The 57,671-nt window shown below is 41.3% G+C and carries 51 protein-coding genes, 1 pseudogene and 1 other annotated feature (2 of these 53 cut by a window edge); of the genes and pseudogenes, 32 read left to right on the plus strand and 20 right to left on the minus strand.

The features are described from left to right. The 3 genes in view from oppC to oppF are tightly spaced (at most 9 nt apart) and all read left to right on the plus strand, a layout consistent with a single transcriptional unit that may run on beyond the window. Positions 1-784 carry the 3' portion of an oligopeptide ABC transporter permease OppC gene (gene oppC, locus EAE92_RS10710; RefSeq protein WP_036777138.1) on the plus strand. Its footprint begins 125 nt before the window's first position, so 784 of the gene's 909 nt are visible here — the last part of the coding sequence; its start codon lies off the left edge, out of view; it ends in the stop codon at positions 782-784. 9 nt (positions 785-793) lie between these two features. Then, a complete protein-coding gene (gene oppD, locus EAE92_RS10715) occupies positions 794-1,792 on the plus strand; it encodes an ABC transporter ATP-binding protein (protein ID WP_214068064.1) in 999 nt (332 codons plus the stop codon). After that, the gene (gene oppF, locus EAE92_RS10720) at positions 1,789-2,790 is read left to right on the plus strand and encodes a murein tripeptide/oligopeptide ABC transporter ATP binding protein OppF (protein ID WP_214068065.1); all 1,002 of its coding nucleotides are present in this window, start codon (positions 1,789-1,791) and stop codon (positions 2,788-2,790) included. Before oppD ends, oppF begins: the two co-directional genes overlap by 4 nt. Before the next feature lie 177 nt (positions 2,791-2,967). Here the strand turns inward: oppF and EAE92_RS10725 are convergent, their stop codons facing one another. Then, positions 2,968-3,297, minus strand: coding sequence for an HI1450 family dsDNA-mimic protein (locus tag EAE92_RS10725; RefSeq protein ID WP_214068102.1), 330 nt, complete (start codon positions 3,295-3,297; stop codon positions 2,968-2,970). Positions 3,298-3,411: 114 nt separating this feature from the next. Continuing rightward, positions 3,412-4,872: a cardiolipin synthase gene (cls, locus tag EAE92_RS10730; RefSeq protein WP_214068066.1), complete on the minus strand. Its 1,461-nt coding sequence runs from the start codon at positions 4,870-4,872 to the stop codon at positions 3,412-3,414. Positions 4,873-5,118: 246 nt separating this feature from the next. On the opposite strand from cls, the gene EAE92_RS10735 reads away from it, so the two are divergent. Next, positions 5,119-5,301, plus strand: a complete 183-nt coding sequence (locus tag EAE92_RS10735; RefSeq protein ID WP_036777128.1) for a YciY family protein — start codon at positions 5,119-5,121, stop codon at positions 5,299-5,301. Between the two features lie 102 nt (positions 5,302-5,403). Further along, positions 5,404-6,084: a TonB system transport protein TonB gene (gene tonB / locus EAE92_RS10740; protein ID WP_214068067.1), complete on the plus strand. Its 681-nt coding sequence runs from the start codon at positions 5,404-5,406 to the stop codon at positions 6,082-6,084. Between the two features lie 67 nt (positions 6,085-6,151). Here tonB and yciA read toward each other — a convergent pair whose 3' ends face one another. Beyond that, positions 6,152-6,583 carry an acyl-CoA thioester hydrolase YciA gene (yciA, locus tag EAE92_RS10745; RefSeq protein WP_036805693.1) on the minus strand — a complete coding sequence of 144 codons (432 nt, stop codon included), beginning with the start codon at positions 6,581-6,583 and terminating at the stop codon, positions 6,152-6,154. A 77-nt stretch (positions 6,584-6,660) separates the two neighbouring features. Beyond that, complete coding sequence (locus tag EAE92_RS10750; RefSeq protein ID WP_214068068.1) at positions 6,661-7,197, minus strand: septation protein A; 537 nt, start codon at positions 7,195-7,197, stop codon at positions 6,661-6,663. Between the two features lie 338 nt (positions 7,198-7,535). Here EAE92_RS10750 and EAE92_RS10755 point away from each other — a divergent pair, with 338 nt between their 5' ends. The 5 genes from EAE92_RS10755 to EAE92_RS10775 all read left to right on the plus strand — a co-directional run bounded on the left by EAE92_RS10755 (position 7,536) and on the right by EAE92_RS10775 (position 12,248). Next, complete coding sequence (locus EAE92_RS10755; protein WP_214068069.1) at positions 7,536-9,266, plus strand: SulP family inorganic anion transporter; 1,731 nt, start codon at positions 7,536-7,538, stop codon at positions 9,264-9,266. 81 nt (positions 9,267-9,347) lie between these two features. Further along, complete coding sequence (locus EAE92_RS10760) at positions 9,348-9,713, plus strand: toxin-antitoxin system TumE family protein (RefSeq protein ID WP_065389882.1); 366 nt, start codon at positions 9,348-9,350, stop codon at positions 9,711-9,713. 4 nt (positions 9,714-9,717) lie between these two features. Beyond that, positions 9,718-10,119, plus strand: a complete 402-nt coding sequence (locus tag EAE92_RS10765) for an HVO_A0114 family putative DNA-binding protein (RefSeq protein ID WP_036805698.1) — start codon at positions 9,718-9,720, stop codon at positions 10,117-10,119. Between the two features lie 400 nt (positions 10,120-10,519). Next, complete coding sequence (locus EAE92_RS10770; RefSeq protein WP_214068070.1) at positions 10,520-11,077, plus strand: Ail/Lom family outer membrane beta-barrel protein; 558 nt, start codon at positions 10,520-10,522, stop codon at positions 11,075-11,077. 616 nt (positions 11,078-11,693) lie between these two features. Beyond that, positions 11,694-12,248, plus strand: a complete 555-nt coding sequence (locus EAE92_RS10775) for an Ail/Lom family outer membrane beta-barrel protein (RefSeq protein ID WP_214068071.1) — start codon at positions 11,694-11,696, stop codon at positions 12,246-12,248. Positions 12,249-12,408: 160 nt separating this feature from the next. On the opposite strand, the gene EAE92_RS10780 is transcribed toward EAE92_RS10775, so the two are convergent. Beyond that, on the minus strand, positions 12,409-13,179 hold the full coding sequence (locus tag EAE92_RS10780) for a YciC family protein (protein WP_214068072.1): 771 nt from the start codon (positions 13,177-13,179) through the stop codon (positions 12,409-12,411). Between the two features lie 439 nt (positions 13,180-13,618). Between EAE92_RS10780 and ompW the strand changes: the two genes are divergently transcribed. Beyond that, positions 13,619-14,260: an outer membrane protein OmpW gene (ompW, locus tag EAE92_RS10785; RefSeq protein ID WP_214068073.1), complete on the plus strand. Its 642-nt coding sequence runs from the start codon at positions 13,619-13,621 to the stop codon at positions 14,258-14,260. 36 nt (positions 14,261-14,296) lie between these two features. On the opposite strand, the gene trpA is transcribed toward ompW, so the two are convergent. The 6 genes from trpA to EAE92_RS10815 are packed head-to-tail and all read right to left on the minus strand — an operon-like array spanning position 14,297 to position 20,889. Continuing rightward, positions 14,297-15,103: a tryptophan synthase subunit alpha gene (gene trpA, locus EAE92_RS10790; protein ID WP_214068074.1), complete on the minus strand. Its 807-nt coding sequence runs from the start codon at positions 15,101-15,103 to the stop codon at positions 14,297-14,299. After that, positions 15,103-16,293, minus strand: a complete 1,191-nt coding sequence (trpB, locus tag EAE92_RS10795) for a tryptophan synthase subunit beta (protein WP_046397255.1) — start codon at positions 16,291-16,293, stop codon at positions 15,103-15,105. Before trpB ends, trpA begins: the two co-directional genes overlap by 1 nt. Positions 16,294-16,351: 58 nt before the next feature. Then, entirely contained in the window at positions 16,352-17,716 is a 1,365-nt protein-coding gene (trpCF, locus tag EAE92_RS10800; protein ID WP_214068075.1) for a bifunctional indole-3-glycerol-phosphate synthase TrpC/phosphoribosylanthranilate isomerase TrpF, read from the minus strand. Between the two features lie 2 nt (positions 17,717-17,718). Next, positions 17,719-18,717, minus strand: a complete 999-nt coding sequence (gene trpD / locus EAE92_RS10805; protein WP_214068076.1) for an anthranilate phosphoribosyltransferase — start codon at positions 18,715-18,717, stop codon at positions 17,719-17,721. A 13-nt stretch (positions 18,718-18,730) separates the two neighbouring features. Further along, on the minus strand, positions 18,731-19,309 hold the full coding sequence (locus EAE92_RS10810; protein ID WP_040148654.1) for a glutamine amidotransferase-related protein: 579 nt from the start codon (positions 19,307-19,309) through the stop codon (positions 18,731-18,733). Next, positions 19,309-20,889 (minus strand): anthranilate synthase component 1, encoded by a 1,581-nt coding sequence (locus EAE92_RS10815; protein WP_214068077.1) that lies wholly within the window; start codon positions 20,887-20,889, stop codon positions 19,309-19,311. The genes EAE92_RS10810 and EAE92_RS10815 overlap by 1 nt, the downstream gene beginning before the upstream one ends. 28 nt (positions 20,890-20,917) lie before the next feature. Then, positions 20,918-21,018, minus strand: a sequence feature (Trp leader region). A gap of 671 nt (positions 21,019-21,689) precedes the next feature. Between EAE92_RS10815 and EAE92_RS10820 the strand changes: the two genes are divergently transcribed. From EAE92_RS10820 to rluB, 8 genes are all read left to right on the plus strand, one after another. Beyond that, positions 21,690-23,327, plus strand: coding sequence for a glycoside hydrolase family 18 protein (locus tag EAE92_RS10820; RefSeq protein WP_214068078.1), 1,638 nt, complete (start codon positions 21,690-21,692; stop codon positions 23,325-23,327). 97 nt (positions 23,328-23,424) lie between these two features. Next, on the plus strand, positions 23,425-26,976 hold the full coding sequence (locus tag EAE92_RS10825) for a Tc toxin subunit A (protein ID WP_214068079.1): 3,552 nt from the start codon (positions 23,425-23,427) through the stop codon (positions 26,974-26,976). After that, a complete protein-coding gene (locus EAE92_RS10830; RefSeq protein WP_214068080.1) occupies positions 26,969-31,063 on the plus strand; it encodes a Tc toxin subunit A-related protein in 4,095 nt (1,364 codons plus the stop codon). Before EAE92_RS10825 ends, EAE92_RS10830 begins: the two co-directional genes overlap by 8 nt. Positions 31,064-31,187: 124 nt before the next feature. Further along, on the plus strand, positions 31,188-33,056 hold the full coding sequence (locus tag EAE92_RS10835) for a glycoside hydrolase family 18 protein (RefSeq protein WP_214068081.1): 1,869 nt from the start codon (positions 31,188-31,190) through the stop codon (positions 33,054-33,056). Between the two features lie 191 nt (positions 33,057-33,247). Then, positions 33,248-34,108: an RNase RNM gene (gene rnm / locus EAE92_RS10840; protein ID WP_214068082.1), complete on the plus strand. Its 861-nt coding sequence runs from the start codon at positions 33,248-33,250 to the stop codon at positions 34,106-34,108. 27 nt (positions 34,109-34,135) lie between these two features. Next, entirely contained in the window at positions 34,136-34,756 is a 621-nt protein-coding gene (locus EAE92_RS10845; RefSeq protein WP_214068083.1) for an L-threonylcarbamoyladenylate synthase, read from the plus strand. A 312-nt stretch (positions 34,757-35,068) separates the two neighbouring features. Beyond that, positions 35,069-36,217 carry a C2 family cysteine protease gene (locus EAE92_RS10850; protein WP_246545131.1) on the plus strand — a complete coding sequence of 383 codons (1,149 nt, stop codon included), beginning with the start codon at positions 35,069-35,071 and terminating at the stop codon, positions 36,215-36,217. Positions 36,218-36,683: 466 nt separating this feature from the next. Next, complete coding sequence (gene rluB / locus EAE92_RS10855) at positions 36,684-37,616, plus strand: 23S rRNA pseudouridine(2605) synthase RluB (RefSeq protein WP_214068085.1); 933 nt, start codon at positions 36,684-36,686, stop codon at positions 37,614-37,616. 33 nt (positions 37,617-37,649) lie between these two features. Here the strand turns inward: rluB and cobO are convergent, their stop codons facing one another. Both cobO and EAE92_RS10865 read right to left on the minus strand, forming a co-directional pair. After that, the gene (gene cobO / locus EAE92_RS10860) at positions 37,650-38,246 is read right to left on the minus strand and encodes a cob(I)yrinic acid a,c-diamide adenosyltransferase (RefSeq protein WP_246545132.1); all 597 of its coding nucleotides are present in this window, start codon (positions 38,244-38,246) and stop codon (positions 37,650-37,652) included. Continuing rightward, positions 38,246-39,010 (minus strand): YciK family oxidoreductase, encoded by a 765-nt coding sequence (locus tag EAE92_RS10865; protein WP_110090757.1) that lies wholly within the window; start codon positions 39,008-39,010, stop codon positions 38,246-38,248. The genes cobO and EAE92_RS10865 overlap by 1 nt, the downstream gene beginning before the upstream one ends. Positions 39,011-39,501: 491 nt before the next feature. Between EAE92_RS10865 and catA the strand changes: the two genes are divergently transcribed. After that, positions 39,502-40,140 (plus strand): type A chloramphenicol O-acetyltransferase, encoded by a 639-nt coding sequence (gene catA, locus EAE92_RS10870; RefSeq protein WP_214068086.1) that lies wholly within the window; start codon positions 39,502-39,504, stop codon positions 40,138-40,140. A gap of 158 nt (positions 40,141-40,298) precedes the next feature. Here catA and EAE92_RS10875 read toward each other — a convergent pair whose 3' ends face one another. After that, positions 40,299-40,412, minus strand: coding sequence for an integrase (locus EAE92_RS10875; protein ID WP_246545133.1), 114 nt, complete (start codon positions 40,410-40,412; stop codon positions 40,299-40,301). A 204-nt stretch (positions 40,413-40,616) separates the two neighbouring features. On the opposite strand from EAE92_RS10875, the gene sohB reads away from it, so the two are divergent. Next, on the plus strand, positions 40,617-41,663 hold the full coding sequence (sohB, locus tag EAE92_RS10880) for a protease SohB (RefSeq protein WP_105397404.1): 1,047 nt from the start codon (positions 40,617-40,619) through the stop codon (positions 41,661-41,663). Positions 41,664-41,856: 193 nt separating this feature from the next. Here the strand turns inward: sohB and EAE92_RS10885 are convergent, their stop codons facing one another. Then, on the minus strand, positions 41,857-42,018 hold the full coding sequence (locus tag EAE92_RS10885; RefSeq protein WP_214068087.1) for a hypothetical protein: 162 nt from the start codon (positions 42,016-42,018) through the stop codon (positions 41,857-41,859). Positions 42,019-42,076: 58 nt separating this feature from the next. Here EAE92_RS10885 and EAE92_RS10890 point away from each other — a divergent pair, with 58 nt between their 5' ends. Continuing rightward, entirely contained in the window at positions 42,077-42,907 is an 831-nt protein-coding gene (locus tag EAE92_RS10890; protein WP_214068088.1) for an alpha/beta fold hydrolase, read from the plus strand. 105 nt (positions 42,908-43,012) lie between these two features. Here the strand turns inward: EAE92_RS10890 and EAE92_RS25200 are convergent. Both EAE92_RS25200 and EAE92_RS25205 read right to left on the minus strand, forming a co-directional pair. Continuing rightward, positions 43,013-43,212 (minus strand): annotated as a pseudogene (locus EAE92_RS25200) (DUF2498 family protein); the annotation flags it as partial. Positions 43,213-43,224: 12 nt separating this feature from the next. Further along, entirely contained in the window at positions 43,225-43,374 is a 150-nt protein-coding gene (locus EAE92_RS25205) for a hypothetical protein (RefSeq protein ID WP_214068089.1), read from the minus strand. A gap of 188 nt (positions 43,375-43,562) precedes the next feature. On the opposite strand from EAE92_RS25205, the gene topA reads away from it, so the two are divergent. Next, positions 43,563-46,163: a type I DNA topoisomerase gene (gene topA / locus EAE92_RS10905; protein WP_214068090.1), complete on the plus strand. Its 2,601-nt coding sequence runs from the start codon at positions 43,563-43,565 to the stop codon at positions 46,161-46,163. 304 nt (positions 46,164-46,467) lie between these two features. Further along, complete coding sequence (gene cysB, locus EAE92_RS10910) at positions 46,468-47,442, plus strand: HTH-type transcriptional regulator CysB (protein WP_036805759.1); 975 nt, start codon at positions 46,468-46,470, stop codon at positions 47,440-47,442. Positions 47,443-47,491: 49 nt separating this feature from the next. Here the strand turns inward: cysB and EAE92_RS10915 are convergent, their stop codons facing one another. After that, positions 47,492-48,319: a hypothetical protein gene (locus tag EAE92_RS10915; RefSeq protein WP_214068091.1), complete on the minus strand. Its 828-nt coding sequence runs from the start codon at positions 48,317-48,319 to the stop codon at positions 47,492-47,494. A gap of 252 nt (positions 48,320-48,571) precedes the next feature. Between EAE92_RS10915 and acnA the strand changes: the two genes are divergently transcribed. Next, a complete protein-coding gene (acnA, locus tag EAE92_RS10920; RefSeq protein ID WP_214068092.1) occupies positions 48,572-51,247 on the plus strand; it encodes an aconitate hydratase AcnA in 2,676 nt (891 codons plus the stop codon). Positions 51,248-51,316: 69 nt separating this feature from the next. On the opposite strand, the gene ribA is transcribed toward acnA, so the two are convergent. Continuing rightward, positions 51,317-51,913 carry a GTP cyclohydrolase II gene (gene ribA, locus EAE92_RS10925; RefSeq protein ID WP_072165203.1) on the minus strand — a complete coding sequence of 199 codons (597 nt, stop codon included), beginning with the start codon at positions 51,911-51,913 and terminating at the stop codon, positions 51,317-51,319. Between the two features lie 250 nt (positions 51,914-52,163). Here ribA and pgpB point away from each other — a divergent pair, with 250 nt between their 5' ends. From pgpB to EAE92_RS10960, 7 genes are all read left to right on the plus strand, one after another. Continuing rightward, on the plus strand, positions 52,164-52,898 hold the full coding sequence (gene pgpB / locus EAE92_RS10930; RefSeq protein ID WP_214068093.1) for a phosphatidylglycerophosphatase B: 735 nt from the start codon (positions 52,164-52,166) through the stop codon (positions 52,896-52,898). A 160-nt stretch (positions 52,899-53,058) separates the two neighbouring features. Beyond that, positions 53,059-53,370, plus strand: coding sequence for a LapA family protein (locus EAE92_RS10935; protein ID WP_214068094.1), 312 nt, complete (start codon positions 53,059-53,061; stop codon positions 53,368-53,370). A 6-nt stretch (positions 53,371-53,376) separates the two neighbouring features. Then, the gene (gene lapB, locus EAE92_RS10940; protein WP_036805774.1) at positions 53,377-54,546 is read left to right on the plus strand and encodes a lipopolysaccharide assembly protein LapB; all 1,170 of its coding nucleotides are present in this window, start codon (positions 53,377-53,379) and stop codon (positions 54,544-54,546) included. Between the two features lie 46 nt (positions 54,547-54,592). Continuing rightward, positions 54,593-55,339, plus strand: coding sequence for an orotidine-5'-phosphate decarboxylase (gene pyrF, locus EAE92_RS10945; protein WP_214068095.1), 747 nt, complete (start codon positions 54,593-54,595; stop codon positions 55,337-55,339). After that, positions 55,329-55,655, plus strand: a complete 327-nt coding sequence (gene yciH, locus EAE92_RS10950) for a stress response translation initiation inhibitor YciH (protein WP_214068096.1) — start codon at positions 55,329-55,331, stop codon at positions 55,653-55,655. Before pyrF ends, yciH begins: the two co-directional genes overlap by 11 nt. A 385-nt stretch (positions 55,656-56,040) precedes the next feature. Continuing rightward, entirely contained in the window at positions 56,041-56,646 is a 606-nt protein-coding gene (locus EAE92_RS10955; protein ID WP_214068097.1) for a TetR/AcrR family transcriptional regulator, read from the plus strand. Positions 56,647-56,675: 29 nt separating this feature from the next. Continuing rightward, a complete protein-coding gene (locus EAE92_RS10960) occupies positions 56,676-57,155 on the plus strand; it encodes a nuclear transport factor 2 family protein (protein WP_214068098.1) in 480 nt (159 codons plus the stop codon). Between the two features lie 89 nt (positions 57,156-57,244). Here the strand turns inward: EAE92_RS10960 and EAE92_RS10965 are convergent, their stop codons facing one another. Continuing rightward, on the minus strand, positions 57,245-57,671 hold the 3' end of the coding sequence (locus EAE92_RS10965) for a type II toxin-antitoxin system HipA family toxin (RefSeq protein ID WP_214068099.1). The gene runs 854 nt beyond the window's last position; only the last 427 of its 1,281 coding nucleotides appear in the window; its start codon lies off the right edge, out of view — the gene reads right to left on this strand; its stop codon occupies positions 57,245-57,247.

Here is a 57,671-nt window from a genome sequence, read left to right on the forward strand (position 1 = left end):
TTTGTGTCTGTTATCTTTGATTACCTTGTTTGTGATCCTGGCGCCGATGTTGGCTCAATTCACTTATGATGATACTGACTGGGCCATGATGTCGATGCCGCCTGATTCTGAGTCAGGTCACTATTTTGGCACAGATTCTTCTGGACGTGATTTGCTGGTGCGTGTTGCTATTGGAGGACGCATTTCGTTGATGGTTGGGATTGCAGCCGCTTTGGTGGCGGTAGTCGTCGGAACCTTATATGGATCATTATCTGGCTATTTGGGTGGAAAAATAGACTCAGTAATGATGCGTCTGCTGGAAATTCTGAACTCATTTCCATTCATGTTCTTTGTGATTCTGTTGGTGACCTTCTTCGGACAGAATATTTTTCTGATATTTGTCGCCATCGGTATGGTGTCATGGCTGGATATGGCGCGTATTGTCCGTGGTCAGACATTAAGCCTAAAACGTAAGGAGTTTATTGAAGCGGCGCTGGTGTGTGGTGTGTCAACCCGTCATATTGTGCTGCGCCATATTGTCCCTAATGTATTGGGAGTGGTGGTGGTTTATGCATCTTTATTAGTGCCGAGTATGATTCTGTTTGAATCGTTTCTTAGCTTTCTGGGATTGGGGACTCAAGAACCATTAAGCAGTTGGGGAGCACTGTTAAGCGATGGTGCGAATTCGATGGAAGTTTCCCCGTGGTTACTGTTGTTTCCTGCCGGTTTTCTGGTGGTGACACTGTTTTGTTTTAACTTTATCGGCGATGGCTTGCGTGATGCCCTCGATCCGAAAGATCGTTAAGGAGGTAACATGGACAGCGTTAAAAACCAGAAAAGTTCTGAACCGTTGTTAATTGTTAAAGAGTTGGACGTAACTTTTAGTACCCCGGACGGGGATGTTACGGCGGTGAACAAGCTGAATTTTGATTTACGAGCAGGGGAAACACTAGGGATTGTGGGTGAATCTGGTTCTGGAAAATCACAAACTGCTTTTGCTTTGATGGGGCTGCTTGCCAGAAACGGCAAAATTGGCGGTTCCGCTATTTTTAATGGTAGGGAAATTCTTAACCTTGAAGAAAAAGCGCTTAACCGCATGAGAGCGGAAGAGATATCAATGATATTTCAGGACCCAATGACATCTCTCAATCCTTATATGCGTATCGGCGATCAACTGACAGAAGTATTGATGTTGCATAAGCATATGAGTAAAAGCGAGGCATACCTTGAATCGATTCGGATGCTGGATGCCGTCAAAATGCCGGAAGCGCTTAAACGAATGCGAATGTATCCGCATGAATTTTCTGGTGGAATGCGTCAGCGTGTGATGATCGCGATGGCGTTGTTATGTCGACCAAAATTGTTGATTGCTGACGAACCGACAACCGCACTTGATGTCACAGTTCAGGCTCAGATTATGACCTTACTGAATGAGCTGAAACGGGAGTTTAATACCGCGATTATTATGATTACTCACGATTTGGGGGTGGTTGCCGGTATTTGTGACAAAGTGTTGGTGATGTATGCGGGGAGAACGATGGAATATGGTTCGGCTCGTGAAGTGTTTTATCAACCAACTCATCCTTATTCTATTGGCCTGCTTAATGCTGTTCCACGTCTTGATGGTGATGAAGCGTCGTTGACGACTATTCCCGGAAATCCGCCTAACTTATTACGATTGCCGAAAGGGTGTCCGTTCCAGCCCCGCTGTCAGTTTTCAGTAGGTCGTTGTGTAGATTGTGAACCAGGGTTAGAGACATTTGGCGACGGGCGTTTACGAGCTTGCTTTAAAGCGCCGGAGGAATTGGTATGAGTCCGATTGAAGAAAGACGAGTGCTGCTGGAAGTAGCAGATCTAAAAGTTCACTTTGATATCAAAGATGGCAAACAGTGGTTCTGGCAACCAACAAAAACCTTGAAAGCGGTTGATGGCGTTACATTAAGGTTATACGAAGGGGAAACTCTTGGTGTGGTTGGTGAATCGGGTTGCGGTAAATCGACTTTTGCTCGTGCGATAATTGGATTGGTCAAGTCTTCTGGTGGTTCAGTAACTTGGTTGGGAAAAAGCCTGCTGGATATGGATGATAAACAGTGGCGGGATATTCGTAGTGATATCCAGATGATATTCCAGGACCCATTAGCATCCTTAAACCCGCGAATGACGATTGGCGATATTATCGCCGAGCCGCTGCGCGCTTATCATACAAAGATGAAAGAGCCGGAAATTAAAGAGCGGGTAAAAACAATGATGATGAAGGTTGGATTACTGCCGAATCTGATTAACCGCTACCCGCATGAATTTTCTGGTGGTCAGTGTCAACGTATCGGGATTGCTCGTGCGCTTATTCTTGAACCTAAGTTGGTGATTTGTGATGAGCCGGTATCCGCACTTGATGTATCTATTCAAGCTCAGGTAGTGAACCTATTGCAGGAATTACAACGGGAAATGGGGCTGTCGCTGATTTTTATCGCCCATGATTTGGCGGTGGTTAAACATATCTCTGATCGCGTGTTGGTGATGTACCTTGGACATGCGGTGGAACTGGGCACTTATGATGAGGTTTATCATAATCCACAACATCCCTATACCAAAGCGTTGATGTCGGCGGTACCGGTGCCTGATCCAGATAAAGAACGAAATAAACACATTGAATTATTGGAGGGAGAATTACCGTCACCCATCAATCCGCCATCAGGATGCATTTTTCGTACACGTTGTCCAATGGCAGATCCTGAATGTGCTAAAACACGGCCATTGATGGAAGGAAGTTTCCGCCATGCCGTGTCTTGTTTGAAGGTTGACCCATTGTAGTTAAGGTTAATCGATTGTAGTTACTGAGGAATATTGTAGTTATTGAGGAATATTGTAAGGCATTAAATGTGAGAGTTACTTTTGGGGTTTTGTGTTGGGATTCAGACCTGCATCAAAACGGGTAGCTCTCACTCTTTGAATAAAAAAATAGCAGATAAAATCACTGACCTTAATTTTTCAATCTTTCCACAAAATATGGTAAATCGGGTGAGATTTTTCCCGGCAAATAAGGATGCGAGCGAAAACATCGTTGATCTCGGCATCTTCAGATTCTGCCAGCCCGATAATGACCTCGGCAAAAAAATCAGGGTTTGGATTGAAATCCACATATTCAAGCCACTCATCAGAAGGGGGCAATAATTCTGCGCCGCCACGTATTTCGAATTGTAAGCTAAATAGCAGAATATCAGCGGGATCTAGGTTGGATGAAGCTAGCTCAAGAAAGATGTCATAGGCTTTCTCAAGGGTTTCATCTTCTGTCATGCGGTTATTGAGATTTAAGTCCATAAATTGTGAAGAGTGGTTGCCCATATCAATTCATTTGTCAGTAATGATGGGAGAATTAAAGCATGACAGCGCATTGATTGGTACCCCCCATCTTATTAAAGATGGGGGTGTTGGTCACAGTAGTGGGCTAAAAAAGTAACAAATACGTTCAATTATCCGATGCCACAAAGGGCGTTGTTCCCACTCCTTGGTTTCCAGCAATGTAGAATGGGCGATATAATCATATTGCACCAGTGTCAGATCATTACCAAAGTTTTCATCATCAATAACTACGGTAATTTCGAAATTTAGCCACAGGCTACGCATATCGAGATTCACTGAACCCACCATGCTGAGTTGACCATCAACCAAAACGCTTTTGGTATGCAGCAAGCCATCTTCAAACTGGTAAATCTTAACCCCGGCGTTTAACAATTCAGCAAAAAATGCACGGCTTGCCCAACGCACTAAGAAGAAATTATTTCTGCGTGGAACGATAATAATAACTTCAACCCCTCGTAAAGCCGCGGTGCAAATAGCATGTATCAGGTCATCACTGGGAACAAAATAAGGGGTAGTTAAAATCAGTTGCTTACGGGCAGAGAAAATAGCCGTCATTAAAGATTGTTGAATCAATTCCTCGGGAAATCCAGGGCCGGATGCAATAACCTGAGTTGTGTGCCCGCTGGCCTGTTCAAATGGCATAATATTGCTATCCGGTGATGGCGGAAAAATACGTTGACCTGTTTCCATTTCCCAGTCACAAGCGTAAATAACCCCCATAGTCGTGGTAACTGGTCCTTCCATGCGCACCATGATATCGATCCATTGTCCGACGCCGGCATCTTGTTTAAAGAAGCGCGGATCGACCATATTCATACTACCGGCATAAGAAATATAATCATCTATCAAGATAATTTTACGATGCTGGCGCAGATCCATTCGGCGTAGAAATAGGCGGAATATGTTGACCGGCAAAGCTTCAACAAATTCAATTCCCGCCTGACGCATGATATCTGGGTATTGGCTACGGCAATATAACCAGCTACCGGCTGAATCCACCATAATACGGCATCTGACGCCTCGGTGTGCTGCGGCCATAAGAGCATCAGTCACTTGCTCAACCAAGCCGCCGGATTGCCAGATGTAAAACACCATATCAATACTGTGTTTGGCATTCTCAATATCTTTGATAATGGTTTTTAGTGAATGGTCATAGGTTGTCAGTAGTTGGATCTTATTGCCTTTAACACCAGCAAGCCCTTGTCGTCGTTCGCAAAGCTGGAATAAAGGCGTCGCGACTTCGCTATTTTCTGTGGCGAATATATGACGAGATTTACGCAGTTCTTCAAGCCATACGGTTGTTGAGGGCCACATAGCTTTTGCTTGTTCAACTCTGCGTTTTCCCAAATGCAGCTCGCCAAACGACAGGTAAGCGATGATTCCAACTAAGGGAAGGATATAAATAATCAACAGCCAGGTCATAGCGGAGGTGACCGGACGGCGCTTTATCAGAATGCGTAGGGTGATACTGGCAACAATCAGCCAATAAAAGAAAATAGCAAGCCAACTTAGGACGGAATAAAAGGTTGTCATATTCGGCAATCAATCCTGTTTTGTTCAGACATCTTTGGTGGCGTTTAACACAGTTTCCTCAAGATCGGGATATAAACGATCTAATTAACCCGATGAATTTACCAAAAAATCGGCGTATATACTGCAAGCATCATACTTGATATTGGTCATTTCGCATTATTGATATAAAAAGTACTATCCAGATACGCCTTGGATATCTTTTTTAAAGGCTTATAATGAGCGTGATATTTTTATAGGTATGACTTTATGAAACGTAGTCGGAATGAAGTAGGGCGGTGGCGGATGTTACGCCAGAATTCTAACCGTCGGCGCCGTTGGCTGGAAGGGCAATCAAGACGTAATTTACGCATTTATTCACTACGTAAATTAAATGGTTATAAACAGCGTCGAGCTTTATTGTTTGTTCAGCATGGCGAATGGATACATTGAAAAAATAACATTTTTGGCCTTATATTCACGCTCACCTACAATCTTTATTGAATATGATTGCTATTTGCATTTAAACTAGCAGTCATTCGAGGATTGACTATTATGCTGCTAATCAAGAATTCCCTTATGCGCTGGATACGTTGGCCAATATTGTTATCAGTTTGTTTGCACATTTCTATTGCTGCCGCCCTTTTTTGTTCTGCAATGCCGGAAAAACAGTCTGATGTTGCACTTATGTCTGTCGCTATGATTCAGTTAGCGGCTGAAGAAGTTCCTGTTTCAGAGCCGGCTGCGCCTGAACCTGAATCAGAGCCAGAGGAGCCGGAACCTATTCCGGAGCCGGTAATTCCAAAACCAGAGGTGAAGAAACCGAAACCGGAAGTGAAGAAGAAGGTTGTTAAAAAGCAATCTGAACCCGTTGAAAAGAGAGCTGAACAACCGGAAAAACCGCAGTTTAATCAGAATGCGTTGGCTAACCGTACTGATAATAATCAGAATAAACCTGTGGTTAAACCGCAGAATGGGCCAAGGGCATTAAGTAAAGCGTTACCTGTCTACCCATCCAGAGCTTCGGCATTGGGTACCGAAGGCTATGTAAAAGTCAAATATGATATTGATGAAGATGGACGGGTAAAAAATATAGAAGTCATTGGCGCTAATCCACCCAATGTTTTTGAAAGGGAGGTGAAAAAAGCGATGAGAAAATGGCGCTTTGAAAAAATACCTGCGGTTGGTTATATCACAACCGTTGAATTCAAAATTACGGGTATATCTCAATCCTGATTGTCAGGGAAATGGAAATAAAAAAGGAGCATTATTAACACGCTCCTTTTTCCATTAATAATTAGCCTTATTCGTTAGTGCTGCTAGCGAGTTGAAAATGGGTTTTGCCTTCTGGCAATCGACGGGAGGCATTATCTTCATTAACCGCGACATAAGTGAATACCGCTTCGGTTGCACGATAGCGTTGACCGACAGGTGCAGAGGCGACTTTCTTCACCCAGACTTCGATGTTGATGGTAATCGAACTGTTACCGGTTTTGAGGCAATGCGCATAGCAGCAGACGACATCACCAACGGCGACAGGTTTCAGGAAAGTAATACCGTCTACTCTGACAGTGACAACACGGCCTTCCGCAATTTCTTTTGCCAGAATCGCACCACCAATATCCATTTGTGACATTAACCATCCACCAAAAATATCTCCATTGGCGTTGGTATCAGCGGGCATAGCCAGTGTGCGGAGGACTAACTCTCCGTTAGGTAATTGTTGTTGTGTCATTGAAAACTTTACTTTATTTGATGAAAAAACAATACCTGCCTACTGACGATGGCAGGCAGGTATCCATTGGAATGGAGTTACTTCTGTTCGCGCGGCAGGTGACGGTAAATATATACTACACTGAGCACGGTGAAAACCAGAGTCAGGGCGGTCAGACCAAATACTTTAAAATTAACCCAGACATCTTGTGGTAACCAGAATGCGACATAAATATTAGCTAGCGCGCAGGCAGTAAAAAACAGCGCCCATGCCATATTGAGTTTGTTCCAGACAAAATCGGGCAAAACTAACTCTTTTCCTAGCATTTTCTGAATCAGCGGTTTTTTCATAAACCATTGGCTGCCTAGCAAGGCTAATGAGAATAATGCATAGATGACTGTAACTTTCCATTTGATAAATAGATCACTGTGGAAAGCTAAAGTCAGAGTACCGAAGACAGCCACCATGATAAAAGTGATCAGGGAAGATTTCTCTACTTTCCGGTAGATGAAATAAGTAATAGCGACAGCTAAACCGGTGGCGGCGATCAGCGCTCCAGAAGCGTAAAAAATGTCATACATTTTGTATACGACAAAAAAGACGACTAAAGGTAGAAAGTCTAAAAGTTGTTTCATATTTGAACCTATCGTAATTTCGGCATCTGATTATCATCCGATTTTAGTCATTTTGAAATCCATAGGGTATACCCGTCATCTTTCAAGTTGCTTCTTTGTTGGCTGCGCTCACTCACCCCAGTCACATAGTTATCTATGCTCCTGGGGATTCGCTCCCTTGCCGCCGCGATGCATCTTGAAATCCATAGGGTATATATCTCTCAATAAAAAAGATTTTTATCGAGCGGTTTCGCAGAATTCTATCATAAAGAGCGACGTAATTAACTTCCGGTTGTCAGTGAGCATATAACGCAGCATTATAACGAAAACCCGTTGAAAAATAAGAGGGCATAAACCAGATGCAGTGGAAAAAACTACAGCGTTGGATGCCAGGGTTGGGCAATTTTTCTCATTATCGCAAGGAATGGTTGAGTCATGATTTAAGAGCCGGGCTTTCTGTCGCCGCAGTTGCGCTGCCGGTTGCTATTGCTTACGCTGAATTGATGGGAATAAGTGCAATTATCGGTCTTTATGCATGCATTTTACCTATGTTCGCTTATGCATTATTTGGTACCTCGAGACAGTTGATTGTCGGGCCGGATGCAGCAACGTGTGCTGTTATTGCAGCGGCTGTCGCGCCATTGGTTTTTGATAATGAAGATGTACGCTGGCAGCTCACGATCGTAATGACCTTAATGACCGGAATATGGTGTGTTCTCGCCAGCCACTTCCGATTAGGCGCGTTTGCTGATTTTCTTTCTAAACCGATTCTGAAAGGATTAATGAACGGCGTTGCATTGACAATCATTGTGGATCAGCTAGCTAAAGTGTTTGGTTTTGCTGGCGTTCCGGCGGGATTGATTGAACGGGTGATCGCATTACCTGTCAAACTGATGAGTACCCATTTACCGACGCTGGCAATGTCTGTTGCTACGGCGTTGATTTTGCTCGCTGTGCGTTTCTTACGTCCGACTTGGCCCGGGCCTTTGTTGGCAATGGTATTAGCGACTTATTTAAGCTGGCAATTTGGTCTGGAAAAATATGGCATTCAGATTGTTGGTAGTGTCAGCGGTGGGGGATTACCAGTTGTACCAGTGCCCGATTTCCAGCCAGGCATTATGCGTGAGCTGGTTATCCCATCTTTGAACCTTGCTGTTATCAGTTTTGTCAGTTTTATGATGACGGCCCGTAGCTTTGCCAGTAAAAATGGTTATCAGATTGATGCAGATTGTGAACTTAGAGCTTTAGGCATTGCGAATATCGCTTCTGCTTTATCACAAGGATTTGCTGTCAGCGCTGCTAGCAGTCGTACTGCGGTTAATGATGCGATTGGCGGGAAAACGCAATTGGTTTCAGTTATCGCAGCGACCATTATTTTGCTGGTCTTGTTATTTATGACAAGTTTCCTGGCTTATATCCCGTTGTCATCTCTTGGTGTGGTGCTGATTTATTCGGCATCGTCACTGTTGGACTTACGGAGGATTTGGTCGCTGAGGAAAAGAAATCATCAGGCATTTACTTTATCACTATTCACATTAATTGCCGTGCTGGTGGTTGGCTTGATTAACGGTGTTGGTTTCGCCGTTCTGCTTGGCTTATTACAGTTTTTGCGAATTATATTCCGCCCGACAGATCAGCTCCTAGGGGTGAATGACCAAGGAATGATTCATTCAATGAATCATGGCAATGATATTAAACCAATAGATGGTGTAATGATGTATCGATTTAATTCACCATTGACTTATTTCAATGTCAGCTATTTTAAAAAGCGGGTGTTGCAGCATGTTGACAGGATTCAAAAACTTAACAAAACGCAAAAACATCCGGGTTGGCTGGTTGTCGATGCGGCTGTGAGTTTTACCCATGATGATGTCAGTGTATTTGCCGCCATTGATGAGTTGATTAGTGAATTGAAAGTAAGAGATATCACATTGGTGCTCGCCGGACGTCGGACAGAACTTACCCGTTGGATAAAACAGAATAAGCTGCAAAGTAGTGATGACGATCTGATTGTGGCGCCCGATCTCTATTTTGCGGTACGAATGATCCAAAGTAAGCCTGAATGGTACTCGAATTACATTAAAAGATAATAATTTACAGTTGGTTGTTCACTTGAAGTTCGTTGAATAAAATAATATGATTAGATCATAACAAACAAGGAGGTTTTAGTCATGCAATTTGATTCAGGTTTGGACGTCTTACTTGGGTTGCATGGTCAGAGAGTCTATCGGGATGATGGTTATTGGTGGAAAATTGAAGTATGGACAGTTGAGCCGACGAATTTCATTCCACATGGTATTCGTTATAACTTAACGCTACATGACAAATACAATACGCGAGTATTTGGCATGGATAATGCGCACGCAATTATTCCACCAAAGAGAAGTCAGTACCGAGGACGATTGGTGTATGACCATGTTCACAGAAACTCCATAGATAAAGGTGTTCCGTATGAATTTACTTCTGCATATCAGTTAATTGAGGATTTCTTTACTAAAATTGATGAAATTATCGCTGAACGCGAAAAAAGAGGGTAATACGATGAAAGCACTCATTGGCGTGATGAATGAAGAGCTTATACGCAAACGCACATTGGCTATTATTAAAGGTGAATATGTTGTTCAACCTGATGAGCCTAAAATCTGGTTTACTTCCATGATTGCTCTTGCCCAAGTACTTAGCAGTGACAATATTGCGCTTCTGCGTCTTATCGATGAGCACAAACCAGAAACAATCGCAGAGCTGGCTAATCTGTCAGGAAGGAAACCAAGCAACTTGTCAGTCACATTAAAGACACTGAGCCGACACGGTTTTGTCACGCTTGAAAAAAGCAATAAGAGTGTAAAACCAAAGGCGCTGTTTACTGACTTTGAAATAAAAATTGAGCAGGAAATCAGTGAAAGGGTGATGTCATCTTGCGGGGCTAAAAATATAGCGGCTTGAAATAGTAAATTTAACACCATGTAAATGAATACAACGTAAACTTGTTTATAACTTTCAGCCTCATGGTTTTATCACTGTGAGGTCTGATTGAACGATTATTCAGCTATAATAGCGCGTTATTGAGATCAATAAATAAATGCGAGAAATAAAATAATCACAATGATAATTATAATTGAGAAAAATAGTTATTAATTCCTGAACGTATGATTATTGACCGTCGCTATTCTATTAACTGAGATATCAGATCCTGAATACCTACCTTATTTTAAGATTTCTTGTTAAAAAACAATATGATTGAAGCATTAAGTATTTAATACCACGTTACATTCTGTTTTTCGATAAGTATATTTTAACAAAGCAAATCATTATTACTTGTACAATAACTATTTAGGACGTTCCAATGAAAAAGGCATTGATAGCCTCAGCAGTGGCAGTTGGTTTATCTGTATTCACATTTGCAGCAAATGCCGGTGAACACACGATTTCGGGTGGCTATGCTCAGAGTCATGTGAAATATGATGGTGAAAAGCTTGATGAAAACCCAAAAGGCTTTAACGTGAAATATCGTTACGAGTTGGATAATAATTGGGGTGTTATTAGTTCATTCACGCTGACACATCAGGGCTATGATTTCTACGATTATGGTGGCAAAGTGGGTACGGCTGATTTAGATTATTATTCTTTGATGGTTGGCCCTACATACCGTTTTAATGAATATGTGAGTGTATACGGTCTGGTTGGTGCTGCACATGGGAAGGTAAAGGGAGAAACTTCTGCGTTGGGTGTTGTCTATGACTATGACTTTGACTATAAAGAAAGTAAGACATCTGCCGCTTATGGTTTAGGATTGCAGTTTAACCCTATGCCGAATTGGGTTATTGACGCGTCTTATGAATATTCAAAACTGGATGATTTCAAAGTAGGCACTTGGGTAATTGGTGCGGGTTACCGATTCTAAATAGTATTTCCAATGTAGTCGTTCCTTTAAAGGGAATTCAGTCCAACTTTTGCGCTCTGTGCAATCCCATTAAGTGACTGAAGATAATAAAGTAATGTTAGAACCGACTCCCTGTTAGCTTAGTTTGGTAGATAGTTTATTTAAAGGCTATCGAAATAATGAGGACAGGGAGTACGGATTTTCATCAGGGATTATTAAAACCGGATATATGTTTGTGACTACTTTTTGCCAGAAAATCTTATTTATAGATTTGTATTGGTTTAGTGTCCATATATCTATTTAGTTGAAATTGTTAGTCCATGTTTAGCCATATAATCTGAAGATTATTCCTTTATTAGTTATCACTATTATTCTAGACAAAATTCCCTGTTGTAAAACAGGGAATTTTTTTGTTTTTATCTCAGCAGTGAAGCGATGAAATGCTAATAAGCACAAAAAATAGACGATTAAGATGGAAAGATTCTTCTGCACAGGATGGAAAGCGGTTATTACTTGATCTTGTTGAATGGAAACTTAACAAAAAACAGAATTGAGTTGTTTTATATTGATTTTTGATAAATAATCACGGCCCGCAATTAAGTTTTTTCTATATTTTATACAATATTAGGGATTTTTAATGAAAAGAACATTGGTAGCTTCAGTGGTGGCAGCAGGTTTGTCTGTGTTTGCATTTGCGGCAAATGCCGGTGAACACACGATTTCGGGTGGTTATGCTCAGAGTCATGTGAAATTTGATGGTGAAAAGGTTGATGATCATCCAAAGGGCCTCAACTTAAAATACCGCTACGAATTGGATAATAATTGGGGCGTTATCAGCTCATTTACGTATACATATTTGGGGTACGAGTTTTATAGTGGTGGACGAAAAGTAGCTAAAGCTGATATAGATTATTATTCTCTGATGGCGGGTCCTACATATCGTTTTAATGACTATGTTAGTGCATACGGTATGGTTGGTGCTGCACGTGGAAAGGTTAAGGTCTCTGATTTTGTTCATTCAGAGTCAGAAAGTAATAGTAAAACATCTATTGGCTACGGACTCGGATTACAGTTTAACCCTATGCCAAACTGGACTATTGACACATCCTATGAATACGCAAAATTTGATGACGCCAGATTGGGTGACTTTAAAGTAGGCACTTGGGTAGTTGGCGTAGGTTATCGGTTCTAACCGAAATTCGCTAATTAATATTTAATTAGCTCTCTTTGCTATAGAATTCCCTGTTGAAAAACAGGGAATTTTTTTGCATTTTAGATCAATCCAGATATAACAGCTTGTTCTGTTTATCCCCATAGTTTTATCACTATGGGGTTTTGTTTGAATAGCTACTTTATATTGATTTTTGTTGTGGAGAGGCAATCAGCATATACAACCGGAACAGATAAATCAGCAAAATAGCTGAAATGAGGTTATTAAACACACCAAGAATAATCCCTGCCATCTCGCTGTGAATGAATGTTAGGCGGTCAATAATAAATACCAGCAACAGCCTTGCGGTCAGCCATAAAAGAATTGCCGGAACCAACAGACGAATATTAGCAAATGCTAGTTTCCAGCTTATTTTCATAGAAGCAAAAACGCCGCGACGTTCAGCAGTCATAATAACGGGTGATAAAGCCAGTGCGATAGACAAAATAATGCCTGGTACTAGCATCAGCATCAAGCCCAGTTGAATTAACAGGGTGCAGATAAGCAGTAATAGGAACAGTTTCGGTAATTGGCTTGCTGATAAACCAATTGCCTGTAATGAAGAAATACGGTTTCCCGCTGAAACTGCCGCGACCAGCGTCAGTATGCCACCGACCAGCAGCACGCTGCCAATCATGCTTGAGAAAATGGTCCCGATTCCCGCTCGCATGATCATTGACTGTTGCTCTGGGGTCATTTGAGACACCAGCTCCTGAATACCGGCCTTGCCTGAAGTGGCAAACGTAAATTCTGCTTCTGTCAGCAATTTCATCTGTTCGCTGTCAGGAATAAACAGGTGCCCCAATAAGGTGGTAACCAGAGCCGCCAGAACGGCCAAAGTCAGGGTACTTAACAGTTGATTTTTGAAAAAGTTAAAACTGTCACGGTACAGGGTATTCGCCGTGATTGGCATGAAGACAGCTCCTATCAGGTTAAACAACAATGCATAAGGGCTGATTGTACCTTGTTATGGGGAAATGTGGATAGTAGAAACGAGATGATACGGATAAATTAATGGTTAACTGTGATTGTTGATAGTAGAAAAAAGTTCTTCACTTTATATTCTTAAGATAAAAATAAACATAAAATTAACCTTATTAAAACATAATGGAAATATAATGATAAGGAAAGATAAAACTTCGGAATGAGTATATAAATAAAGGATTTCTAACTGATTAATAATAAATGAATTTTGATCTGGATCAATTTAAAATAATTCCCAATTGAAATAATAATATTATAAATATGCGGTTTTACTTAAATTCTTTGAAAGATGTGATCTGTCTTGGATCATAAATTCTAATATATGAGTATATTTTAATTGACTTTAAATCACAGTAATGGGATGAATAATGAAAAAACTTTCTGCATTTGTATTAGCAGCGGCAACTTTAGCACCATCATTTGCTTTTGCTCATGAAGCCGGTGATTTTATTCTCCGCACAGGTACTGCAACAGTAAGACCTAATACGGGTTCTGATAATGTATTAGGGGTGGGTTCTTTGAGTGCGGATAATAATACCCAGATGGGTTTAACCTTCAGTTATATGATTACCGATAATATTGGTTTTGAATTACTGGCAGGGACACCCTTCCAGCATCGGGTAAGTTTACCAGGTGTTGGTGATATTGCTAAAGTAAAACATCTACCGCCGACATTAATGGCGCAATACTATTTCGGTTCTAAAGAAAGTAGTTTCCGTCCTTATGTTGGTGTTGGTTTGAACTATACCACTTTCTTTAACGAAAAATTCAATGGTAATTCGGCCGTTAAAGATAATAACTTACATAGTCTGGACTTGAAGGATTCCTGGGGTGTTGCGGGGCAGGTTGGTCTGGATTATGAGTTAGATCAAAATTGGATGTTGAACGCCTCTGTGTGGTGGGTAAACATTGAAACGGATGTGAAATTTAAAGCAGGTGACCAGCAATATAAAATTGATACCCGGCTTGATCCGTGGGTATTTATGTTTGGGGTTGGTTATCACTTTTAATATAAAAATGGGGCAGATTTTGCCCCATTTTTTGTATTAAAGTTGAGTGGTAGACTTCATTTTTGATACAAACTCAGCCAGTTTTTCCAGCATTATTTTTGGCTGGGAAAGATTTTCTTCGATAATTTTAACGACGGCAGATCCTGAAATAGTTCCCGCAGCGCCGCTCGCTAATGCCTCTTTTACCTGCTTAGGTTCTGAAATACCAAATCCTTGTAACGGTGGCGCAGCATGATATTCCCGTAGTTTATTGACTAAATGATTTAACGGTTTTTCACCTCGTCTTTCTATACCGGTCACTCCTGCTCTTGATAATAAGTAGGTATATCCGCGGCCATAAGAAGCAATTTCACGTAATAGTTCATCTTCCGCGTTGGGAGGGCAGATAAAAATAGGAGCGATACCATGTTTCATCGCTGCGGTACGGAATGGTCGTGATTCTGACATGGGAACATCTGCAACTAATACCGAATCGACCTCTGCATCTTTGCAACGGCGGTAGAACTCGTCTATTCCATGATGAAAAACCAGGTTGGCATACATTAATAAACCAATAGGAATATCAGGATATTTTGCCCGAATTTTTGTTAATAGCTCAAAACAGAGTGTGGGGGTTACATTTGAGGAGAAGGCACGCAGATTAGCGTTCTGAATGGTTGGGCCGTCAGCCAGTGGATCAGAAAAAGGAATACTTAACTCAAGAGCGTCAGCGCCACTTGCAATCAGAGTATCAATAATTTCCAGTGATAATTCCGGGTTTGGATCGCCTAGTGTGACAAAGGGGACAAAAGCACCTTGTTTACGACTTTCCAGTTGTTTAAATAGCTGCTCGTAACGTTCCATTAGATTTCCCCTCTGGATTTTAAAATATCGTGGACAGTAAATATGTCTTTATCACCGCGACCGGATAGATTGACGATCAGTAATTGCTCTTTATCAGGCGCTTGATGGATCATTTTTAAAGCATAAGCCAGCGCATGAGAGGATTCGAGGGCTGGAATAATACCTTCTTCACGGGAAAGCGTTTTGAACGCTTCTAATGCTTCATCGTCGGTGATGGAAACATAGTCAGCCCGCCCAATACTGTTCAGATAGGCATGTTGAGGGCCAACGGAAGGGAAATCCAGACCGGCGGAAATAGAATAAGATTCTTCAATCTGGCCTTCATCTGTCTGCATCATTGGCGATTTCATACCAAAATAGATACCCAATTTGCCATGTTTCAGTGGCGCGCCATGTTTACCGGTTTCAATACCTAGCCCGGCAGGTTCAATACCGATGAGGCGAACTGATGTTTCAGGAATAAATTCGGCAAACATGCCAATGGCATTGGAGCCTCCACCGACACAGGCCAACACGGCATCGGGCAGGCGTCCCTCTTTTGCCAGAATTTGGGATTTGGCTTCTTCACCGATCATACGCTGGAACTCTCGAACCATCGTCGGATAGGGATGGGGTCCAGCGGCAGTCCCTAATAAGTAGTGGGCTTTATCGTAGCTGCCAGACCAATCACGTAATGCTTCATTGCAGGCATCTTTTAAGGTAGCAGAGCCGCTGTGGACCGGAATGACTTCGGCTCCCATCAGGCGCATGCGGAAAACATTAGGGGATTGGCGCTCCACATCTTTAGCGCCCATATAAATGCGGCATTTCATATTTAAAAGCGCACAGGTGAGGGCGGTTGCCACACCATGTTGACCAGCGCCGGTTTCCGCAATAATTTCGTTTTTGCCCATGCGTTTCGCCAATAATGCCTGACCAAGTACCTGATTGGTTTTATGAGCGCCGCCGTGTAATAGATCTTCACGTTTCAGATAAAGACGGGTTTTAGTGCCTTTCGTCAGATTACGGCATAACGTTAATGCCGTTGGCCTGCCGGCATAATTTTTCAGTAGATCTTGAAATTCTTGCTGGAATTCGGGATCTTGCTGAGCCGCAATAAATGCGGCTTCTAATTGTTCAAGGGCTGGAATAAGGATCTGTGGTACAAATTGTCCACCGAAATCACCAAAATAGGGGTTAAGCTTACTCATTATTCTATTTGTCCATTATAATTAATCGGAAGATTGTAATTAACTGGGAAATTGTTGCTTATTGGTAACAGCGTAGAAGCTGAAACACTTTATTTAATTTATGACTGCTTTTAATGCCAGGGGCGCTTTCGACGCCAGAATTAAAATCAAGTCCGCAACAGCCATATTTTGCTGCTTGTTGGCAATTTTCTTCATTTAACCCACCGGCTAGCATGACATTGGCGAGTAATTGCTTTTCAAGTAATTGCCAATCGAAACTTTGGCCGGTTCCACCTTTGCCGTTATCAAGTAAATAACGGTCAACATTTTCGGCTTGGACGTGAAATGCCTCTTTCGACATATCAATTGCCTTCCAGATTTGACAATTTTCAGGCAGTGTTTTTCGCAGTTCTGCAATATAAACTTCGCCTTCTGCGCCGTGTAATTGCACCGCAGCCAGAGAAAGAGTACGGGCGGTATGACTGATGAATGCAGATGATTGATTTTGAAATACCCCTACATATTTGAGATTTGCTGCATTGATAATTTGTTGGGCTTGTTGAATATTAGTATTACGTGGTGAATGTTCAGCAAATATCAAACCACCATAAACAGCACCTGCCTGTAATGCTGCTTTAGCATCTTGTGGACGCGTTAACCCACAGACTTTATTTTCACCCAAAATCAATTGACGTAATGCCAAGTCCAGATTGGATTGGGCCATCAAAGCACTGCCAATGAGAAAGCCATTAGCATAATGACTAAGATCACGAATTTGTTGATGCTGGTGGATGCCCGACTCGCTGATAACAATTGTTTCTTTTGGTAACTGTGGCGCAAGCTGCTTGGTACGGTTTAAATCGATAGAAAGATCTCTCAGATCACGGTTATTGATACCTATTACTTTAGCTTTTAGCGCCACTGCTCTGGCTCGCTCTTCCTCTGAACTGACTTCCGTCAGTACGCCCATATTCAGGCTATGCGCAAGTTCAGACAGCGCAATATATTGCTGATCATCAAGGATAGAAAGCATCAGTAAAATTGCATCGGCTTGATAATAACGGGCAAGATAAATTTGATAAGGATCGATAATAAAATCTTTGCACAATACCGACTGGTGAACAGCATCACTGACTAAGCGAAGAAATTCATAGCTACCCTGAAAATATTTTTCATCAGTTAATACAGAGATGGCGGCAGCATAAGGCTGATAAATTTTCGCTATTTGAATGGGATCGAAATCTTGACGAATAACGCCTTTAGAAGGAGATGCCTTTTTACATTCCAGAATAAAAACCGTCTGTTCACTATTTAACGCTTGATAAAAATGACGATTGCTGGCAACAACGGCATCAATAAAACCTTCCAATGGTTGCTGTTGTTTGCGATCAATAAGATATTCGGCTTTATCATTAACAATTTTCTGTAAAATGGTGGCTTGCATGATTAACTCCTTGTTGCAAGTGCTATGACTCGCTCATAAGCTCGGCCACTGTGAATGGCTTCGAGAGCTTGTTGGGTGTTATGACGTAAATTTTCCTGTCCATGAATTTTCATTAACAGGGCAACGTTAGCCGCAACGGCATCAGCATGCGCTTTCTTGCCTCGCCCTTGTAACAATAAACTGAGCATTTCACGATTATCCTCTGGTGAACCTCCTTTTAATGCGGATATTGGATGATGTTGTAAACCAAAATCTTCAGCATTTAATTGATAATGGATAATTTCTCCATCATTAAGTTCTGCAACTTTCGTTGGCGCATGCAGTGCGACTTCATCCATACCGCCGCTGTGAACAACCGCCGCCCGTTGATAGCCGAGAACCTGTAAGGTGTGGGCAATAGGTCCAACGAGTTCAGGGCTGTAGACGCCAATTAAAGCCAGTGGTGGACGAGCCGGGTTGATCAGAGGACCTAATATATTGAATAGCGTCCGGGTTTTCAGTTGTTGACGTACCGGCATCGCATGGCGGAATCCAAGATGATACTGTGGTGCAAATAGGAAACAGATGCCGATTTCATCCAATGCGCTACGGGCACATTCCGCGCTGACATCAAGGGCGATACCAAACGCTGCCAACAAATCAGAAGAACCTGATCGACTGGAAACACTGCGATTACCATGTTTGGCGACTTTAATCTGACAAGCCGCGGCGACAAAGGCACTGGCGGTTGAAATATTGATGCTGTTCGCGCCATCACCGCCTGTTCCGACGATATCGCAGAAAGTGTAATCCGGCCGTGGAAATGGCAGGGCATTTGCCAGTAATGCTTGGGCTGCGCCGGCGATCTCCTGAGGTTGTTCACCGCGTAATTTCATGCTGATAAGTACAGCAGCGAGTTGTGATTCACTTAATTCTCCTTGAATAATGGCTGCAAATAGTTGCTGGCTTTCTTGTTGCGTCAGTGTCTGCGCATTAAACAATTTGTTGAAAATAGCCTGCATTTTCATCTCCCCTTTAATTTAGTGCCCAGACCAGAGTTTGTTCAAGTAATTTAGCGCCCTGAGTTGTGAGAATTGATTCTGGGTGGAATTGAAATCCACAAACCTTATGTTCGTTATGGCGAACCGCCATAACAGTATCACCACAACGGGCAGAAATAGTCAGTTCGGATGGAATTTTATTACCCGCGAGAGAGTGATAACGGGCAACCGGTAGAGGATTTGTCAGATTAGCGAACATAGCCTGATTATCGTGTTCTGCCAGAGAAGCTTTGCCATGTAGGATTTCATCAGCAGCAGAAATTTCTCCACCATAGGCTTCAATAATGGCCTGATGCCCAAGGCAGATGCCGATCACTGGAATTTTGCCGATGATTTGTTGGAGTAATTGAGGCATACAACCGGCATCAGACGGTTTACCCGGCCCCGGTGAAAGCATTAATAACGGAGAAGAGAGCATGCTTAATTGCTGCATAATCATTTCAGTTGCAACGGTATTGCGATAGATAACCACCTGATGACCATGATTACGTAATTGATCGACGAGGTTATAGGTGAATGAATCCACGTTGTCGAGTAGCAGAATATTTGCCATTAGAAAATCTCCTCTGCCTGATGAGCTTCAATAATTGCGCGAATGACTGCTTTTGCTTTGTTACGAGTCTCTTCGGATTCTGCTAAAGGTTCGGAATCCAGCACGATACCTGCGCCAACCTGAACAGTCGCTATGCCATCTTCCACGTAGGCAGAGCGAATAACGATGCAATTATCCATATCTCCTTTGCCGGTGAAATAACCGACAGCACCACCATAGCTGCCCCGGCGTTCATTTTCATAGTGAGCGATAAGCTGCATTGCGCGTACTTTCGGTGCGCCAGTAAGGGTGCCCATATTCATACAAGCTTGATAAGCATGAAAGATATCCAAATCATGGCGTAATGTTCCCACTACGCGGGAAACCAGATGCATAACAAAGGAGTAGCGATCAACTTTTGTCAGATCAGCGACATAGCGGCTGCCCGGTTCACAAATGCGAGCTAGGTCATTACGGGCCAAGTCGACCAGCATCAGGTGTTCGGCTAATTCTTTATGATCTGTTCGCATCTCCAGTTCGGTCCGGCTGTCCAGATCGGCATCCAGCTCGCCGGCCGCATTGCGTCCACGGGGGCGAGTGCCGGCGATAGGGTAAATTTCAATCTGGCGATTGGATGCATCATATTTAAGTGCACTTTCAGGAGAAGCGCCAAACAGACAGAAATCTTTGTCCTGCATGAAAAACATATAGGGACTTGGATTGCGGTGCTTAAGCTTTTGATAAGCATGAAGCGGTGCCGGGCAGGGCAGAAAGAAGCGTCTTGATGGCACCACTTGAAAAATATCTCCCTGACGAATGTATTGCTGCAACTGTGCCACCATTTCTGCATAGGCTTTATCATCCCGATTGTATGAAACTTTCATGGCTGGCAGAGGGATCTGTTTTACCGGCTCAATGGGTTCGGTAATAAGTGCTGCTAATGTTTTTAATCGTTGCTTAAGGCGTTGCTCTTCTGCTTGAGAATCACTGAAAAGGGAGATTTGCAAACGTGCATTTTTATTCTGATGGTCGATCACTAATAACGTTTCTGCGAGATAAAAACAGAAGTCAGGGCAGCGTTGAACGGTTTTTACGGTTGGTAATGGCTCAAATCCGGCCACCAGATCATAGGAAAAAAGACCGCCGACAAATATTGCGTCTGTATTGTATGGAAATGAATTGTATGGTGATGGCTCTTCCGCCAGAGAAAGCAGGGCACGCAGTGCATCAAATACGGATACCTCTTTCAGGCGATTATCTTCATCTATATTGTGATTAATTGGCGGGAAGGTAACTTGAAGAGCATCATGTGTCATTTCAGATTGGACATTGCTGGCCAATTTGTTGGCCAAAATGGGTAATAGATTTCGGCCATTTTCGGTCAACGCGTCAAAAGTAACCTGATTGCCGTTGGCACTGATACGTAAGGCACTATCGATAATCAGCAGACTTTTTAAATTTTTTTTGCTGTTAATTTCCGCAGATTCCAGCAATAAAGTTGCTGGTCGTTCACCGCAGAGTTGGTTGAATAGCAGAGTAGGATCGGGTTGATAAGCTGTTTCCTGCTCGATTACTGTGATTTTTGGTTGTTTATCCGTCATTTTCTCGTCCTGTTAATAAGTTACGCATATAAAAAAACCCGCTGTTTAGGCGGGTTTTGGTAATTTGGCACTGTTGATTTATGTGCGTGACCATACCGCCCTTACTGGGAAGTTATGCCACCAACGGATAGACGTCATACATGCAGCCATTTTCAGTGCCTCTTTAGTATTAATAAATAGATGGTATACAAGACAATATCTTTCTCACTCTTGTACTAGTAAACTGGAACGAGATTGGTGTGTCAAGTATTTTTTGCAAAGGTTAATTGGTGCGCACATTCATTACGGTGTAACAAAAAATAGTTAGAAACCGGATAATGATAGGATTCTTAATTTTAATAAAACTATTATTTTATTGTCACAAATAACGCATATTATCATTTTATAATATAGTCATAATATATATTTAGTAATGTTAAATATATAAATCATGTTTTATGAAAAAAGAATATTAGCGAAAGTAGATTTTGGTTAAGAGGCAGAATTGGCTGGATTTTATTTGAGTCAATAGGCCGGAGGAAAAAAGAGATTGTTAATTTTTATATCTGTATATGAAAAAAAGAGGTTTAGCTAATATTACTGTGAGAAGTAGTATTCAGGTCTCTAACATATCGTGTTATTTAGAATTTAGATCCTTATAAGTTAAAGCTATGTAATTCTTTGTATTCAATACGTTATAGGTATTCTTGGTGAATGGTTTCTAACTCTGAATACTTATAGGACTCTACTTAATTCTGGCATGGGTTGCCATGATTTAACTCTCTGATGTTTAAACAATTGTATCGCTAGTGGAGTGAGATATGAGTGAAAATAAACCAAAAGCAGATAGCCAATTGGTGTATGAAACTGATCCTGGCTATAAGAATGGTAGCGAACTCATGGGAGAGGGCGCTGCGCAAAAAACTTATGATCTAAATAAATTTGACCCTAAAAGTGTTGATAACGCATTATCGTATACACCAACAAGACTTGCTAAAACAGTTTTCAATACTTATGACGAGAACGATGATTTTGCTGTTCTCTGTTATTTAACCGATTGGTCAATTTTTGATAGACGCCTAATGCCAACAGGAGATGATGATTTTAAAATATATGGAGGACGGGGAGCTGATTTAATGCGTCTTAAGGGCGATAAAGAAAAAGGAAAACCATTTAAAAGAATTATCTTTAGCTTTGCAGGTATTATTGGTGATCCCGGAGAGAAACGACTAGATATCATGAAAGCGGCTAGAGATGGATGGAAGATGGGAGATACTGATGAAAATATACTTAAAGATCATAAAGGCAAACCGATACCAATTGATTCTTGGGCAGATGTTGGATCTTATCTTAATTGCGGTTTTAGTGGTTGGAAGGATGACGATTGGAAGTTATATGAACAGGATAAAGCACAGGGAGTATTAGGTGGTCTACGTTTACTTAGGGAGGAAAATCCAGATTTAGAAATTTCTGTCAGTGTTGGTGGTTGGTCAATGAGTGGTGCTTTTTATGAAGTATGTCGTGATGAGAATCTTCGTAAGCGATTTGTTGAGGGAGTTAAAGATTTATACACCAGATTTCCCATGTTAACCCATATTGATCTTGATTGGGAATATCCTGGTTCTGCGGGGAACAATAATCAATTTGATAAAGATGATTATAAGTATTTTGCTGATCTTATTAAGGATCTGAAGGGTGCGAATATCAGTAACTTAAAAGGAATTAGTATTGCAGCTTCCGCTGATATAGAAAAAATTAAAGCAGCGAATATTCCAGAATTGATCGCCGCCGGTGTCAATGAAATCAATTTAATGACTTATGATTTCTTTACATTGGGTGACGGAAAACTTTCTCATCATACCAATCTTTATCGCAATAAGGATGACCAGTATTCTAAATATTCAGTGGATGATGCAGTTAACTATCTTATCTCTTTAGGTATTAATAAGAAATTTATCTATATTGGTTATTCTGGCTATACACGTAGTGCCAGAACTGCGGAGTTAGAGAGTAATAATAACGAGCAGTTGGTTGGGAAATATTCTGATGGGGCATCTACTGTAGGGAGTTTCGAAAGCAGTGTAACTGAATGGACAGATATTATCTATAATTATGTTGATTATGAAAATCAAATAGGTCGTAATGGCTATACGGTTTTCCATGATCCAGTGGCGAAGGCCGATTATATTTACAATAAAGATCTCAAAGTATTTATGTCATTAGATACGCCTCGTTCAGTCAGAGAAAAAGGCCGCTATGTTAAAGAAAAAGGGCTAGGTGGCTTATTTATTTGGACCGGTGATCAAGATAATGGTTTATTAACAAATGCTGCTCATGAAGGATTGGGTCGTAAAGCAATTAAAGAAGTTATCAAAATGGACCCGTTCTATTTCGAAGGTGATCTTCCTTCTTACGATAAACCGAAAGAGAAACAGTGTGAAGCATGTAAATTAAATTGAATTTATGCGTTAAAAAAACCTCACTATTTAAAGTGGTTATAGTCTCTATAACTGTGCTATTCAGGTGTTTCCGATTAATTAGGTTGGGAATAATACAATGGATAAATATAAAAGCATTTCTCGTGAAAAACAGGATATAACAAAAGTATCGCCATTATTATCTGCGGTGGCAGAGATAAAATCATCAGCATCGCCAATATTGCCGACACGTTATATGTTGGCGAACTCAGGACAGAAGGAAGACAATTCTACTGTCACGCTACTCAATACACTTCAACGTCTGGGATATCACTCAATTTTTGATATTATTGAAGTATCAAAACAGCGCTTTATTAAACGCCATAACGAATCTTTATCAGGTCATGCCGAGGTAATTTTTGATAAAGCAGTGAGTGCGGCTAATCAATTGGTACAAAGTTATCGGCAAAGACAATTGAGAGATTATGATGGCGCATCATTAACAAAAGCGAGTTATCAGGCAAGATATTCTTTTTATAGTGGTGACAATCCCGACGAAAAAGAAAAATTGCCTGATTATAGCAATTTATTTCCTGAACCTTGGGATGATTTCTGTCAGCCAGATGCTATTGAGGCCCTTGATAGTCCGGTAAATTATCTGCTTGATCTTTATAAATTTGTACAACAAATAGAGTTGGATGGTTCCAATAGTGCGGTGGGATTGGAACAAAGACGTGCTGATATTCCTGACTTATTACTTAATAGTGATAATCTTTACAAAGAGATTACAGCAATCTCTATTGTGAATGATGTTTTGTCGAAAAGCGCCAGGGAATATATTGATCAGACGGGCCATGCGGATAAACCGGTTAATCAGGTTTTGGGAGAGACTCGTTTTCCATTTACACTACCTTATAGTTTACCTTCCCAACAGATAAATAAAGGCTTGGCCGAAGAAGAGACGGAATTAGGCACGATTATTCAGCAAGTGGATCAGCAATTTCCCTGGCATATATTAACTGAAAAGCGTGATCAGGCTTTGCTCGCTTATACTCAATTGAGTAAGGAGCAAATGACTTTACTGACAGAGAAAAGCCCATTTGCGCAAAATTTTTTATCACGTGAACAACTTATTAAGAGTTATTTCAGCACCAGCACAACCGAAATCTTGCCTGAACGTGATATTTCAAAACATGCTTATATTATTCTTGCTGATGGTAATGTTACTGGTCCGACATTGTTAAGTAATAATGTGGATAAAGCTTATGACGAGATTATTATTACTTGCGAAAATAAAGCGAAAGAGACGATCAAAGTTAAACTTCGTGGTGAAAATATTCTGACCTATAATCGTGTAAAAGCGAGGATGGAACCATTTAATAATTCATCTCCATTTAGTCGGCAATTAAAGTTAACCTATGCAGAAAGCGATAATAGTGAAATTGGTAATTTAGATAATGGTCCTTTCTTTGGCGCAATGACAGTTTATGCTGCGGTACCCAAAGAAAGCACAAATAATACTGCTGTAAATATCGAAGGTATTAACTTCCTGACCATGACTTATCGCTTCGCGATTGCTAAACAAGGCACTGCACAAGCAGAATTATTGCCGGAAGCTGAACAATTCTTCCAGGATAATTATGGCCTTTCCGCAGATGACAGTGTGAAATTAAAAGAGGTTCTATCTTTTGGTCAACAAACAGGATCGAAAGTGACAGATCTCGAACATTTGTTTAGTAGTGGTGATTTCCGGCCTTTAGTTTCACCAAATGTGCTATTTTCTAATCCTATTTTCGATAGTGGGCAAACATCAGAACACTTCCCTGCACCTTATCACTATGGTGGTGTTTATATAAATGCGGGGCAATTAGACGCATTAAGCATTGTGAGAACGGGCTCTGGACGAGAAATAGACGCGGTTTCTGATTTTCGTTATGATCGAATGAATCGTTTTATTCGTTTACAGCGTTGGTTAGAGCTACCTTATCATCAGCTTGATTTATTAATAATTTCGGCAATAAAAGCTGAACCCAATAATACCGATCTGACTATTTCCAATAATACATTAAGAGCATTAGGTTTATTCCGCCATTTATCAACACAATATAAAGTATTACCGGAAGCATTTGCTGGATGGATATATCAAATTACGCCATTTGCTATCAGCAATAATATTCCATTTTTTGATCAACTGTTTAATCAGTCTAAACTTTTTGACCAACCTTTAATGCTGGATGGGAAAGAGTTTAGCTATGCGGAAAATCAAGGAGAGGGCGCGAAAACAGTTAAACAATTGTGTGCAGGGTTAGCTATTTCTTTATCCACGTTTCAAGTGATTGCCCCTATCGTTGAGAAGGCTTTGAAGCTCTCTTCTGGCAAATTGGTGCGTAATCTCGATGTCGTGTCCAGACTTTATTGCCTGGTAACTATTCCGCGATTATTTGGTTTTTCTGCGGAGGATGGATTAATTCTAGCCGGTATTTTGACAGGTGAAGAGGGATATTTGGCTAATATTCCGATCTTTAAAGAAAAAGATGAGCAGAAAGATGACATTCTCAGTGTTATTGCTCAAATGGAGGTTTTGACTGCTTGGTTGGCTAAAACAAAGCTGACACCAATCAAACTTTCCTTATTATTAGGTAAAACTCAGCTTCCCGTGGTGCCAACAAGTGGCATGTTAACCTTTTATAAGGGAATTTCCGATGGTTTGACTGATAATGTGCGTTTACAACAGTCTGATTTTAATCGGCAAGAAATCAATGATATTGATTGGTGGAGTATTCTATCAGATGAAAATGGTGTTTTTGATAAGGATAACGGTTTAATCAAAGATATTCCATTGGTATGGGGAAAAACAGATGAAGAATCTTTGCGGAAAAAGATTGAAGATATTTTAAATGAGAAGAAGATAAATCCAGATAATAATCAAATTAATATTGTTGTGCAGATCATATTGCAAGCTAAAACCGCGCAAGAAAGTCTATTATCTAGCGCTATTGCGGGAGAATATGGAGTATCAAGGGATATTGTTCCACTACAACTGCGCTGGTTAGGAAGTGGTGTCTATTCAGTACTGAAACTGGTATTAGATAATACGCCAGAAAAAGTTGAAGATATTAAGAAAGAGTTTCTGGACCTGACCTATAGTCTGTTAGTTTATACTCAATTAATTAATGCATTGAGCATAAGTAATAATCTGCTGTTATTGCGCCTGACGAATCCTAAATGGTTGGGTTTAAACGTGGATGAAACAACGGAAATATCATTATCATTAGATGAAATTTTCCTGCTGAATCGCTATCAGGATTTACTGGAAAATGCGAAACAGAATGAGGATAAAATTCAAGAATATTTTACTTTTGCTAACAGTGAAACTTCACCGAAGACAAGAGAAGAGGATGATGACAATTATAAATGTGCGCAATTACTGGCTGAGATTTTAGATTGGGACCCTGATGAAATTTCTCTTGCTTGTAAGAAAGGAGGATTAGATAAACAACGTGCAATGATCTTATCCCAAATAGATTGGATACGACGATTGCAACAATTTTCTGTGAAAACTAATTTGTCCGTTGAGCCTTTATTAGGTGCTGGCGCACTTGACGTTAATTCAGATTTTGAAGCTTTCCAAAGTATCGGGGAAGCGGTAATGGCTGCATTAAAAGCGCAAGGAGATGATGAGAATGTCTAATTTAATTGAAGCAAAATTACAGGAAAATTTGCGTGATGCGTTAGTTGATTATTATCTTGGTCAGATTGTGCCGCATGATACCGCTTTTCAATCCTTGCGTGAAAGAATTCAAAATGTAGATGATTTATATGATTTTCTATTATTAGATACTCAGGTTTCTTCTAAAGTAAAAACAGCTCGTGTCGCACATGTTACTCAGTCTGTACAACAATATATTAACCGTATTGTTTTGAACTTAGAGTCAGGTTTATCGATGACTCAGGAAGATGCAGATAATTGGCAGGAGTTTGCTAATCGTTATGGTTATTGGGCGGCAAATCAACAACTGGCTATTTATCCAGAAGTCTATGTTGATCCCACATTACGTTTAACCAAAACAGAATTCTTCTTTCAACTTGAAAGTGCGCTTAATCAAGGCAAGCTCACCGATGATGTTGCTCAGAAAGCGATATTGGGATATTTGAATAACTTCGAAGAGGTCAGTAATTTAGAGGTGATTGCCGGCTACGAAGATGGTGTTGATATTGCCGATGATAAGATCTATTTCATTGCTAAAACACGAACTCAACCTTACCGTTATTTTTGGCGAACTTTAGATGCCAAACAGCGTAATAATCAGACTGATGAACTCTATCCTACCGCCTGGAGTGAGTGGAAGCTGATTAATGTTCCTTTAGAAAATGCATATAACGGTATTATTCGTCCAATTATCCTGAATAACCGATTATATATTAGTTGGTTTGAAGTTTCTGAAGAAAAACAAGATAAAGATAATAGTATTAAATATCGTACCAAACTTAATCTAGCTCATTTAGCGTTTGATGGTACCTGGAGTACCGGCACTACTGTTCGTGAAGATTTACTTGATCATTCTATGAAAGAGTTAATTGCGGTTCTCGATCGTACCGGAGATGTTGAACGCTTGGCTTTGGTGGCATTTGTGCGCTTGAAAGGTACAGATGAGAAGACCGGGCCTTATGATTATGATGAAGTTTTCACCTATGTTTGTGACAATCTATTAATGGCAGCAACGGATTTACCTAAATCCACTTCAACGCTATCCGATCTGGACGCATATGGCGCGGCTTTAGTCTGGTTCTATTTTCGGGAACCCTCGAATGGTGGGCCGGATGAATATAAGCAATTGGTGCTTTATCCCGTTAATAATAATATGAAATGGCCGATAGCCGAACCACCAACATTTGAAGGACAACTGGGTAAAATAGACGATTTTAAGCTGGATGCGACTTATGTTGACGGGACATTGAATATGTATCTTACGTCCACTTCAACGTATAAATATGATTTTAGCAGAAGCAAAAATATCCTTTATTGTATTTGGTTGGAAGATAGCAAGGGTGAACGCTGTTGGCTGAATTATAAGATACTGACTCCAGAAGATTATGATCCAAAGCTGAGTGTCACATTGAACCGTTGTGATAGAAATGATGTAACGGTTGTTACGGGTTTTAGTTTGCCGTCGGAAACGGGAGATGTTGCAGGTAAAATTAAGACTAAACTTAGTGTGGGTAAATTACTTCGCGATAAGGTTCAAATTAAACAGACTAAACAAACTCAATATTTGCAATTTCCAAAAGAAGAGCAACCAGAGGAACCATTAGAAAGTTGGTATTCTGACAAGGCGATTCGTTTAAATACCCTGTTTGCAAAAGAGTTAATTAGTAAGGCGAGTCAAAAACTGGATAAAGTTCTCAGTTGGGAAACGCAAAATATTCATGAAGAGCCGATTACCGGCAATGTTTCAAAACCTATCGACCTTAAAGGGGCAAATGGTATTTATTTTTGGGAATTATTCTTCCATATGCCATTTATGGTGGCCTGGCGGTTTAATGTGGAACAGCGTTATGAGGAAGCCAGTCGCTGGATTAAGTTTATTTTTAATCCTTTTGAAAGTAATGACGAACCGGCGCTGGAACAAGATAAGCCACGTTATTGGAATAGTCGCCCGATAATTGACGAGCCAAAGAGGTTACGTAGTCTGGTAGAACCGGCTGATCCTGATGCAATTTCTGCCAGTGAACCTATTCATTATCGTAAAGCGATTTTTAACTTCTACGTTAAGAATATTATCGATCAGGGTGATATGGAATATCGCAAGCTACAGCCAACGGCCAGAACGGTGGCTCGTCTGAGCTATGCAACGGCAAGTTCATTATTAGGTGCGCGTCCTGATCTCCAATTAGCCAGTTCCTGGCAGCCAATAACCCTTGAGGATGCATCATATAAGAAGAATAGCGCGGTACGAGCATTGGAGATGATAAGTTATCCCTTGCCTTATGCCCCGGTGGTTCATGATAGAACTATTCGTGCGATGGATAATGATCTCTTCATGAAACCGATTAATGAAGAGTTAACGGCCCTGTGGGATAGAATAGAAAACCGGATTTACAATTTACGGCATAATTTAACGCTGGATGGTAAAGAAATTTCTATGGATCTTTATGATTCGAAAATTTCTCCTCGTGGATTAATGAATCAGCGTTATCAGCGAGTGGTTGCCGCCAGAAATGCCAGCAGAATGAATTTCAGAGTACCAAATTATCGTTTTGAACCCATGTTGGCGCGGGCGAAATCGGGTGTCGATACGTTGATACAGTTTGGTAGCACATTATTAAGCTTGTTGGAACGGAAAGATAATTTGAGTTTTGAATCATTCCAGATGGTTCAGAATAATGATCTCTACCGTTTTGCGGTTGACCTCCAGCAACAAGATATCAATATTAATCAGGCCAGTCTTGATGCGTTGCAGGTGAGCAAACAATCTGCCCAGGATCGGTACGAACATTATAAAAGTCTTTATGATGAAAATATTTCGTCAACGGAACAGCAGGTTATTGAATTACAGGCTCAGGCGTCTTCTGCTCTATTAGCTTCACAAGTATCAAGAACGGCTGCGGCGGCACTGGATTTAGTTCCCAATATTTATGGATTGGCAGTTGGGGGATCTCATTGGGGGGCTGCTTTAAATGCGGTTGCTGAAATAGCAACGTTGAAACATCAGTCCGATAGTACTAAAGCTGATAGCCTCAGTGTTTCTGAATCTTATCGCCGTCGTCGGCAGGAGTGGGAACTGCAATATAAACAAGCTGAATGGGAAGTAAAATCTATTGATCAGCAAATTAATATTCAGCAGTTGCAGGTCGGTGCCGCGCGTAAGCGTTTGGCGCAAGTTGAAGCGCAGCAACAACAATCTCAGGCATTGTTGGCTTATTTCTCCAGCCGTTTTACTAATGAAAGTTTATATACCTGGATGATTAGCCAGATCTCAAGCCTCTATTTGCAGGCTTATGATTCTGTTTCTTCATTATGTTTATCCGCACAATCTTCTTTACAATATGAGCTTGGGCTAGGCGAGCAGAATTTTATTGATGGTGCGAGCTGGAATGATCTCTATCAAGGGCTGTTAGTTGGTGAAAATCTGAAATTGGCGTTGCAACGTATGGAACGCACTTATGTTGAGCAAAATTCACGTAGATTGGAAATTATCAAAACGATTTCGCTTAAATCTTTATTGGGTGAGTCTTGGGAAGATAATCTCAGGACTTTAAAAGCGCATAATGCAATCACTTTTAATTTGGATGAGTTAAAGCAATTTGGTTTGGATTATCCGGGTTTATTTAATCGGCGGATTAAATCTGTTTCAGTGACTTTGCCGATGTTAATTGGCCCTTATGAAGATATCTGCGCCAAATTAAGTTTGTCGGGTGTGAGCAGTTATACGACCAAAGCGGATCTTAAAACCGTTGAAAAAATGTTGAAAGAGGGAACTCGTGCGGAAACGCCTTATACAGTTCGCAGCATCCAGCCCAATCAACAAATCGCTTTATCTACCGGGATTAATGACAGCGGAATGTTTACGCTTAATTTCGATGATGAACGTTTCTTACCCTTTGAGGGAGTTGGGGTAGGATCAAGTTGGAATTTCCAATTTACCAATACATCGCAGGAGTTAGAAAGTCTGACCGATGTGATTCTTCATATTCGATATACCGCGCAAGAGGGGTCTGCATCATTTGGTTCGGCTGTTAAGGCATTATTGAACAAGGAACATCCAGATTTGGTATGACGAGAATTAAGAATTAAATGAATCAGTCATCTGAATTTAAAGTTCTTACTCGTTATCATTAACATTCAAATTAGCCTCTTCTATCCATGTGGAGGCTAAATATAAATTTCATTGGAGTTTATAAATGGTAAACAAATATACTTATACCTCATCGAAATCCATGTCCGACATAAGTGATATTATTGGTGAGCCATTAACCGCATGGAAAAATCAGGCAGGCGGCCAAGTTTATAATGTTATTTTCAATGGTGGCGTTTATACCAATACCTACTGGGTTGAGCGCTGGCATATTCCTGATTCTGCGGCTAAAGAGGGAACGCCGCACAACGCCTGGAAATATATTCGTCCTGCGACGGAGGAAGAGATAAAAGAGCACGGAAATCCTACTGATGGGCGCGTTGATCCGACAGAAGATATTCCTTCACCAGTTTTACAACCGGATGCTATTACAGAACAAACCTATCAACGGCCGGATGTTGATTTTAAACCGGATGGTTCAGCGGGCAACCTTTCTTATACTGCGACGCGCGTTTGTCGCCCGATGTTTAATGAATATGAAAGCGATAAATCCAGACCGAAACTTTCTGCTTATATTACTGATTGGTGCCAATATGATGCGCGCTTAGATGGTAAGAATGAAGAAGCCGATGATCGGGGAAGAGGATTTGATTTAAGCACTATCAATGTGACTGCTTATGATAAATTAATATTCAGTTTCTTGGGTATTTACGGTGATACTGGTGTAAAAGGGAAGAAAATTAAAGAAGTTGCCGATGGTTGGAATAGTCAGAGTGAAATAAAAATTACCGAAGGCCATATTGTTCCTCTTGATCCTTATGGTGATTTAGGTACTGCCCGTAATGTGGGATTACCTAAGGAAAGTGCTAATACTGATATTAATGCAGGAACATTCCTGCCTTTTTATCAACAAAAGAAAGCGTCCGGTTTATTAGGCGGATTACGCGAATTACAAAAAACGGCGCGTTTAGCGGGTCATAAACTTGAATTGGCTTTTAGTATTGGTGGCTGGAGTATGTCCGGTTATTTCTCCGTGATGGCGGCTGATGAAACAAAACGTGGCGTTTTTGTTGACAGTATTGTTGATTTTTTTGAGCGCTTTCCTATGTTCAGTTGTGTCGATATTGACTGGGAATATCCCGGAAGCCCGGGTGAGGATGGCAATGTTTACGATCCGAAAGATGGAGAACATTACGCTCTGTTGATTAAAGAATTACGTGAATCTTTGGATAGCCGATTTGGGCGAGGGGATAGAAAAGAGATCTCCATTGCTTGTAGTGGTGTAAAAACGAAATTAGAGACATCCAATATTGCCGAATTAATCAAGAATGGTTTGGATAACATTTATTTAATGAGTTACGACTATTTTGGTACCGGGTGGGCGCCTTATATCGGCCATCATACTAATCTCTATTCGCCAAAAGATCCTGATCCATCAGGTGCGTCTGATTTATCCGCGGAAGTTGCTATCAATTATTTACATCAGGATCTTGGCATACCTTTGGAGAAAATTCATTTAGGGTATGCTAACTATGGTCGTGCAGGCAAAGGAGCAAAGCTTGAAACCCGTGAATATAATAAAACTGGCGATGCGTTAGGAACAATGGAAAAAGGTTCACCTGAATTCTTTGATATTGTTAATAATTATCTGGATAGCGAGCATACCTTGGCGACCGGGAAAAATGGCTTTGTGCTAATGACGGATACCAATGCTGACGCCGATTTCTTGTTTAGTGAAACAGCAGGACACTTTATTTCATTAGATACACCACGCACGGTGAAGCAGAAAGCGGAGTATGTCGCTAAGAATAAACTGGGCGGCATATTTTCTTGGTCAGGCGATCAGGATTGTGGTTTATTGGCGAACGCGGCCAGAGAGGGAATGGGTTATGTCGCTAAATCTAATGATGAGACCATCGACATGGGGCCGCTCTATAATCCGGGTAAGCCCTATTATTTGAAATCTATTGGCTAGATGAAGAAAAACGCTGATTAATTCTTCTCTGTCAGTAAAAAGGGACATTGCATTTCTCGTCTGGGAATTTCTTCACTCTTAACATTACTCTATTCAGCCCGATATTTTAGGGCTGAATATGGCTCTATTCTGTAAAATGCCGCCATTTATCGTTAAGCTATACCTAAGCTATTTAATCAGAGAACGGAATAATGACCAATTCAACGACGGAATGGGTGACAATTTATGATCTGCATAGCCATACGACTGCATCGGATGGTTTACTTTCACCATCAGAATTGGTTGAACGGGCAGTGGCAATGGGCGTTAATGTATTGGCTGTGACGGATCATGATACAACGGATGCTATTTTGCCCGCTAATGAACATATCAGTCGGCACAACTTGCCATTAAAACTGATATCAGGCGTTGAGATATCTACCCTGTGGCAAAATATGGAGATTCATATTGTTGGTTTAAACATTGATATTCAATCAAACGCAATGGCTACATTACTCGGTAAACAAGCTGAACTCAGAAAAGAGAGAGGAATTGAAATAGGCCGTAGATTGGCAAAGGTAGGTATTCCCGATGCTTGGGCAGGGGCGAATCAGTTAGCGAAAGGTGGACAAGTGACCCGAGGCCATTTCGCCCGTTATTTAATTGAAATAGGCAAAGAGCCAACAATGGCGAAAGTATTTAAAAAGTATCTGGCAAAAGGAAAAATCGGATACGTTCCACCTCAATGGTGTACAATTGAACAAGCTATTGATGCCATTCATCAATCAGGTGGTCAAGCAGTCATTGCTCATCCGGGACGATATGATTTATCGACTAAATGGTTGAAGCGTCTGATTGTCTGGTTTAAACAACATGGCGGTGATGCGATGGAAGTTGCACAGTGCCAGCAGGCGCCTAACGAACGGCAATATCTCGGTCAATTGTCGCGGGAATATGACTTGATGGCTTCGTTAGGTTCTGATTTTCACCAGCCTTGTTCATGGATAGAGTTAGGGCGTAAATTGTGGTTGCCCGGTGATGTGGTACCAATATGGCGTAACTGGTCACTGTAGGGGCTGCATAAAATTAAGAGGTAATTTATGAGCCAGTTTTTTTATATTCATCCTGATAATCCGCAGCCGCGTTTAATAGGGCAAAGTGTGGATGTGCTTAAAAAGGGTGGGGTAGTTGTTTATCCAACAGATTCCGGTTATGCGATTGGTTGCCATCTGGAAGATAAAGATTCGATGACTCGGATATGCCGTATCCGTCAGTTAGATAGTCATCATAATTTCACCTTAATGTGCCGGGATTTGTCAGAAATATCGACCTATGCTTATGTCGATAATTCAGCTTTTCGTCTGATTAAGAATAATACGCCGGGTAATTACACGTTTATTTTGCGTGCGACGAAAGAAGTTCCTCGTCGTTTGATGAATGATAAGCGGAAAACCATCGGGTTACGTGTTCCATCTAATCCAATTGCTTTGGCGCTGCTTGAACAAGTGGGTGAACCATTGATGTCCACGAGCCTGATTTTGCCGGGCAATGATTTTGCTGAATCTGATCCTGAAGAAATTAAAGATAATTTGGGAAAGTTGGTTGATCTGATTATTCACGGGGGGTATTTGGGGCAACAGCCTACCACCGTAATTGATTTAACTGAGAATACGCCGGTTGTAATACGGGAAGGGGCTGGCAATATCACGCCATTCTTATAAGCCCCGCAGTAATTATTTTCAGAATCTATATAAAGCCTGTGTATTATACGCAGGCTTTTTATTTTTTAATGGAATCGAAATGGTTATTGTTATTTCGAATTATTAATACTGACTCAATAAAATAGAATTATCATCTGTTTAATAATTAAGTTGATTTTAATAACGTGATAAGGAAATATTTACCGCACCTTAGGTAAGTATATTTGCTAATTATTTAATCATATTATTAGGTATAAAACCTTTTGGCTGTCTATTTAATATAAATAACAGCGTAAGGTTATCCATCCATTATAAAATCAAGGGATATTGAAAATGTCAGTTGTTAATTTCTCCGATCAACCAGTTGATGTCAGTAATGTTCATACTTGGCCAAAATCACCAGATAGGGATTTAACCGCATGTGGGCGTGACGCATATGCTGAAAAATCAGTGCAAGAAGCATTGATCGGAGATCCTGATAAAGCGATAAAATTAAGCGAATTAAATGATATTCTGGCTACCTGTGAACCTTTTGACTTTAACGGAGTCACTCTATATGCAAAAGATCCGGTATTGGCCTTAATTAAAGCATTATCAGAGAAAAATGGTTATTTATTGGATGATTCATATCCTCCTGAACAATGGCAAAGTGGGGGCGTTGATAAGCATAGCCGTATTAAAGATTTTATTGAATCCCCTAGCATGTTTATTAAAGGGATAGAGATGATCGATATGGGCCAGCTCTATCTTGGTAATTGCGGCTTTGTTAGCACCGTTGGGGCAATTGCGTCCCATCCAGAAGGGCATAATGTGTTATTCTCTTCCATTTATCCGCCAGTTTATAATTCAACGGGCGTTTATTCCGTTAGAATCATCAATCAATCGAAAATTGGTTATTTACTGATTGACGATGATCTGCCTCGCGTTAATTTCTCTGCTATGGAAGATAAGAATGAATTTTGGTATTACCTGATTGAAAAAGCATTTGCGAAATTGCATGGAAGCTATGAGAATTTAGGCGGCGGTAATGAAATCTATTTTGGTATAGAATCGACAGCAAATACCGGTATTAATCAGGATAATCAGGATCGTATTTGGGATGAGAAATTTATCGATATCTTCAAAGTAAAACATCATGTGACTTATCAAGGAACGGGTTCGTCTACGGATTTGGTATCAGGTCATGCTTATTTAATATTAGATGCTCAACAATGGAATGATATTAAGTTAGTACGACTGCATAATCCGTGGAATGTCGTTAAATACAAAGGTCCATATTCTCCTGGCTCTGCTGAATGGAAAAATATTCCAGAAGACGTGCAAAATGATATATTCCAGAATAGCCGATTTGAAGGGAAATCATTCTGGATGCCATATGATCTCTATGTTAAGAACTTGCCAAAAATCAGCGATATGTATCTCAGTGAAACCATCCCTGATTCACTGAAAAGTATTGCAAATCCATCTCCAATTCAAGAGTGAATAAGATATCGGTTTTGCCAGGATTGAGTTGTCATTCACTAATTTAATATTAGTGCCTGGTATTAATAGCAATTTAAATAAAACTTAATGAAATGGTGGCCTGAAATTTATAATTTTTGGCCACCTTTTATGTTATTAAAAGATTATATTTTATCAATTATTTGATAATTGAAACAGTGAGTGGATTCTATGATTGTAGTTATGTTTTGGTCCGGTTGGTACAGTAATATTTCTGTGTTTTTCTGACCAAATTCGGTGTTGAGTGATAAATAGGTACATTTATTAGCATCATTGACTTTAAAATTCGTGTAGAATGCGCCACCACGGAGTTAGGATTATGATGTATTTTTTGACATCCTATGCTATCAAATGTATTAAAATCAGTTTGTTATGATTGAATTTTTACCATAACGTATTGATTGATATATAACACGACGCCTGTGAAGGCGACAACAGAGGTTGCTCAATGAGCGGTAAAACACAGAAATCTGAAAAGTTACAGAAAATTCTCGCGCGTTCCGGTCACGGTTCCCGCCGCGAAATAGAAGGTTATATTCAACAAGGGCGCGTCAGTGTTGACGGTAAAATTGCGACTTTAGGCGATCGCCTTGAAGTTCAGCCCGCCACAAAAATCCGTCTTGATGGTCGGATATTAAATATCAAAGAATCGCAAAAAGCGGTTTGCCGCGTTCTGGCTTATTACAAACCAGAAGGCGAGCTTTGTACTCGTCATGATCCAGAAGGACGGCCAACGGTTTTTGATCGTCTGCCTAAATTGCTTGGTTCCCGCTGGATAGCGGTTGGGCGTCTGGATGTGAATACCTGTGGTTTGTTGCTATTTACCACGGATGGCGAGCTGGCTAATCGTTTGATGCATCCAAGCCGTGAAGTTGAACGCGAATATGCAGTCCGTGTCTTTGGTGAAGTTGATGACGCTAAATTGAAACAACTGGCTAAGGGCATTCAACTGGAAGATGGCCCCGCTTCATTCCGCACTATCGCGTTTAAAGGCGGTGAGGGGATGAATCAGTGGTATAACGTCACGCTGACAGAAGGACGTAATCGTGAAGTTCGTCGTCTTTGGGAAGCAGTTGGCGTGCAGGTGAGCCGCCTTATTCGTGTGCGTTATGGCGATATTGGCTTGCCAAAAGGTTTACCACGCGGAGGATGGACGGAACTGGGTTTGGAACAGACTAACTATCTGCGTCAATTAGTGGGTTTGAATGAAGAGACAGTTTCCAAAGTGGCAGTGGGACCTGATCAACGTCGCCTTAAAGCTAACCAAATCCGCCGAGCGGTTAAACGCCATGCTCAAGTCGCATCGCGTCCATCGACAGGAAAACGTCAAGGCAGTTCGCGCCAGAATGCGGGGCGAACAACCTCATCAAAAGGCCGCTAAGTTTTCTGGGTCTCGTGTCATAACGGGACCTTTTTACCAGTCGATCCCTTTTTGTGCCTTAATACCGGCGTCGAAAGCGTGTTTTACCGGACGCATCTCTGTAACGGTATCTGCCATTTCCAATAATTCACGATGACAACCGCGGCCGGTGATAATAACAGATTGGTGCTCCGGTCGGTGGTTAAGCGCAGTAATAACTTCTTCCAGAGGAAGATAGCCATAACTCACCATATAAGTCAGTTCATCCAATACGACCAGATCCAAATCGGGATCAGATAACATCTCTAACGCATGGCGCCATACTTGACGGCAGGCTACAGTATCGGTTTCCCGGCTTTGAGTTTCCCAAGTAAAACCCGTCGCCATAACATGGAAATTCACCCCATGTTGTTCTAGCAGATTTTTCTCGCCATTCTCCCATGTACCTTTGATAAATTGGATCACACCGGCGCGAAATCCATGACCTATCGCGCGGGTCGCTGTGCCAAATGCAGCGGTGGTTTTACCTTTGCCATTGCCGGTGAAAACGATGAGAATACCCCGTTCTAACTGGGCGGCTTCAATACGGGAATCCACTTTTTCTTTTAGGCGCTGTTGCCTTTTCTGATGCTGGTTGTCATTGATTGTCATTATTCGGCTGGCCCTGCTTTGCGTCCGGGTTGTGCATCAAAACTGATGCCTGTTTTATGCAGACTATCTCTGCCCATAAGATAAAGATACAGCGGCATAATATCTGCCGGTGTTTTCAGTTTAGCAGAATTTTCGTTAGGGAATGCTCTGGCGCGCATATTTGTGCGTGTACCGCCGGGATTAATACAGTTAACGCGTAGAGAAGCGTGTTTATATTCTTCGGCTAAAACTTGCATCATGCCTTCGGTTGCAAATTTAGAGGCGGAATAAGCTCCCCAGCCACTGCGACCTTCGCGGCCAACGCTCGAACTGGTAAAGATGAGTGATCCGTCAGGCGACGTCAATAATAGCGGCAGCAAAGCTTGAGTTAACATAAAGGTCGCATTGACGTTGACTTGCATAACGTCATGCCATAATTGGACGGGTTGCTCCGCCATCGGCGCGACAGCTCCCAGTAAACCGGCATTATGCAATACGCCATCCAGACGCGGATAATGTTGCGCTAAATTGTCAGCGAATGTCTGGCACTCTTCGGCTGTGACGGTAAGCAGATCCATTGTGTAAACAGTTGCAGGTGCGCCACCTGCTTGTTCAATCTCTTTTTGGACGGCTTCCAGTTTGTGTGTTGTTCTGCCAAGTAAGATCACTTGTGCGCCATAACGGGCGTAAGTCAAAGCCGCTTCACGGCCAATACCCTCTCCAGCGCCTGTCACCAGAATAATACGTTGTTGTAGGAGGTCATGTTTTGGTTGGTAATGTAACATTTGAAGATTTCCTGTTGTTGACGGCGCGATTTGTTACCGTCGGAGGCCGTTTTGGCTATCAAAACAGAAAGTTATATATCGAGTCAAATTTGCCAAGGTTGATTGCTCAGGAGATATACCCGTCATCTTTCAAGCTGCCTCTTTGTTGGCTGCACTCGCTCACCCCGGTCACATAGTTTGCTATGCTCCCGGGGATTCACTCCCTGGCCGCCGCGCTGCAACTTGAAATCCATAGGGTATAAGCGGAAAATATGGCGGGTTGATAGAGGTTTGTGTAATTCTTTATGGCGCGGAGTCTCTTATTATCTGATTTATAGAAATAGTGCTGTGTTGGTAGTTATTTGCTTCTGGCTAATATATAATTTTTCTTCATCAGAGCTAAGTCATTTAATCCAATTTCATACCGGAGTGATTATGAGTCAAATACAAACGGAAAAAGCAGCCCTTCTAATTTAATCAATTTGTTAAATTCTACATTAGAAGGGGAAAACATGAATTACTCAAAGATTGCTATAGATCGCTGGGATAGGAAAGAGCATTTCTTGCATTATCGTAATATCGTGCAATGCGGATTTAGTCTGACAACAAAAATTGATATTACCCATTTGTTATCTTCGTTGGTAGAAAAACAATATAAATTCTACCCAACTATGATTTATTTAATATCAAAAGTTGTGAACTCTTACTCTGAGTTCAGAATGGCTATGAAAGATGAAGAATTAATTGTATGGGATGGCGTCAATCCCGCGTATACAATCTTTCATAAGGAAACCGAAACATTCTCAGCGATTTGGACTGAATTCAATTCTGATCTGCCAGAATTTATGAAAAACTATTCTGCTGATTATGAAATCTATAAAGATAATCTTTGCTTTTTTTCTAAACCAGAACTACCTGAAAACCACTTTCACATATCGTCAGTACCGTGGGTGAGTTTTGATGGATTTAACTTGAACATCGCGAGTTTTACGGATTATTTTCCACCTATATTTACAATGGGAAAATTTTACCAAGATGGGAATCAAACTCGGTTGCCTTTGGCGGTTCAGGTGCATCATGCTACTTGTGACGGTTTCCATGTGGGGCGTGTTATTCATAAATTACAAGAACTATGTAATGATTTTGTTTAGTTAAAGACAATCTGAATTATTTATGGCCTCAATATAAGGTTGTATTGAAATACACGAATAACCATCAGTTAATACTGGTGGTTTTTATGTCCGTAATATTTATACCCTATGGATTTCAAGATGCATCGCGGCGGCAAGAGAGCGAGCCATTGCATCATTTATAGCGATAACGCTCTCCTTTCCTGCTGTTCGATAATTTCCTGTTTCTCTTTCAGGTAATCGTAGCGATCATAGTGCTTGGTTGAAACGCCGGGGTTTTTGTGATTCTGCAATCTAATCCCCTATTTTTGAATTGGTTCCCCATTTCTCTATCTAATGGTGTAGAATTAGCTACTGAGACCGATATACTGGGCGTTTTTATTTGTACATATTCGTGTTTATTGAATGCGAGTTAATTATAATATATTGTTTTTAAATGAAAAAAACTAAATACATTTATTGTAAATTCATAATCTAAGAAACAAAAGGTGGGTTTTGTGGAGTACTTATCTCTTTACGGGTTGTTTTTAGCCAAAGTCGTTACGCTGGTATTGGCGGTTATTGCTCTGGCAATATTCGGTATCGGCATAGGAATGCGGAAATCCTCGCTAAAAGGAGAATTGAAACTCACCGATCTCGGTGAATCATATCGGGATAAGCAGCGTCAAATGCAGCGGGCGCGAATGACAGAAGCGGAAGGGAAAATCTGGCAGAAAGAGTTTAATAAACAACAAAAACTCGAATCCAAACAGAAGAAAAGTGACGCTAAAGCCGGTCATAAAGGGTTACAGAAACCTTGTCTTTATGTACTGGATTTTAAAGGGAGCATGGATGCTCATGAAGTTGATTCATTACGTGAAGAGATTAGCGCGATTCTGGCCGTGGCAGATGCAAAAGATGAAGTGTTGTTGCGTTTGGAAAGCCCTGGAGGAATGGTGCATGGCTATGGGCTGGCGGCCTCTCAGCTTGTCCGTTTGCGTCAGAAAGGCATTCGCTTGACTATCGTCGTAGATAAAGTTGCTGCCAGTGGGGGCTATATGATGGCCTGTGTTGCTGATCGTGTGGTTGCCGCGCCTTTTGCCATTATTGGTTCTATTGGCGTGGTCGCCCAAATTCCGAACATTCATAAGCTATTGAAGAAAAATGATATCGATGTGGAACTCCATACGGCTGGTGAATATAAACGTACACTGACTGTGTTGGGAGAAAATACAGAACAGGGCCGGAAAAAATTCCAGGAAGATCTGAATCAGACTCACGAATTATTCAAAGCGTTTATTCATACACATCGCCCATCGCTTGACGTGGAAAGTGTGGCGACCGGTGAATACTGGTACGGCTCACAAGCGAAAGAGAAGGGATTGATTGACGAAATTGGCGTCAGCGATGATCTGTTGATTGCTCAAATAGATAATTGTGAAGTTATTGGCGTCAGTTATACACGCCGTAAACGCATGGTAGAGCGTTTCACCGGCAGTGCGATGGAAAGTATTGATAAACTGTTATTGCGCTGGTGGCAAAGAGGGGAGAAGCCTTTGCTTTAATTAAAGTTCCGCTATTTTAAATCAATTATCTTGGCGTATTCCAAGGCGTTCTGTTTTGACGTTCAGGAGCGCCTTGATATATTGCTTAATTGCAATGTGCTAAATGTGCTAATTGTACAGCGCGACGCTTATTCTCATGATGTTTTTCCCCTGAAAAACCCGCTATTTTGGCCCTGTTAAAATATTACAGGTGTTACATAATTTGCTTTACATCCCCTTCCTGCTTGTGAGGAGCCGCAGGCTTTTCTACACCAATAGTTGATACTCTGGCTTTGCGTTTATCTGTTTTGCCGGGTTGATCTTCAAATAAGCACAAGTCATTTTTGCACAGCGCTATTGGCGTCTTTAAACGCACTATGCAAATCCCCGAAAAATGGCGACTTACAATAATATTCATGAGGAAATAAAGTATTATGGCGATTTCACAATACGATATTCATACCAGTCATGCTGTCATCTCTGTCGCTGATACGGGAGGTGATGGGTTGCCGGTCCTTCTTATACACGGTAATTCAAGTTGTAAAGAAGTTTTTCGCCATCAAATTAACTGTTTTGGCGACGAATACCGGATTTTAGCGATTGATTTACCAGGACATGGCGCTTCATCAAACGCAGAGGACCCTCGCCGGACCTATTCGATATCCGGTTATGCTCTTTGCATCATCGAAGTACTGGAGAAGTTAGGCATCGATAAAGTTGCTGTTTTCGGATGGTCACTGGGCGGGCATATCGGTTTGGAGCTGATCCCGCGATTCCCTGGGATTGTTGGGCTAATGATTTGTGGTACGCCGCCGGTTAGCCCAGGTGCAGAGAATGTCAGTCTTGGATTTAAACCAAGCCGGTTTATGGCAATATCTGGTAAGGCTTCGCTGACAGAAGAGGAAATTACGGATTATACCCTGGCGTTGTATGGAAAAGACGCGCTTTGTGAGCCATTTCTAAGAGCCGCAGTAGCGCGGACCGATGGCTTGGCTCGGCAATATATGTCTGAAGCGTCGGTTTCACCGGATGTTATGGATCAACGATTATTGGTTGAAACAAACCCAACACCACTTGCTATCGTTAATGGTGCAGAAGATTTATTTGTTAATATTGATTATATTAACGGAATAATCTACAAAAATCTCTGGACTGATCAAGTGTATAACTTGCTCCACTTGGGACATGGGCCATTCTGGGAATCTCCAGAGCTGTTTAATCGTTTGATGGCGGGTTTTTTCTCTGATCTCACCTTAGAAATGTAATTAATACCTGTAGTTTGTCATCAGCGGTATTTTATATACCCGGCAGATATATTTTTATATCGTTTTCATATATCTGCCTATTCATTGCTCAATAAGTTTTTGTTATTAATTTTCGAGATAATATTGTTTCGGTAGGATATGCTTCAGATGTTTGAACATATTGAAAATAGTAGTACTTTTACCCATAGGTAAACCATTTCCGCTTAGAAAAGATTCACCATCAATACTAATACATTTCCTTTTTGTTCTACGCTACTTATATACATGCCATGAATAAAATCTTCATGTTGACGGATGATATGGCTGGTTTTTTTTAATCATTGTTCACCTTTAATCGGTGTTGTTCGGTTGTATCTTTTCCTGTCCTTATCAAAAATAATTTGTTGCGCATCATTTTTTATCAGGTAGAGTGTGAACTTTTCATCATGCAGATGGAAGATTTTGTTTACGGTTATTACTTCATTCATTTGCATAGCTCATGGGCGGTATCTAAAATACCTTAGATAATTCAATATGTTTCGAGTTTGGGGAAATCAACTGAATAAAAATAAGTTGATATATTGAGAATCTATCGCAATATAAAAAGAGGTTTTAAATACCGTGATATGGCGCAGTGAATTCCACCATCTGAAAAGATAATTAGGTAAAGATAACTATGGGTAAAGCTCTTGTAATAGTGGAGTCCCCGGCAAAGGCCAAAACAATCAACAAATATTTGGGGAGTGACTACGTGGTGAAATCCAGCGTTGGTCATATCCGTGATTTGCCGACCAGTGGCTCAGCCAGCCAAAAGAGTTCGAGCTCATCTACCGATAAGTCTAAGAAGAAGGTTAAAAAAGATGAGAAAGCTGCATTAGTCAACCGTATGGGGGTTGATCCATACCGTGGTTGGGAAGCGAATTATCAGATTTTGCCGGGCAAAGAGAAGGTCGTGGCAGAGCTAAAATCGCTGGCTGAAAAAGTTGATCATGTTTATCTCGCAACGGATCTTGACCGCGAGGGAGAAGCCATTGCATGGCACTTGCGGGAAGTGATTGGTGGCGATGGCGATCGTTTTAGCCGGGTTGTTTTTAATGAAATCACTAAAAATGCCATTAAACAGGCATTTGATAATCCGGGTGAATTAAATATTCACCGGATAAATGCTCAACAAGCTCGTCGTTTTATGGATCGAGTTGTGGGTTATATGGTTTCTCCGTTGCTGTGGAAAAAGGTCGCCAGAGGACTATCCGCCGGTCGGGTGCAATCGGTGGCGGTACGTCTGGTGGTAGAGAGAGAACGTGAAATTAAAGCGTTTGTACCGGTAGAATATTGGCAATTACATGCTGATTTGCTGGCGAAAGGCGAAATTTCACTGCATATGGAAGTGACTCATCAGCAGGGTAAGCCGTTTAAGCCGGTTAATAGCGAACAAACGCAAGCCGCCGTCTCTTTACTGGAAAAAGCCCGTTACAAAGTGCTTGATCGTGAAGATCGTCCGACATCCAGTAAACCAGGCGCGCCGTTTATCACCTCTACATTGCAACAGGCAGCCAGCACGCGTTTAGGGTTTGGCGTTAAAAAGACCATGATGATGGCTCAACGTTTGTATGAGGCCGGATATATTACTTATATGCGTACTGATTCAACTAATTTGAGTCAGGATGCGCTGGATATGGTTCGTGGTTATATCGGTGATAATTTTGGCGATAAATACCTGCCAAAAACTGCCAATACTTACAGTAGTAAAGAGAATTCACAGGAAGCGCACGAAGCGATTCGTCCTTCCAGTGTTGATATCATGGCAGAACAACTGAAAGATATGGATACGGACGCACAGAAACTGTATCAGCTAATCTGGCGTCAGTTTGTGGCTTGTCAGATGACGCCGGCGAAATACGATTCCACAACATTGACTGTACAGGCGGGTGATTTTGAATTACGCGCCAAAGGTCGTACATTGCGTTTTGATGGCTGGACAAAAGTGATGCCTGTATTGCGCAAAGGTGACGAAGACCACACGTTGCCGGTTGTTGAAATTGGTACAGAACTTGATTTGCAACAACTGATCCCAAGCCAGCACTTCACTAAACCACCGGCGCGTTATAGTGAGGCATCTCTGGTTAAAGAGTTGGAGAAACGCAGTATTGGTCGCCCATCCACTTATGCTTCCATTATCTCCACAATTCAGGAGCGTGGTTATGTTCGTGTGGAGAGTCGGCGTTTCTACTCAGAGAAAATGGGTGAGATTGTGACTGATCGTCTGGAAGAGAATTTCAACGAGCTGATGAGTTATGATTTTACTGCGCGAATGGAAGATCAGCTTGATCAGGTTGCAAGTAACAAAGCCGAATGGAAAGGGGTTTTGGATGAGTTTTTCACTGATTTTAGTGAACAGCTAGACGTCGCCAATAAAGAGCCGGAAGATGGCGGCATGCGGCCCAATCCGATGGTTATTACCTCTATTGAATGTCCGACATGTCAGCGTTCTATGGGCATTCGAACGGCGACTACTGGCGTTTTCCTGGGTTGCTCTGGCTATGCGTTATCACCTAAAGAGCGTTGTAAGCAGACGATAAACCTTATCCCTGAGAATGAAATTCTTAATATCTTGGAAGGGGATGAGGCGGAAACAAATGCGTTGCGAGCTCGTCGTCGCTGTAAAAAATGTGGTACGGCGATGGACAGCTACCTCATTGATAACCAACGTAAATTACATGTTTGCGGTAATAACCCTGCTTGTGATGGTTATGAAGTGGAAGAGGGCGAATTTCGCATTAAGGGATATGACGGTCCTGTTATCGAATGTGATAAATGCGGCGCTGAAATGCACCTGAAAATGGGGCGTTTCGGTAAATACATGGGCTGTACCGATGAAACTTGTAAAAATACGCGTAAGATCTTACGTAGCGGGGAAGTCGCGCCGCCAAAAGAGGACCCGGTTCCGATACCTGAGCTTCCTTGTGAAAAATCTGATGCCTATTTTGTATTACGCGATGGCGCCGCTGGCGTATTTTTAGCGGCGAGTACCTTCCCTAAATCTAGAGAAACCAGAGCGCCGTTGGTAGAAGAGTTAGCGCGTTTTAAAGAGCGTCTGCCGGAGAAATTACGTTACTTGGCTGATGCTCCCGCGGCAGATGCTGAAGGCAATAAAACAGTTATCCGTTTTAGCCGTAAAACTAAACAGCAATATGCTTCTTCGGAGAAAAATGGCAAGGCAACGGGTTGGAGTGTGTTTTATGTTGATGGAAAATGGGTTGAGAAAGATAAAAAGTAACAATTTTTGACAGAATCAACACTCTCTTTTTCTTAGAAAAGGGATTATTTTCTTCTATTAAGCCAACCTTATAGGTTGGCTTTTTTCACTTATAGGCAGTATCTTAAAATATATGAATTAGAGTCGCGCTAAACATTCATTATGAATTTTCAATTATTCGTTATATAAATATATAATCGTGTTATAGTGGTTATATGCGACAACAATATTATTTCTATTCGTTATAATAAATAGCAAACAGCAATATCAGTCCAGGTTTCTAAGTCATAATTGTTCACAGCGTTTATTTTGGGATGGTGTTTATATGAAATTGCAACAGCTTCGTTACATCGTGGAGGTGGTAAACCACAACCTTAATGTTTCATCTACGGCAGAAGGATTGTATACATCTCAACCCGGGATCAGTAAGCAAGTCAGGATGCTTGAAGATGAATTAGGTATTCAGATTTTTTCCCGTAGTGGTAAACACCTGACGCATGTTACTCCCGCAGGTGAAGAGGTTGTCCGAATTTCTCGTGAAGTATTATCTAAGATTGATGCAATACGGTCAGTTGCTAGTGAACATACTTATCCGAATCGTGGTTCGCTATATATTGCGACTACCCACACACAGGCCCGTTATGCATTACCTCCTGTGATTAAAGGCTTTATTGAACGTTATCCGCAGGTTTCTTTACACATGCATCAGGGGTCGCCGACGCAAATTGCTGAAGCTGTGAGTAAAGGTAATGCTGATTTTGCTATTGCAACTGAAGCGCTCCATTTATATGAAGATTTGGTAATGTTGCCTTGTTACCATTGGAACAGGACGCTAGTGGTGACATCAGATCACCCGCTGGCAGGTAAAGAGAGTGTTTCAATTGAAGAATTGGCCGAATATCAACTGGTCACTTATACATTTGGCTTTACTGGTCGTTCTGAGTTAGATGTTGCATTCGATAAAGTAGGTTTAAAACCTAAAATTGTTTTCACTGCGACGGATGCTGATGTTATTAAAACTTATGTCCGGTTAGGGTTAGGCGTGGGGGTTATTGCCAACATGGCGGTTGATCCGGTACAGGATAAAGATCTGGTTTGCATTGATATGCGTGATAAATTCGGCTATAGCACCACTAAGATTGGTTTTCGGCGCAGTAGTTTCTTACGCAGCTACATGTATGACTTTATGTGGCGTTTTGCGCCTCACCTGACGCGTGATGTGATTGATCAGGCGGTTGCTCTACGCTCAAATGAAGATATCGAAATGATGTTTAAAGATATCAAATTACCAATCGTATAATGAAATAATTAGGGAGCTAATATTGCTATTAGTTCCCTAATTTTGCTTATCAGTTGGATTCAAACTCACCACTGAAGAAATCGTCAGACTCTTCTATTGATGTTTTTCTTTGCTTGTTAATGAAACTATCAAAACTGGCTTTAATCTCAGGATGTTCGAGCGCTTCATAGTCTAAGACCGATATTAAGGATGAATATTCAAAATCAATGTTGACATTTTCATTAGAAGCACAACTTGATAAAAAGTTTGCATTAGTGCTATCAAAATTAACGCGATAGAGTTTTAGCTTCGGAATATATACCGTCTTATCTCCTACAATTAAGGTATCGATAGCAATCGTCAGTGTCACAGTAGAATAGAAGCCTTTATTTTTCCGTATACCTAAGCGGATCGTTTCCCCTTGTTTAGTAAGGAACTTAGCGAAATCCGGCAGCATATCTGTATTTTCGAATACAACCACGTTCATAATAAAATTAAGGAAACTTTTTGAGATGCTTAAACCATTTAATGAATCGGTGTAATTTTTAGATTCAACTTTGCTGGTACCCATTAGAGGTAATTTGTCAACCACTTTACTCCAAAAGTCCATATCTGTTTTGTATTGCTCTCCATACTTTTCCGCGTATTTATTGACATAATTAGTTGCGATGGAGGAAAGTGCAATTAATGTTTTACTTAAACTATTGGTTTTCTCTATAACTTCTGGTTTATCAGATAATTGTTTGGCTATAATGAACTGAACTAAACCATCTTTTTCGTTATATTTATTGGTGTTTTCTATACTGAAATAAGCGTCATCGATGTGAAAGAAGGTATTAGCTTCATTGATTTTTGCGATATGTTCCTGGTTATGTGTAATTGCGTTTTTTATATCCATTATTTTTTCCTTGTTTTTTAATTGATAATTTTAATCCAATTGAATTGTTAGCGAGCTAATTCTATCTGATTATCATTCGATTGTTTACCCGACTAAATTATCAAAATTTATTACTGAAATTCTGATGGATACACTGAATTGACACATTGTGCGGTAATAAAAAACAAATATTTGCTTATATGTTATGTTTAATTTGTGCCATTATCGTTAAGGTAGTTTTGAGTTATGCCAGTATAAGAAGAAGGAGGAGTTATGTCGTTTGATTTGAAAAAGGTTTGTGTTTCAACACTTTCTGCCGCAAGTAAACAATATGATTATTACAGCTTACCACTGGTTGCTAAACATTTGGGGGATATTTCCCGTTTACCCAAGTCTATGAAAGTTCTTCTGGAAAATCTTCTTCGCAATATTGATGGCAATTCTGTTGTTGATGATGATTTGAAAGCCATTGTTGATTGGCAAAATACCGGCCATGCAGACAGAGAAATTGCTTACCGGCCAGCACGTGTATTGATGCAGGATTTCACCGGTGTTCCTGCCGTTGTTGATTTAGCGGCCATGAGAGACGCGGTCCAGCGTCTTGGTGGTGATGTTGAACAAGTTAATCCATTATCACCCGTTGATTTGGTTATTGACCATTCAGTTATGGTGGATAAATTCGGTACGGAAAAAGCCTTTGAGCAAAATGTTCAATTAGAAATGGAACGTAACTATGAACGTTATCTCTTTCTGCGCTGGGGGCAAAAAGCGTTTAACCGTTTTCGTGTCGTTCCGCCAGGAACCGGGATTTGTCATCAGGTAAATCTGGAATACTTGGGAAAAACGGTTTGGCATGAAATGCATAATGGGCGGGAGTTGGCTTACCCTGATACCTTGGTTGGTACCGATTCTCATACTACTATGATCAATGGCCTCGGTGTCTTAGGATGGGGTGTCGGTGGTATTGAAGCCGAAGCAGCTATGTTAGGACAGCCTGTTTCCATGCTTATTCCTGATGTGGTGGGTTTTAAACTTACCGGCAAGTTACGCGAAGGGATTACCGCAACAGACTTGGTACTGACAGTGACTCAGATGCTGCGTAAACATGGCGTGGTCGGGAAATTTGTTGAGTTTTATGGGGATGGATTAGCTGATTTGCCGCTGGCAGACAGGGCAACCATTGCCAACATGTCGCCGGAATATGGTGCAACTTGCGGTTTCTTCCCGGTAGATGATATTACCCTGAACTACATGCGGTTGACAGGGCGTACAGAACAGCAGATTGAGTTGGTGGAAGCTTATTGTAAAGTTCAGGGATTATGGCGGAATCTTGGTGATGAACCGGTATTTACCAGCACTCTTGAGCTGGATATGTCGACAGTGGAAGCGAGCCTCGCTGGACCGAAACGTCCACAAGACAGAGTGGCGTTAGCGCAAGTACTTCAAGTATTTCAATCAGCCGTTGATTTGGAAATGAATAAATCCCAAGGGAAAGCCGTCTCAGCGCCAGTTAATCAGGATAACCAGAAGTATGAGTTAGAAGAGGGGGCGGTCGTCATTGCCGCGATAACTTCTTGTACCAACACATCTAATCCCAGTGTACTGATGGCCGCGGGTTTATTGGCGAAGAAAGCGGTTGAGAAGGGGCTTAAACGCCAACCGTGGGTGAAAACTTCACTGGCGCCCGGCTCGAAAGTGGTGACGGATTATCTTGAACTGGCGGGTTTGATGCCATATCTGGAGAAACTGGGCTTCAATCTGGTTGGTTACGGTTGCACAACTTGCATTGGTAACTCTGGGCCACTGCCTGAATCTATTGAAACTGCGATTAAACAAGCTGATCTTACCGTCGGCGCCGTCCTTTCTGGCAACCGAAACTTTGAAGGTCGTATCCATCCTCTGATAAAAACTAACTGGCTAGCGTCGCCGCCGTTAGTCGTGGCATATGCTTTATCCGGCAGTATGAAAAAGGATTTGACTAAAGATCCTCTTGGTCAGGATCAACAAGGTAATGATATCTATTTGAAAGATATATGGCCTGATAGCAAAGAAATTGCTAACGCCGTTGAGCGAATTAAAGCTGATATGTTTCACAAAGAGTATGCGGAAGTCTTTGATGGCGATGAAACATGGCAGTCGCTGGATGTTGCAAGTTCTGCAACTTATCACTTCCAACCTGATTCTACTTATATTCGTCACCCGCCATTCTTTAGTGAGATGACTGCCGAGCCAGAAGCGATAACGGATATTCACGGTGCGAATATATTGGCTATTCTTGGGGATTCGGTAACCACAGACCATATTTCTCCGGCGGGGAATATCAAAGCTGACAGTCCGGCAGGGCGTTACCTTCAAGAACATGGCGTTGAACCTAAGGATTTTAACTCCTACGGTTCAAGGCGCGGTAATCATGAAGTCATGATGCGTGGAACGTTTGCCAATATCCGTATCCGTAATGAGATGATTTCTGGTGTAGAGGGAGGATATACCCGCCATATTCCGTCACAGACACAATTAGCGATTTATGATGCGGCTATGCGTTATCAGGAAGAAAAAACACCGTTGGCCATTATTGCCGGCAAAGAATATGGTTCTGGTTCAAGCCGAGACTGGGCAGCGAAAGGTACCCGATTATTAGGAGTTAGAGTGGTGATTGCGGAATCATTTGAGCGTATTCACCGTTCGAACCTGATTGGTATGGGAGTATTACCGCTGGAATTCCCTCAGGGCATAAATCGTAAGACGCTAAATCTGCAAGGTGATGAGACAATTGATATTGAAGGGATGAATAACCTCAAGCCGGGACAGATTGTTCCGGTGAAAGTGACTTATGCGGATGGGCGTAAGGAAATCATTAATGCTCATAGTCGTATTGATACCAGAACTGAATTAGATTATTTCCACCACGGTGGTATCTTGCATTATGTTATTCGCCACATGTTGAAATAGATTTTACAGCATACTAAAGACGGCACTGATTATTTAAGCGCCGTCTTTTCCGGCTAGTTTGCTGAAAAACTAATTTTGCTCAGGTAACAAATGACCCATTTTTCTGGCTTTGGTATCCAAATAATAAGCGTTTTTAGGATTCCGGCCGGTAATTAATGGCACACGTTCTACGATATTAATACCTGCTTCGGTCATAATTTCCACTTTTTTGGGATTATTTGTCAGCAGACGAATGGCTTGAACGCCGAGTAATTTATACATATCTGCGCATAGGGTGAAATCACGCTCATCGGCGGCAAAACCTAACTGATGGTTAGCTTCTACAGTATCGATACCGTTATCCTGTAACGCATAAGCCCGAATTTTGTTGATTAAGCCGATATTACGACCTTCTTGCCGATGGTAAAGTAATACCCCTCGCCCTTCTTTAGCGATCTGAGCAAGGGCGGCTTCAAGTTGAAATCCGCAATCACAACGTAGACTAAACAGGGCGTCACCGGTCAGGCATTCTGAATGGATTCTGGAAAGGACGGGTTCATTGCCAGAAATAGTGCCGTATACTAATGCGACATGATCTTGACCTGTGGCGACTTCTTCAAAGCCGACCATTAAAAAATCGCCCCAGGGGGTGGGTAACTTGGCCTCAGCGACTCGTTTTAATTGCATTTTATTGTTCATATGTTGATTCAGACTCGTTACAAGACATAGATGTGAAAAACAATACCGGTCTGGGAAATCAGGGGACACTGCATAAAAGATTTTCTCTGATTATAATGCGGCGATATTTTGCCATATTTACCGCAAATTATCTGTCAAAAACTTTCAAATAATCATATATAAATGGCAGTTATAACACTAACATGTTAACGCTGAACAAGTTTTTAAAATTGTGTATAAAAATGATCCGGTGCCAGATATGAATCAATTTACCAAACCTATTATTGCCGCAACCCTGATTTTATTGTTACCACCTATAGCTGTATTGATGGCAGGCTGGCAATGGCAGCCTATGGGAGAGTATTTATGGCTTGAAATATTGTATTGGATTACTAATACTTCCGGCAAGCCGTGGTGTTATCTGGTTGTCCTGTTTTTTATTTTAGGGATGCTACGGTTGTTCGCGACTTCGGCCAGACAGGGGGTAATATTGCTCGCTATTGTTATGATGCTCCTTTTAACGGGGCAAGGCATAAAGGTTTTGGTAAAAAATACCACTAAAGAGCATCGTCCCTATGTTGTTTGGTTAGAAAAAAACTATCAAGCGCCGGCAGATGAATTTTATCAACATTCGCGAAAACAGCGGGCCGAGTTGTTGCAACGCAATTTAAAAGCTGATGACCGTATTCCACAATGGCAACTCACTCATTGGAAAAGAGAGACAGGATACGCTTTTCCTTCTGGGCATACCTTGTTTGCCGCCAGTTTGTCACTACTTTTAGTGGGTTTTTTATGGCCGCGTCGTCGCTATATTTTGTCTATAATTGTGACGATATGGGCAATGAGTGTTTTGATTAGCAGGATGGCATTAGGTATGCACTGGCCGCAGGATATTATCACATCAACGTTAATTAGCGCGGTATTAGTGATGGCTATTTGTTATCTCACAGAAAAATGGCGGCTGGTTAACGACAAAAAGGATTTGTCGGTGTAATTGCTTCTTATTTACACCTAATCGATGAGAAGATATCGTAAAAAAGCTGAAAGACGCATTTATCATGATAAATTGCTTCCTTTATCCAGACTGGAAATGCTAATTTAATGGGCCGTTATCCAGCATAATGTCCAAGCAACAATAGATAACAGGAAAAAATGTGAAATATTTTCTGATTTTATTACTGGTGTTGGTGATCTTTGTCATCTCGGTGACTCTCGGATCAAATAATGATCAGGTGGTTACATTTAACTATCTGATCGCTAAAGGGAATTACTCTGTATCTACACTTTTGGCTGTATTGTTTGCTAGCGGTTTCGTGTTAGGTTGGGTTATTTGTGGATTATTTTATCTTCGTGCTCGTTTGTCATTAGGAAGAGCTGAACGAAAGATTAAGCGACTCGAAGCGCAACTGGAGCAACCTGCTGAACCTTCGGTTACTCATTCAGCGCTTGCACTTAGCAAGGAATAAACTCCTATGTTAGAGCTGTTGTTTCTGTTGCTTCCTGTGGCCGCTGCTTATGGCTGGTATATGGGGCGCAGAAGTGCTCAACAGGATAAGCAACAAAATGCTGATCGCTTATCACGAGAATATGTTGCCGGGGTTAACTTTCTCCTTTCAAACCAGCAAGATAAAGCTGTGGATCTGTTTCTTGAAATGCTTAAAGAGGACAGTTCCGCTTTTGAAGCTCATTTGACTTTGGGGAATCTATTCCGTTCCAGGGGGGAAGTAGAGCGGGCTATCCGCATTCATCAATCTCTTATGGAAAGCGCTTCTCTGACATTTGATCAGCGTCTGCTTGCGACGCAACAATTGGGCCGCGATTATATGTCGGCGGGTTTGTATGATCGTGCTGAAAATATGTTCGCTCAGTTGGTGAATGAAAAAGATTTTCGGGAAAATGCGTTTCAATCGCTGCTGACTATTTATCAATCAACCAGTGATTGGAAAAAGGCCATTGATATCGCCGAGAAATTAGTCAAGTCCGGTAAACATGATTTACGGGAAAAAATTGCCCATTTTTATTGTGAACTCGCTTTACAGGAGATGAGCGGGGATGATCTTGATGAGGCGATCAGTTATCTCAATAAAGCGGTTCAGGCAGATAAAAACTGCGCCAGAGTTTCTATCATGTTGGGGCGCCTGTTTATGGCCCGACAAGAGTACATCAAAGCGGCGGATGCTTTAAAATCTGTCCTTGAGCAAGATAAAAAGTTGGTTAGTGAGGTGTTGCCTATTCTCCAGGAGTGTTACCAGCATCTGAATCAGACTGATGAATGGGAAGATTTCCTGAGACGTTGTGTAGAGGAAGATTGTGGGGCCACGGCCGAACTTTTGCTGGCTGATATTATCGAGCAGCAAAAAGGGCATGAAGTCGCGCAAATTTATATCAACCATCGATTAGAGCGTCATCCGACCATGCGCCTGTTTTATCGCCTGATGGATTACCATTTGGCTGAGGCAGAAGAGGGGCGAGCGAAAGAAAGTATTATCTTGTTGAGGGACATGGTTGGTGAGCAAATTCGTACTAAACCTAATTATCGCTGCCATAAATGCGGCTTTACTTCTCATTCACTTTATTGGCACTGTCCATCATGCCGTTCGTGGGATTCAATTAAGCCGATCCGCGGATTAGATGGTCAGTGACACCGTGTCATCATAATGTTGCTTTGTTAGTTAAAAAGGTTAAAAAATGACATCTCATACCTTAACATCGTTCGGTAGACAGATTAGCTCGCCTGTCATTGTTGCTTTAGATTACGATAATCAGGATGCGGCGCTGGCTTTTGCCGATAAAATTGATCCGCAGGATTGCCGTCTGAAAGTGGGTAAAGAGATGTTTACCCTGCATGGTCCGCAGTTTGTTAAATTGCTGCATCAACGTGGTTTTGACGTATTTTTGGATTTGAAATTCCATGATATTCCTAATACCACCGCCAGAGCGGTAGCTGCTGCTGCTGAAATGGGCGTTTGGATGGTAAACGTACATGCGAGCGGCGGCGCCAGAATGATGACAGCGGCGAAAGAGGCGCTGCTGCCTTATGGTCATGACGCTCCGTTGTTAATTGCTGTCACGGTGTTAACCAGCATGGAACAATCGGATCTACAAGGTATTGGCATTGATATGACGCCAGCGCAACAGGCTGAAAGGTTGGCAAAACTGACTCAGGCATGTGGGCTAGATGGCGTGGTTTGTTCTGCGCATGAAGCTCAACAACTGAAAAAGGTTTGTGGTCATAATTTTCAATTAGTGACTCCGGGGATTCGGCCGATGGGCAGCGACGCGGGCGATCAGCGCCGTATTATGACGCCGGAACAGGCGGTATTGGCTGGGGTTGATTATATGGTTATTGGGCGTCCGATTACCCGTGCCGTCGATCCTGCGGCAGCATTGCGTCAGATTAATCAATCTATTGCGGGAGTGATTAATGCAAGATAATAATTCGCGTCTAGTCTATTCCACAGATAAAGGCCGTATTCAGGAAGAAGCGGTTAAACCCCAGCGCCCAAAAGGAGATGGTATTGTTCGTATTCAACGTCAAACCAGTGGTCGTAAAGGAAAAGGGGTTTGTGTAATTACCGGAATTGATGCTGATGATCAGGCACTGATTAAACTGGCGGCTGAATTGAAGAAAAAATGTGGCTGTGGTGGTTCAGTAAAGGATGGCGAAATAGAGATTCAGGGCGATAAAAGGGATTTATTGAAGCAGTTACTTGAAGCCAAAGGCATGACAGTTAAATTAGCTGGTGGTTGATAGAAGGGCGGATATTCGCCCTTCATTAATTTTATTTTATGATCTAATTATTGGTAGTATTTTTATTGTTTTTTAATAATATTCTTAAATATTTAATTAAAGATAATTCACCATAAATAGATTATTTTAAATATTCTAAAGAATAATATTTTGATATTGTCCTTCCTTTTAAAAATAAATTTATATTTTTAAATTGATATAATAATCAATAAACGGCAGTAGGACATTTAATATTATTTCTTCGTTTCTTTGATAATATTTTTATTTAAAAGAGCTATTATGTGTAAATGAGCAGTTTTGATGAAAAAGGCGATGAGTATTATAATTGCTTTTTAAATCATAGAGATAACAATTTAAATTCATTTTTTTAGTAAAGAGGTTGACTATGGAGAATGATCGTTCTACCATGAAAAACATGGAAGGTGAGCCGGCACCCAACATCAGGGAAAACATGTTGGATGTTGTAGAGGAATTGATTTATACAAGGGGGATTGCGGCTACAGGTATCGATCTGATAACGCGCACGACAGGTTCTTCACGTAAAACAATTTATCGTTATTTTGGTACGAAAGAGGGGTTGATTGAAGAAGTTCTTCGTCGGCGAGATGAACGCTGGATGCGGTGGTTTACTTCATCAATAGCCGAATATAAAACACCTAAAGAAAAATTGCTGAATATTTTTCTGGTATTACAACGATGGTTCGAAAGTGATGATTTTAGAGGATGTGCATTTATCAATACATCCGGTGAACGCCCTAATCCAGATGATCCTGTAAGAATAATTGCTAAAGAACATAAAGAGAAAGTTTTTACCTACGTACTTTCTGTTTGTGAAGAAATATCGCCAGATTCATCGGTGGATTTAGCGAGGCAGCTCCTACTCTTAATAGAAGGCGCTATTACAACTGCGCATGTAATGAATGATACACACTATGCTGTAGAGGCGATGAATATTGCCAGGGCATTACTGAATAAATGCGATGTGAGTTAATGAAGTTTAATTATAATTAGGAGACAAATATGTCTAATATAAAAGAAATTCGCCAGCCGGTGCCGCCATTTACTCGGGAAACCGCTATTCAAAAAGTCCGCTTGGCGGAAGATGGGTGGAATAGCCGTGACCCTGAAAAGGTTGCATTGGCTTATTCATTGGATACCCATTGGCGTAATCGCGCTGAATTTGTGCATAGCCGTAAAGAAGCTCAGGGTTTATTAACCAGAAAATGGGCGAAAGAGCATGAATATCGATTAATTAAAGAACTTTGGGCGTTTACTGATAATAGAATAGCGGTTCGTTATGCTTATGAATGGCATGACGATTCCGGTAACTGGTTTCGCTCATATGGTAATGAGAATTGGGAATTTAACGAAGATGGCTTGATGTACAACCGTTATGCCTGCATTAATGATCTTCCGATAAAAGAATCTGAACGCAAATTTCATTGGCCTTTAGGTCGCCGTCCTGATGATCATCCTGGATTATCTGAGTTAGGGTTGTAATCCTTTTTCAGGAGATGGCCGAAACGCGGCTGATGCGCATGCTTGGCCTTCTGATAACGGAAGAATTCAGAAGGCCCGTATCTTTGAATTTATCGTTTGAGGCAAGACAGATTACGGTTAATGCAGTTCGTGACCTGATGGAGTTCGTCTGTGGGAATATCATCAGTTACATTCCGTGCCGTATGGGCGAAGTCAGCGGCGACATCTGCCACTTCATCAATAATGTTATTCATTTTGGCCGATGCGATGCCTGCATCTTTGGCAATCTTAAGCAACATGGTGCGGGTGATATCTGTTCCGTGGCCGGTTACTGAGGTTTGATGTTGTCCGCCGGGTCCGTCCGCAAAGGTCAGATCATAGGCGGGGGACACCACCCACTCATTGCTTTCATTCAGAATGAAGGAGAAATTCTTCACATGATCATCACGGTTATGCATCAACACGTTGAACACCATACGACGGGCTTGGGTTTCTCGCTCAACAATAGAGCGCGTGATGAAGCCAGTTGCCCGTAAG

The sequence above is a fragment of the Photorhabdus hainanensis genome, from assembly GCF_018448965.1.
GTDB classification, from domain to species: Bacteria; Pseudomonadota; Gammaproteobacteria; order Enterobacterales; family Enterobacteriaceae; genus Photorhabdus; species Photorhabdus akhurstii.

Bases quoted from the DNA above. Each gene is read 5' to 3' on its own strand.
- oppF (WP_214068065.1), top strand. From the start codon at position 1,789: ATGAGTCCGATTGAAGAAAGACGAGTGCTGCTGGAAGTAGCAGATCTA.
- EAE92_RS10765 (WP_036805698.1), top strand. From the start codon at position 9,718: ATGAAAGCACTCATTGGCGTGATGAATGAAGAGCTTATACGCAAACGC.
- rluB (WP_214068085.1), top strand. From the start codon at position 36,684: ATGAGCGGTAAAACACAGAAATCTGAAAAGTTACAGAAAATTCTCGCG.
- EAE92_RS10955 (WP_214068097.1), top strand. From the start codon at position 56,041: ATGGAGAATGATCGTTCTACCATGAAAAACATGGAAGGTGAGCCGGCA.
- EAE92_RS10750 (WP_214068068.1), bottom strand. From the start codon at position 7,197: ATGAAACAACTTTTAGACTTTCTACCTTTAGTCGTCTTTTTTGTCGTA.
- EAE92_RS10775 (WP_214068071.1), top strand. From the start codon at position 11,694: ATGAAAAGAACATTGGTAGCTTCAGTGGTGGCAGCAGGTTTGTCTGTG.
- EAE92_RS10755 (WP_214068069.1), top strand. From the start codon at position 7,536: ATGCAGTGGAAAAAACTACAGCGTTGGATGCCAGGGTTGGGCAATTTT.
- EAE92_RS25205 (WP_214068089.1), bottom strand. From the start codon at position 43,374: ATGAATGAAGTAATAACCGTAAACAAAATCTTCCATCTGCATGATGAA.
- EAE92_RS10850 (WP_246545131.1), top strand. From the start codon at position 35,069: ATGTCAGTTGTTAATTTCTCCGATCAACCAGTTGATGTCAGTAATGTT.
- EAE92_RS10760 (WP_065389882.1), top strand. From the start codon at position 9,348: ATGCAATTTGATTCAGGTTTGGACGTCTTACTTGGGTTGCATGGTCAG.
- EAE92_RS10830 (WP_214068080.1), top strand. From the start codon at position 26,969: ATGTCTAATTTAATTGAAGCAAAATTACAGGAAAATTTGCGTGATGCG.
- trpB (WP_046397255.1), bottom strand. From the start codon at position 16,293: ATGAGTAAGCTTAACCCCTATTTTGGTGATTTCGGTGGACAATTTGTA.
- cobO (WP_246545132.1), bottom strand. From the start codon at position 38,246: ATGACAATCAATGACAACCAGCATCAGAAAAGGCAACAGCGCCTAAAA.
- EAE92_RS10915 (WP_214068091.1), bottom strand. From the start codon at position 48,319: ATGGATATAAAAAACGCAATTACACATAACCAGGAACATATCGCAAAA.
- trpD (WP_214068076.1), bottom strand. From the start codon at position 18,717: ATGCAGGCTATTTTCAACAAATTGTTTAATGCGCAGACACTGACGCAA.
- EAE92_RS10780 (WP_214068072.1), bottom strand. From the start codon at position 13,179: ATGCCAATCACGGCGAATACCCTGTACCGTGACAGTTTTAACTTTTTC.
- EAE92_RS10820 (WP_214068078.1), top strand. From the start codon at position 21,690: ATGAGTGAAAATAAACCAAAAGCAGATAGCCAATTGGTGTATGAAACT.
- EAE92_RS10770 (WP_214068070.1), top strand. From the start codon at position 10,520: ATGAAAAAGGCATTGATAGCCTCAGCAGTGGCAGTTGGTTTATCTGTA.
- ompW (WP_214068073.1), top strand. From the start codon at position 13,619: ATGAAAAAACTTTCTGCATTTGTATTAGCAGCGGCAACTTTAGCACCA.
- yciA (WP_036805693.1), bottom strand. From the start codon at position 6,583: ATGACACAACAACAATTACCTAACGGAGAGTTAGTCCTCCGCACACTG.
- EAE92_RS10960 (WP_214068098.1), top strand. From the start codon at position 56,676: ATGTCTAATATAAAAGAAATTCGCCAGCCGGTGCCGCCATTTACTCGG.
- cls (WP_214068066.1), bottom strand. From the start codon at position 4,872: ATGACAACCTTTTATTCCGTCCTAAGTTGGCTTGCTATTTTCTTTTAT.
- tonB (WP_214068067.1), top strand. From the start codon at position 5,404: ATGCTGCTAATCAAGAATTCCCTTATGCGCTGGATACGTTGGCCAATA.
- catA (WP_214068086.1), top strand. From the start codon at position 39,502: ATGAATTACTCAAAGATTGCTATAGATCGCTGGGATAGGAAAGAGCAT.
- lapB (WP_036805774.1), top strand. From the start codon at position 53,377: ATGTTAGAGCTGTTGTTTCTGTTGCTTCCTGTGGCCGCTGCTTATGGC.
- ribA (WP_072165203.1), bottom strand. From the start codon at position 51,913: ATGCAATTAAAACGAGTCGCTGAGGCCAAGTTACCCACCCCCTGGGGC.
- rnm (WP_214068082.1), top strand. From the start codon at position 33,248: ATGACCAATTCAACGACGGAATGGGTGACAATTTATGATCTGCATAGC.
- EAE92_RS10815 (WP_214068077.1), bottom strand. From the start codon at position 20,889: ATGACGGATAAACAACCAAAAATCACAGTAATCGAGCAGGAAACAGCT.
- EAE92_RS10810 (WP_040148654.1), bottom strand. From the start codon at position 19,309: ATGGCAAATATTCTGCTACTCGACAACGTGGATTCATTCACCTATAAC.
- EAE92_RS10890 (WP_214068088.1), top strand. From the start codon at position 42,077: ATGGCGATTTCACAATACGATATTCATACCAGTCATGCTGTCATCTCT.
- pyrF (WP_214068095.1), top strand. From the start codon at position 54,593: ATGACATCTCATACCTTAACATCGTTCGGTAGACAGATTAGCTCGCCT.
- EAE92_RS10865 (WP_110090757.1), bottom strand. From the start codon at position 39,010: ATGTTACATTACCAACCAAAACATGACCTCCTACAACAACGTATTATT.
- EAE92_RS10845 (WP_214068083.1), top strand. From the start codon at position 34,136: ATGAGCCAGTTTTTTTATATTCATCCTGATAATCCGCAGCCGCGTTTA.
- pgpB (WP_214068093.1), top strand. From the start codon at position 52,164: ATGAATCAATTTACCAAACCTATTATTGCCGCAACCCTGATTTTATTG.
- cysB (WP_036805759.1), top strand. From the start codon at position 46,468: ATGAAATTGCAACAGCTTCGTTACATCGTGGAGGTGGTAAACCACAAC.
- acnA (WP_214068092.1), top strand. From the start codon at position 48,572: ATGTCGTTTGATTTGAAAAAGGTTTGTGTTTCAACACTTTCTGCCGCA.
- yciH (WP_214068096.1), top strand. From the start codon at position 55,329: ATGCAAGATAATAATTCGCGTCTAGTCTATTCCACAGATAAAGGCCGT.
- EAE92_RS10725 (WP_214068102.1), bottom strand. From the start codon at position 3,297: ATGGACTTAAATCTCAATAACCGCATGACAGAAGATGAAACCCTTGAG.
- oppD (WP_214068064.1), top strand. From the start codon at position 794: ATGGACAGCGTTAAAAACCAGAAAAGTTCTGAACCGTTGTTAATTGTT.
- EAE92_RS10735 (WP_036777128.1), top strand. From the start codon at position 5,119: ATGAAACGTAGTCGGAATGAAGTAGGGCGGTGGCGGATGTTACGCCAG.
- trpCF (WP_214068075.1), bottom strand. From the start codon at position 17,716: ATGCAAGCCACCATTTTACAGAAAATTGTTAATGATAAAGCCGAATAT.
- trpA (WP_214068074.1), bottom strand. From the start codon at position 15,103: ATGGAACGTTACGAGCAGCTATTTAAACAACTGGAAAGTCGTAAACAA.
- EAE92_RS10835 (WP_214068081.1), top strand. From the start codon at position 31,188: ATGGTAAACAAATATACTTATACCTCATCGAAATCCATGTCCGACATA.
- topA (WP_214068090.1), top strand. From the start codon at position 43,563: ATGGGTAAAGCTCTTGTAATAGTGGAGTCCCCGGCAAAGGCCAAAACA.
- EAE92_RS10825 (WP_214068079.1), top strand. From the start codon at position 23,425: ATGGATAAATATAAAAGCATTTCTCGTGAAAAACAGGATATAACAAAA.